This window comes from Achromobacter spanius, assembly GCF_039673305.1.
In the GTDB taxonomy this organism is placed as follows: domain Bacteria; phylum Pseudomonadota; class Gammaproteobacteria; order Burkholderiales; family Burkholderiaceae_B; genus Achromobacter; species Achromobacter spanius_F.
In genome coordinates, this window is record NZ_JBDJLJ010000006.1 from 1 (window position 1) to 55,213 (window position 55,213).

At 66.0% G+C, this 55,213-nt stretch carries 57 protein-coding genes and 1 tRNA gene; 38 read left to right on the forward strand and 20 right to left on the reverse strand.

What is annotated here, in order from left to right; genetic code table 11:
* Positions 1-87: 87 nt before the first annotated feature.
* Positions 88-741: a tRNA pseudouridine(55) synthase TruB gene (gene truB / locus ABE485_RS07825; protein ID WP_430795404.1), complete on the forward strand. Its 654-nt coding sequence runs from the start codon at positions 88-90 to the stop codon at positions 739-741.
* On the forward strand, positions 738-2,561 hold the full coding sequence (gene typA, locus ABE485_RS07830; RefSeq protein ID WP_346514736.1) for a translational GTPase TypA: 1,824 nt from the start codon (positions 738-740) through the stop codon (positions 2,559-2,561). The genes truB and typA overlap by 4 nt, the downstream gene beginning before the upstream one ends.
* Positions 2,562-2,652: 91 nt before the next feature.
* Here the strand turns inward: typA and ABE485_RS07835 are convergent, their stop codons facing one another.
* Entirely contained in the window at positions 2,653-3,051 is a 399-nt protein-coding gene (locus ABE485_RS07835; protein ID WP_346514737.1) for a tautomerase family protein, read from the reverse strand.
* A 109-nt stretch (positions 3,052-3,160) separates the two neighbouring features.
* Between ABE485_RS07835 and ABE485_RS07840 the strand changes: the two genes are divergently transcribed.
* Positions 3,161-4,024, forward strand: coding sequence for a LysR family transcriptional regulator (locus tag ABE485_RS07840; protein ID WP_346514738.1), 864 nt, complete (start codon positions 3,161-3,163; stop codon positions 4,022-4,024).
* A gap of 51 nt (positions 4,025-4,075) precedes the next feature.
* Here the strand turns inward: ABE485_RS07840 and ABE485_RS07845 are convergent, their stop codons facing one another.
* A complete protein-coding gene (locus ABE485_RS07845; RefSeq protein ID WP_346514903.1) occupies positions 4,076-4,702 on the reverse strand; it encodes a TIGR00730 family Rossman fold protein in 627 nt (208 codons plus the stop codon).
* A gap of 52 nt (positions 4,703-4,754) precedes the next feature.
* Between ABE485_RS07845 and polA the strand changes: the two genes are divergently transcribed.
* The 3 genes from polA (at position 4,755) to ABE485_RS07860 (ending at position 9,287) form a co-directional block, all read left to right on the forward strand.
* Entirely contained in the window at positions 4,755-7,472 is a 2,718-nt protein-coding gene (polA, locus tag ABE485_RS07850; protein ID WP_346514739.1) for a DNA polymerase I, read from the forward strand.
* A 134-nt stretch (positions 7,473-7,606) separates the two neighbouring features.
* Positions 7,607-8,446: a ZIP family metal transporter gene (locus ABE485_RS07855; RefSeq protein WP_346514740.1), complete on the forward strand. Its 840-nt coding sequence runs from the start codon at positions 7,607-7,609 to the stop codon at positions 8,444-8,446.
* Between the two features lie 52 nt (positions 8,447-8,498).
* Positions 8,499-9,287 carry a dienelactone hydrolase family protein gene (locus tag ABE485_RS07860; RefSeq protein WP_346514741.1) on the forward strand — a complete coding sequence of 263 codons (789 nt, stop codon included), beginning with the start codon at positions 8,499-8,501 and terminating at the stop codon, positions 9,285-9,287.
* A gap of 179 nt (positions 9,288-9,466) precedes the next feature.
* On the opposite strand, the gene ABE485_RS07865 is transcribed toward ABE485_RS07860, so the two are convergent.
* Positions 9,467-11,128 carry a Na/Pi cotransporter family protein gene (locus tag ABE485_RS07865; protein WP_346514742.1) on the reverse strand — a complete coding sequence of 554 codons (1,662 nt, stop codon included), beginning with the start codon at positions 11,126-11,128 and terminating at the stop codon, positions 9,467-9,469.
* A gap of 174 nt (positions 11,129-11,302) precedes the next feature.
* Between ABE485_RS07865 and ABE485_RS07870 the strand changes: the two genes are divergently transcribed.
* Complete coding sequence (locus ABE485_RS07870; protein WP_346514743.1) at positions 11,303-12,694, forward strand: L-serine ammonia-lyase; 1,392 nt, start codon at positions 11,303-11,305, stop codon at positions 12,692-12,694.
* A gap of 64 nt (positions 12,695-12,758) precedes the next feature.
* On the opposite strand, the gene htpX is transcribed toward ABE485_RS07870, so the two are convergent.
* Positions 12,759-13,640 (reverse strand): protease HtpX, encoded by an 882-nt coding sequence (htpX, locus tag ABE485_RS07875; protein WP_346514744.1) that lies wholly within the window; start codon positions 13,638-13,640, stop codon positions 12,759-12,761.
* Between the two features lie 154 nt (positions 13,641-13,794).
* Between htpX and ABE485_RS07880 the strand changes: the two genes are divergently transcribed.
* Both ABE485_RS07880 and ABE485_RS07885 read left to right on the forward strand, forming a co-directional pair.
* Positions 13,795-14,649, forward strand: a complete 855-nt coding sequence (locus tag ABE485_RS07880) for a DMT family transporter (RefSeq protein ID WP_346514745.1) — start codon at positions 13,795-13,797, stop codon at positions 14,647-14,649.
* A gap of 37 nt (positions 14,650-14,686) precedes the next feature.
* On the forward strand, positions 14,687-15,538 hold the full coding sequence (locus tag ABE485_RS07885; RefSeq protein WP_346514746.1) for a sulfurtransferase: 852 nt from the start codon (positions 14,687-14,689) through the stop codon (positions 15,536-15,538).
* A gap of 53 nt (positions 15,539-15,591) precedes the next feature.
* On the opposite strand, the gene ABE485_RS07890 is transcribed toward ABE485_RS07885, so the two are convergent.
* Both ABE485_RS07890 and ABE485_RS07895 read right to left on the reverse strand, forming a co-directional pair.
* Positions 15,592-16,161 carry a phosphonate degradation HD-domain oxygenase gene (locus tag ABE485_RS07890; protein ID WP_346514747.1) on the reverse strand — a complete coding sequence of 190 codons (570 nt, stop codon included), beginning with the start codon at positions 16,159-16,161 and terminating at the stop codon, positions 15,592-15,594.
* 52 nt (positions 16,162-16,213) lie between these two features.
* Entirely contained in the window at positions 16,214-17,077 is an 864-nt protein-coding gene (locus ABE485_RS07895) for a LysR family transcriptional regulator (RefSeq protein ID WP_346514904.1), read from the reverse strand.
* Between the two features lie 147 nt (positions 17,078-17,224).
* Between ABE485_RS07895 and ABE485_RS07900 the strand changes: the two genes are divergently transcribed.
* The 5 genes from ABE485_RS07900 to ABE485_RS07920 all read left to right on the forward strand — a co-directional run bounded on the left by ABE485_RS07900 (position 17,225) and on the right by ABE485_RS07920 (position 23,271).
* Positions 17,225-18,298: a putative 2-aminoethylphosphonate ABC transporter ATP-binding protein gene (locus ABE485_RS07900; protein WP_346514748.1), complete on the forward strand. Its 1,074-nt coding sequence runs from the start codon at positions 17,225-17,227 to the stop codon at positions 18,296-18,298.
* Between the two features lie 25 nt (positions 18,299-18,323).
* Complete coding sequence (locus tag ABE485_RS07905; RefSeq protein ID WP_346514905.1) at positions 18,324-20,060, forward strand: putative 2-aminoethylphosphonate ABC transporter permease subunit; 1,737 nt, start codon at positions 18,324-18,326, stop codon at positions 20,058-20,060.
* 17 nt (positions 20,061-20,077) lie between these two features.
* On the forward strand, positions 20,078-20,908 hold the full coding sequence (phnX, locus tag ABE485_RS07910; protein ID WP_346514906.1) for a phosphonoacetaldehyde hydrolase: 831 nt from the start codon (positions 20,078-20,080) through the stop codon (positions 20,906-20,908).
* Positions 20,909-21,024: 116 nt separating this feature from the next.
* On the forward strand, positions 21,025-22,047 hold the full coding sequence (locus ABE485_RS07915) for a putative 2-aminoethylphosphonate ABC transporter substrate-binding protein (RefSeq protein ID WP_346514749.1): 1,023 nt from the start codon (positions 21,025-21,027) through the stop codon (positions 22,045-22,047).
* 93 nt (positions 22,048-22,140) lie between these two features.
* Positions 22,141-23,271 (forward strand): TIGR03364 family FAD-dependent oxidoreductase, encoded by a 1,131-nt coding sequence (locus tag ABE485_RS07920; protein ID WP_346514750.1) that lies wholly within the window; start codon positions 22,141-22,143, stop codon positions 23,269-23,271.
* Positions 23,272-23,344: 73 nt separating this feature from the next.
* On the opposite strand, the gene ABE485_RS07925 is transcribed toward ABE485_RS07920, so the two are convergent.
* The 3 genes from ABE485_RS07925 to ABE485_RS07935 all read right to left on the reverse strand — a co-directional run bounded on the left by ABE485_RS07925 (position 23,345) and on the right by ABE485_RS07935 (position 26,998).
* Positions 23,345-24,490 (reverse strand): aromatic ring-hydroxylating oxygenase subunit alpha, encoded by a 1,146-nt coding sequence (locus tag ABE485_RS07925; RefSeq protein ID WP_346514751.1) that lies wholly within the window; start codon positions 24,488-24,490, stop codon positions 23,345-23,347.
* Positions 24,491-24,779: 289 nt separating this feature from the next.
* Entirely contained in the window at positions 24,780-25,790 is a 1,011-nt protein-coding gene (locus ABE485_RS07930) for an acyltransferase (protein WP_346514752.1), read from the reverse strand.
* Positions 25,791-26,029: 239 nt separating this feature from the next.
* A complete protein-coding gene (locus ABE485_RS07935) occupies positions 26,030-26,998 on the reverse strand; it encodes a Bug family tripartite tricarboxylate transporter substrate binding protein (protein WP_346514753.1) in 969 nt (322 codons plus the stop codon).
* 171 nt (positions 26,999-27,169) lie between these two features.
* On the opposite strand from ABE485_RS07935, the gene ABE485_RS07940 reads away from it, so the two are divergent.
* The 12 genes from ABE485_RS07940 (at position 27,170) to ABE485_RS07995 (ending at position 37,249) form a co-directional block, all read left to right on the forward strand.
* A complete protein-coding gene (locus tag ABE485_RS07940; protein WP_346514754.1) occupies positions 27,170-28,024 on the forward strand; it encodes an IclR family transcriptional regulator in 855 nt (284 codons plus the stop codon).
* 83 nt (positions 28,025-28,107) lie between these two features.
* The gene (locus tag ABE485_RS07945) at positions 28,108-28,374 is read left to right on the forward strand and encodes an exodeoxyribonuclease VII small subunit (RefSeq protein WP_183016194.1); all 267 of its coding nucleotides are present in this window, start codon (positions 28,108-28,110) and stop codon (positions 28,372-28,374) included.
* Between the two features lie 7 nt (positions 28,375-28,381).
* On the forward strand, positions 28,382-29,293 hold the full coding sequence (locus ABE485_RS07950) for a polyprenyl synthetase family protein (RefSeq protein ID WP_346514755.1): 912 nt from the start codon (positions 28,382-28,384) through the stop codon (positions 29,291-29,293).
* 52 nt (positions 29,294-29,345) lie between these two features.
* Positions 29,346-31,208 carry a 1-deoxy-D-xylulose-5-phosphate synthase gene (dxs, locus tag ABE485_RS07955; RefSeq protein ID WP_346514756.1) on the forward strand — a complete coding sequence of 621 codons (1,863 nt, stop codon included), beginning with the start codon at positions 29,346-29,348 and terminating at the stop codon, positions 31,206-31,208.
* A 186-nt stretch (positions 31,209-31,394) separates the two neighbouring features.
* Complete coding sequence (folE2, locus tag ABE485_RS07960; RefSeq protein WP_346514757.1) at positions 31,395-32,192, forward strand: GTP cyclohydrolase FolE2; 798 nt, start codon at positions 31,395-31,397, stop codon at positions 32,190-32,192.
* Between the two features lie 7 nt (positions 32,193-32,199).
* Positions 32,200-33,123 (forward strand): DUF817 domain-containing protein, encoded by a 924-nt coding sequence (locus ABE485_RS07965; RefSeq protein ID WP_346514758.1) that lies wholly within the window; start codon positions 32,200-32,202, stop codon positions 33,121-33,123.
* Between the two features lie 184 nt (positions 33,124-33,307).
* Positions 33,308-33,682, forward strand: a complete 375-nt coding sequence (gene rpsF, locus ABE485_RS07970) for a 30S ribosomal protein S6 (protein ID WP_008164226.1) — start codon at positions 33,308-33,310, stop codon at positions 33,680-33,682.
* Positions 33,683-33,733: 51 nt separating this feature from the next.
* A complete protein-coding gene (priB, locus tag ABE485_RS07975) occupies positions 33,734-34,057 on the forward strand; it encodes a primosomal replication protein N (protein WP_346514759.1) in 324 nt (107 codons plus the stop codon).
* A gap of 120 nt (positions 34,058-34,177) precedes the next feature.
* Positions 34,178-34,450: a 30S ribosomal protein S18 gene (rpsR, locus tag ABE485_RS07980; protein WP_006218308.1), complete on the forward strand. Its 273-nt coding sequence runs from the start codon at positions 34,178-34,180 to the stop codon at positions 34,448-34,450.
* Between the two features lie 14 nt (positions 34,451-34,464).
* Entirely contained in the window at positions 34,465-34,920 is a 456-nt protein-coding gene (gene rplI / locus ABE485_RS07985; RefSeq protein WP_346514760.1) for a 50S ribosomal protein L9, read from the forward strand.
* 110 nt (positions 34,921-35,030) lie between these two features.
* Positions 35,031-35,870: a hypothetical protein gene (locus ABE485_RS07990; protein ID WP_346514761.1), complete on the forward strand. Its 840-nt coding sequence runs from the start codon at positions 35,031-35,033 to the stop codon at positions 35,868-35,870.
* A complete protein-coding gene (locus tag ABE485_RS07995; protein ID WP_346514762.1) occupies positions 35,867-37,249 on the forward strand; it encodes a replicative DNA helicase in 1,383 nt (460 codons plus the stop codon). The genes ABE485_RS07990 and ABE485_RS07995 overlap by 4 nt, the downstream gene beginning before the upstream one ends.
* 62 nt (positions 37,250-37,311) lie before the next feature.
* Here the strand turns inward: ABE485_RS07995 and ABE485_RS08000 are convergent, their stop codons facing one another.
* From ABE485_RS08000 to ABE485_RS08020, 5 genes are all read right to left on the reverse strand, one after another.
* Entirely contained in the window at positions 37,312-38,289 is a 978-nt protein-coding gene (locus ABE485_RS08000) for a bile acid:sodium symporter family protein (RefSeq protein ID WP_346514763.1), read from the reverse strand.
* A gap of 142 nt (positions 38,290-38,431) precedes the next feature.
* On the reverse strand, positions 38,432-39,412 hold the full coding sequence (pdxA, locus tag ABE485_RS08005; protein WP_346514764.1) for a 4-hydroxythreonine-4-phosphate dehydrogenase PdxA: 981 nt from the start codon (positions 39,410-39,412) through the stop codon (positions 38,432-38,434).
* A 67-nt stretch (positions 39,413-39,479) separates the two neighbouring features.
* Positions 39,480-39,788, reverse strand: a complete 309-nt coding sequence (locus ABE485_RS08010; RefSeq protein WP_346514765.1) for a hypothetical protein — start codon at positions 39,786-39,788, stop codon at positions 39,480-39,482.
* Between the two features lie 71 nt (positions 39,789-39,859).
* Entirely contained in the window at positions 39,860-40,318 is a 459-nt protein-coding gene (locus ABE485_RS08015; protein WP_346514766.1) for an Lrp/AsnC family transcriptional regulator, read from the reverse strand.
* Between the two features lie 79 nt (positions 40,319-40,397).
* Positions 40,398-41,003, reverse strand: coding sequence for a hypothetical protein (locus ABE485_RS08020; protein ID WP_346514767.1), 606 nt, complete (start codon positions 41,001-41,003; stop codon positions 40,398-40,400).
* A 246-nt stretch (positions 41,004-41,249) separates the two neighbouring features.
* Between ABE485_RS08020 and ABE485_RS08025 the strand changes: the two genes are divergently transcribed.
* Together ABE485_RS08025 and ABE485_RS08030 are read left to right on the forward strand one after the other, a co-directional pair.
* Positions 41,250-41,495, forward strand: a complete 246-nt coding sequence (locus tag ABE485_RS08025) for a hypothetical protein (protein WP_008164250.1) — start codon at positions 41,250-41,252, stop codon at positions 41,493-41,495.
* Between the two features lie 223 nt (positions 41,496-41,718).
* Positions 41,719-41,952: a hypothetical protein gene (locus ABE485_RS08030; protein ID WP_346514768.1), complete on the forward strand. Its 234-nt coding sequence runs from the start codon at positions 41,719-41,721 to the stop codon at positions 41,950-41,952.
* Positions 41,953-41,964: 12 nt separating this feature from the next.
* Here the strand turns inward: ABE485_RS08030 and ABE485_RS08035 are convergent, their stop codons facing one another.
* Both ABE485_RS08035 and ABE485_RS08040 read right to left on the reverse strand, forming a co-directional pair.
* On the reverse strand, positions 41,965-42,528 hold the full coding sequence (locus ABE485_RS08035) for a DedA family protein (protein WP_346514769.1): 564 nt from the start codon (positions 42,526-42,528) through the stop codon (positions 41,965-41,967).
* On the reverse strand, positions 42,525-43,964 hold the full coding sequence (locus ABE485_RS08040) for a PLP-dependent aminotransferase family protein (protein ID WP_346514770.1): 1,440 nt from the start codon (positions 43,962-43,964) through the stop codon (positions 42,525-42,527). The genes ABE485_RS08035 and ABE485_RS08040 overlap by 4 nt, the downstream gene beginning before the upstream one ends.
* A 169-nt stretch (positions 43,965-44,133) precedes the next feature.
* Here ABE485_RS08040 and ABE485_RS08045 point away from each other — a divergent pair, with 169 nt between their 5' ends.
* From ABE485_RS08045 to ABE485_RS08060, 4 genes are all read left to right on the forward strand, one after another.
* On the forward strand, positions 44,134-44,514 hold the full coding sequence (locus ABE485_RS08045) for a hypothetical protein (RefSeq protein WP_346514771.1): 381 nt from the start codon (positions 44,134-44,136) through the stop codon (positions 44,512-44,514).
* Positions 44,515-44,534: 20 nt separating this feature from the next.
* Positions 44,535-44,611: transfer RNA gene (locus ABE485_RS08050), tRNA-Met, on the forward strand.
* Positions 44,612-44,836: 225 nt separating this feature from the next.
* Positions 44,837-45,181: a hypothetical protein gene (locus ABE485_RS08055; RefSeq protein ID WP_346514772.1), complete on the forward strand. Its 345-nt coding sequence runs from the start codon at positions 44,837-44,839 to the stop codon at positions 45,179-45,181.
* A gap of 276 nt (positions 45,182-45,457) precedes the next feature.
* The gene (locus tag ABE485_RS08060; protein WP_346514773.1) at positions 45,458-46,696 is read left to right on the forward strand and encodes a TIGR03862 family flavoprotein; all 1,239 of its coding nucleotides are present in this window, start codon (positions 45,458-45,460) and stop codon (positions 46,694-46,696) included.
* Positions 46,697-46,703: 7 nt separating this feature from the next.
* Here the strand turns inward: ABE485_RS08060 and ABE485_RS08065 are convergent, their stop codons facing one another.
* Positions 46,704-47,108: a hypothetical protein gene (locus tag ABE485_RS08065; protein ID WP_346514774.1), complete on the reverse strand. Its 405-nt coding sequence runs from the start codon at positions 47,106-47,108 to the stop codon at positions 46,704-46,706.
* A 67-nt stretch (positions 47,109-47,175) separates the two neighbouring features.
* A complete protein-coding gene (locus ABE485_RS08070; protein ID WP_346514775.1) occupies positions 47,176-47,535 on the reverse strand; it encodes a hypothetical protein in 360 nt (119 codons plus the stop codon).
* 260 nt (positions 47,536-47,795) lie between these two features.
* Here ABE485_RS08070 and ABE485_RS08075 point away from each other — a divergent pair, with 260 nt between their 5' ends.
* The 5 genes from ABE485_RS08075 to ABE485_RS08095 all read left to right on the forward strand — a co-directional run bounded on the left by ABE485_RS08075 (position 47,796) and on the right by ABE485_RS08095 (position 51,847).
* Positions 47,796-47,930, forward strand: coding sequence for an entericidin A/B family lipoprotein (locus ABE485_RS08075; RefSeq protein WP_171663296.1), 135 nt, complete (start codon positions 47,796-47,798; stop codon positions 47,928-47,930).
* 128 nt (positions 47,931-48,058) lie between these two features.
* Positions 48,059-48,487 (forward strand): BPTD_2524 family lipoprotein, encoded by a 429-nt coding sequence (locus tag ABE485_RS08080; protein WP_346514776.1) that lies wholly within the window; start codon positions 48,059-48,061, stop codon positions 48,485-48,487.
* A gap of 3 nt (positions 48,488-48,490) precedes the next feature.
* On the forward strand, positions 48,491-48,904 hold the full coding sequence (locus ABE485_RS08085) for a hypothetical protein (protein WP_346514777.1): 414 nt from the start codon (positions 48,491-48,493) through the stop codon (positions 48,902-48,904).
* Between the two features lie 94 nt (positions 48,905-48,998).
* Entirely contained in the window at positions 48,999-50,291 is a 1,293-nt protein-coding gene (locus ABE485_RS08090; protein WP_346514778.1) for an aspartate carbamoyltransferase, read from the forward strand.
* Positions 50,292-50,416: 125 nt separating this feature from the next.
* Entirely contained in the window at positions 50,417-51,847 is a 1,431-nt protein-coding gene (locus tag ABE485_RS08095) for a diguanylate cyclase (RefSeq protein WP_346514779.1), read from the forward strand.
* Positions 51,848-51,913: 66 nt separating this feature from the next.
* On the opposite strand, the gene ABE485_RS08100 is transcribed toward ABE485_RS08095, so the two are convergent.
* Positions 51,914-52,813, reverse strand: coding sequence for a recombination-associated protein RdgC (locus ABE485_RS08100; RefSeq protein WP_346514780.1), 900 nt, complete (start codon positions 52,811-52,813; stop codon positions 51,914-51,916).
* 150 nt (positions 52,814-52,963) lie between these two features.
* Here ABE485_RS08100 and ABE485_RS08105 point away from each other — a divergent pair, with 150 nt between their 5' ends.
* Entirely contained in the window at positions 52,964-53,173 is a 210-nt protein-coding gene (locus ABE485_RS08105) for a hypothetical protein (RefSeq protein WP_008164281.1), read from the forward strand.
* A 370-nt stretch (positions 53,174-53,543) separates the two neighbouring features.
* Here the strand turns inward: ABE485_RS08105 and ABE485_RS08110 are convergent, their stop codons facing one another.
* Positions 53,544-55,205, reverse strand: coding sequence for an MFS transporter (locus tag ABE485_RS08110; protein WP_430795405.1), 1,662 nt, complete (start codon positions 55,203-55,205; stop codon positions 53,544-53,546).
* Positions 55,206-55,213: the final 8 nt, after the last annotated feature.

The following is a 55,213-nucleotide window of genomic DNA, read 5'->3' on the forward strand; positions in this document are numbered from 1 at the left end:
GGGGGTGGGGTTTTTGTGTGTGTTTTGGGCCACAACACTGTTGGGTTTTGTACCGGAAACCACGCCTTGCAGCGCGCCAAACGCGCCATGGACGCGGCGAAAGCCGGCCATACCGGCACACTGGATCCCTTTGCCACCGGCTTGCTGGTGTGCTGTATGGGACGCGCGACCAAAATTTCCAGCGCGATGCTTGACGCCGACAAGGCATATCGCGCTACGCTGCAATTTGGATCGGAAACCGATTCCGGCGACCTGACGGGCAACGTCACGGCGACCGCCGAACCGGGTTTCGCCGTGGAGGAGCAGGCATTGCGCGATGCGCTGTCACGTTTCTCCGGCACCATCGAGCAGATTCCGCCGATGTATTCCGCGCTCAAGCGCGACGGCAAACCCCTGTACGAATACGCGCGCGCCGGCATCGAGCTGGAACGTCCGCCGCGCCAGATCACGATACACCGCATCGAGCTGTTGTCCCTGAACGGGACGCAGGCAGAGATCGATGTGGCTTGCAGTAAAGGCACATACATCCGAACACTGGCCCAGGACATCGGGCGCGTGCTGGGCTGTTACGCCCACCTGACGGCGCTGCGGCGCACGCACGTCGGGCCTTTTTCTCTGGAACGCGCCGTTGAACTGGAAGCCTTGCAGGCCATGCCAGACCCGAAGCAGGCATTGCTTGCATTGAACGAATTGCCGGAGGGCTTGCTGCCCTCCAACCTGACCTTAAAGGACTCGCTATGACTCGCGCCTTGCGCAACGTCGCCATCATCGCCCACGTGGACCACGGTAAAACCACCCTGGTCGACCAGCTGCTGCGCCAATCCGGCACCTTCCGCGAAAACCAGGCGCTGACCGAACGGGTCATGGACTCGAACGACCTGGAAAAGGAACGCGGCATCACCATTCTGGCCAAGAACTGCGCCGTCGAATACGAAGGCACGCACATCAACATCGTCGACACCCCGGGGCACGCGGACTTCGGCGGTGAAGTCGAACGCGTGCTGTCCATGGTCGACGGCGTGCTGCTGCTGGTGGACGCCGTTGAAGGCCCCATGCCGCAGACCATCTTCGTGACCCGCAAGGCGCTGGCCCTGGGCCTGAAGCCGATCGTCGTGGTCAACAAGGTTGACCGTCCGGGCGCCCGTCCCGACTTCGTCATCAACGCCACGTTCGACCTGTTCGACAAGCTGGGCGCCACCGACGAGCAGCTGGACTTCCCGGTGGTGTACGCCTCGGGCCTGTCGGGCTACGCCGGCCTGACCCCGGACGTGCGCGAAGGCGACATGCGTCCGCTGTTCGAAGCCATCCTGCAGCACGTGCCGCAGCGCGACGACGATCCCAACGGTCCGCTGCAAATGCAGATCATCTCGCTGGACTACAACAGCTACGTCGGCAAGATCGGCGTGGGCCGCATCAACCGTGGCCGCATGCGTCCCGGCATGGAAGTGGCCTACAAGTTCGGTCCCGACGGCCAGGGCGGCCGCGGCCGTATCAACCAGGTCCTGAAGTTCCACGGCCTGGAGCGCATCGTCGTGGACGAGGCCGAAGCCGGCGACATCGTGCTGATCAACGGCATCGAAGACCTGGGCATCGGCTGCACCGTGACCGACACGGTCACCCAGGAAGCCCTGCCGATGCTGCGCATCGACGAGCCGACGCTGACCATGAACTTCATGGTGAACACGTCGCCGCTGGCCGGCCGCGAAGGCAAGTTCGTGACCAGCCGCCAGGTGCGCGACCGCCTGGACCGCGAGCTGAAGTCCAACGTGGCCCTGCGCGTGCGCGACACGGGCGACGACACGGTCTTCGAAGTGTCGGGCCGTGGTGAACTGCACCTGACCATCCTGCTGGAAACGATGCGCCGCGAAGGCTACGAGCTGGCCGTGTCGCGTCCGCGCGTGGTGTTCAAGGAAATCGACGGCGTGAAGTGCGAGCCGTTCGAATCGCTGACCGTCGACGTGGAAGACGCGCACCAGGGCGGCGTCATGGAAGAACTGGGCCGCCGCAAGGGCGACCTGCAGGACATGCAGCCGGACGGCCGTGGCCGTACCCGCCTGGAATACCTGATCCCGGCCCGCGGCCTGATCGGTTTCCAGAACGAATTCCTGACGCTGACGCGCGGCACGGGCCTGATGAGCCACATCTTCCACGAGTACGCGCCCATCAAGGAAGGCTCCATCGGCGAGCGCCGCAATGGCGTGCTGATCAGCCAGGACAACGGCGACGCCGTGGCCTACGCGCTCTGGAAGCTGCAGGATCGCGGCCGCATGTTCGTCAACCCGGGCGATGCGCTGTACGAAGGCATGATCATCGGTATCCACAGCCGCGATAACGACCTGGTCGTGAACCCCATCAAGGGCAAGCAGCTGACCAACGTGCGCGCCTCCGGCACCGACGAAGCCGTGCGCCTGGTTCCGCCGATCCAGATGTCGCTGGAATACGCCGTGGAATTCATCGACGACGACGAACTGGTGGAAATCACCCCGAAGTCGATCCGTCTGCGCAAGCGTTTCCTGCTGGAAAACGAGCGCAAGCGCGCCGCGCGCGAATCCGCAGTCTGAGCCTGATTGCGGGCGGCCACGGCCCCCGCGCTCTGGTTTCAAAAAAAGCCGCGCACTGTGAAGTGCGCGGCTTTTTGTTTTCCTGCGGAAACTACACGCCGGCCTTCTGGTGCCGGTATTCCTGGGTTTCTCCGCCATAGCCGTAGGCGGCCGCGCGGGCGTCGATCACGTGCACGTACGAGCATTCGTGCAGCTCGCCAAGGATGTCCCGGAATGCCCCGTAGATCTCCTTGATGTAGCGCGCCTTCTCGCCCTTGGTATTGGTTTCGTCGGTGACGCTGATGTCCAGGTGGAAGGCGTTCTTGCCGAGTTCGGACAAGGGACGCCCGCCGATGAACCACTGGTCATGGGGAATATGCTGCAGCGTGATCGCGATGACGGGCAGCTTCTTGCCCAGCACGGACTGGGTCAGCCCGGCCACCGATTCGACGATGCGGCGATTGATGGCGGGATCGGACGGGCCGGAGAGGTGGACGACGATGTGAGGCATGGCGGGAGCTCCTGTTGTGAATGGCACAGTTGCAGTGTAGGAAGCGCATTGACATCGGAAAAGCGGGAATTTACGATTTCATCTATCGATAAATCCGTTGGATGGAAACATGTCTGGCTTCGATCTGGACCAGCTGCGCACCCTGGTCGCCGTGCTGGATGCGGGCAGCCTGACTGCGGCCGCGCCCCGGGTGTTTTTGTCGCAATCGTCGGTCAGCGAGCAGATGCGCAAGCTGGAAGAACGGGCCGGCCAGCCGCTGCTGGTGCGGGGCAAATCGGGCGTCGCCGCCACGCCGGCGGGCGAGCGCCTGCTGGCTCATGCCCGCGCCATCCTGGCGCTCAGCGACGAGGCCTACCGCGATCTGCGCGGGGTCGCGCTGCAAGGCGAGTTGCGGCTGTGCATCACCGACTACTTCCGGCCCGGGGACGTGGCGCGCATGCTGCGGCGCCTGAACGAGCAGTATCCGCAGGTGCGGCTGCACGTCACCATCATGAAGAGCGGGGCGATCGAAGCCGCTTATGAGCGGGGCGAGATCGACGTGGGCATATCGATGGTCATCCAGGAGCGGGGCGCCGGGCGCGGCCGCGCCCAGGGCGCGCTGCTGCGCCGCGAACCCCTGGTGTGGATGGCGGCGGAAGGTGCGTCCGCGCCAACGGGCGGGCCCTTGCCGCTGCTGGTGCTGCCCGAGACCTGCGCCTTGCGCCAGTACGTGGAACGGCTGCTGTCGCGCCGCAGCTTGCCGTATTCCGTTGCGCATGTGGCGTCAGGCGTGGCGGGCTTGCAGCTGGCCGTGGCGGCAGGGCTGGGTGTGGCCTGCCTGAACGAGTCCGCGCTGGGCGCAGGCATGGCCAGGCTTCACGCGCCGGGCATGCCGACGCTGCCGGACGTGGAGTTTCGGCTGCTCGCCGCCCGCCCCGGCGAAAGCGAATTCGTGGGGCTGGCGCGCGAAGCCATCGTCAAGGCGATGTCTTGAACGGCCGAAGCGCTGCGGGCGGCGGATTTCTTGCGCCGCGCCGCCTGTCGGTCAGGCCGGAAGGGAAGGGGCGTACTGCTCGCCCGAGTTGACCTGTTCGTGGAATTCCACGACCTTGCGCACCACCTTGACCGGATCGTCCTCGATGATGAAAAGATCCAGGTCGTGCGCGCCGATCATGCCGTTTCCAAGCACCTGGTCGCCCAGCCATTCGGCCAGGCCAGACCAGTATTCGCTGCCCACCAGCACGATCGGGGCCGGCGGAACCTTGCCCGTCTGGATGAGGGTCAACGCTTCGAAGAGCTCGTCCAGGGTGCCAAACCCGCCCGGCATCGCCACGTAAGCGAAGCTGTGCATGAAGAACGCCGCCTTGCGAGGAAAGAAGTACTCGAATGACAGGCTGATGGTTTGGTATTCGTTGTTGTGCGCTTCGTGGGGCAGGCTGATGTTCAAGCCGACGCTTGTGCCACCTGCTTCGAATGCGCCCTTGTTGGCGGCCTCCATGATGCCGGGGCCGCCGCCTGCGATTACGGCGAAACCTGCCTCGGCCAACGCGGCCGAAATGGCGATGGTGGTTTCATAGTGGGGAGAATTGCGGCTGACTCGTGCGCTGCCGAAAACGCTGACCGCGGGCCCGATGTTTGCGAGCTTGTCTGCCGCCGTCCGTATCTCTGACATAATCAGCGGAATTTGTTTGCCGGCGGGTGTATCCATATCTGCCTTTGTAACCATGAAAAAAACCTTATTACTGGTCGACGGTTCAAGTTACTTGTACCGCGCTTTCCACGCTATGCCTGATTTGCGCAACGCGCAAGGCGAACCCACGGGTGCGCTTTACGGCGTGGTGAATATGCTGCGCAAGCTTGTATCTGACCATAAGGCAGAGTATGCCGCATGTATTTTCGATGCTCGCGGCAAGACGTTCCGGGACGACCTGTATCCGGAGTACAAGTCGCACCGGCCTCCCATGCCGGAGGACCTGGCTGCCCAGATCGAGCCCATCCACCGGGCGGTGCGCGCCCTGGGCTGGCCGGTGCTGGCGATAGAAGGCGTCGAAGCGGATGACGTGATCGGCACGCTGGCGCAGCGCGCGGCCCAGCATGACGTCCACACCATCGTCTCCACGGGCGACAAGGATCTGGCGCAACTGGTGAACAGCCACGTCACCCTGGTCAACACCATGAGCGGCGAGGTGCTGGACGAACCCGGCGTCGTCAATAAATTCGGCGTGCCGCCGGACCGCATCGTGGATTACCTGATGCTGGTGGGCGACACCGTGGACAACGTGCCCGGCGTGACCAAGGTGGGGCCCAAGACGGCCGCCAAATGGATTACGGAATTCGGCTCCATCGACAAGCTGATCGAAGGCGCCGACGGCATCAAGGGCGTGGCCGGCAACAACCTGCGCGAAGCCATCCCCAACTTCCCCTTGACCCGTCAGCTGCTGACCGTGAAGTGCGATTGCGACCTGACCGGCCATGTGGACGGCGTGGAAGACCTGACGCCGCGTCCCCGCGACGACGCCACGCTGACCGAGCTATACGAACGCTACGGTTTCCGCACGTGGCTGCGCGACCTGACCGGCGACGCCGAGCGCGTGCCCACGGGCGATGCCCGCATCGCGCCGGTCGTGCCCGAGGTCCCGGCCGACATCGATTACCGCATCATTGCCGACTGGGCCGCTTTCGACGCCTGGATGGAAATGGTCCAGGGCGCTTCCCTGGTGGCGCTGGACACCGAGACCACGTCGCTGGACGAGATGCAGGCGCGGCTGGTCGGTCTGTCGATGTCGGTGATGCCCGGCGTGGCCTGCTACATCCCGGTTGCGCATCGCGGGCCGGACGGCGCAACCCAGTTGCCCAAGGACGAAGTGCTGGCCCGGCTGAAGCCCTGGCTGGAAGACGCGTCGCGCGCCAAGCTGCTGCACCACGCCAAGTACGATACGCACGTCTTCGCCAACGAAGGCATCCGGCTGGCCGGCGTGGCGGAAGACACCATGCTGCAGGCTTATGTGCTGGAGTCGCACCGCGGCGTGGGCTTGAATGACCTGGCGCAGCGTTACCTGGGCCGCAGCGGCGTGTCCTACGAGGACCTCTGCGGCAAGGGCGCCAAGCAGATCGGCTTTGATGAAGTGGCGGTCGACAAGGCCGGGCACTACGCCGCCGAGGATGCCGATTTCACGCTGCAGCTGCACCAGGTGCTGCGTCCCATGGTTGCCGCGGACGCGGGGCTGGAGCGCATCTACCGCCTGGAGCTGCAGGTGTCGGCCGTGCTGACCACCATCGAGCGCAATGGCGTGAAGGTGGACGCCGCCGAACTGGGCCGCCAGAGCAACCAGCTGGGCCAGGAAATGCTGCAGCTCGAGCAAAAGGCCTACGAGCTGGCGGGGCAGCCGTTCAACCTGAATTCCCCCAAGCAGCTGGGCGAGATCCTGTTCGGGCGCATGCAGTTGCCGGTGGTGCGCAAGACCGCCAGCGGCGCCCCGTCCACCGATGAAGAGGTGCTCAGCAAGCTGGCGCAGGACTACCCGCTGCCGCAGGTGCTGCTGGAATACCGCGGCCTGTCCAAGCTGAAGTCGACCTACACGGACAAGCTGCCGCGCATGATCAATCCGGCCACGGGGCGCGTGCATACCCATTATTCCCAGGCCGCGGTGATCACCGGGCGCCTGGCGTCGTCGGATCCCAACCTGCAGAACATCCCGGTGCGCACGGAAGCCGGCCGGCGCGTGCGCGAGGCGTTCATCGCCGAGCAGGGCCTGTTGCTGTCGGCGGACTACTCGCAGATCGAACTGCGCATCATGGCGCACGTGTCGGACGACGCCAACCTGCAGCGCGCCTTCGCGGCGGGCGAGGACATCCACCGCGCCACGGCGTCGGAAGTGTTCGGCGTGCCGCTGGACGGCGTGACCACCGAGCAGCGGCGTGCCGCCAAGGCCATCAACTTCGGCCTGATCTACGGCATGGGCGTATTCGGCCTGGCATCGAACCTTGGCATCACGCGCGATGCCGCGCAGGCCTACATCGACCGCTACTTCGCCCGCTATCCCGGCGTGGCGATGTACATGGACAACACGCGTCGCCTGGCCCGCGAGCAGGGCTACGTTGAAACCGTCTTCGGACGCCGCCTGCAACTGCCGGAGATCCGCGGCGCATCCGGTCCGCGCCGGCAGGGCGCCGAGCGGGCAGCCATCAATGCGCCCATGCAGGGTACGGCGGCCGACTTGATCAAAATGGCCATGGTGGCCGTGCAGGACTGGCTCGACGCCGAAAACCTGCAGACGCGCATGATCATGCAGGTGCACGACGAACTGGTGCTGGAAGCCCCGGACGCCGAGCTGGATCTGGTCAAGGAGGCGCTCCCGCGCCTGATGTGCAACGTGGCGACGCTGCGGGTCCCGCTGGTGGCCGAGGTGGGAGTGGGCAAGAATTGGGAGCAGGCCCACTGACGTCGGTCCCCCCCGCGGCAGGGCAAGGACCCGGCCGCGGAATCCCGTGGGCCGCCATGGGGCGGCCCATTTCCGCTTTTGGGTTTGCAACAATATAATGTTGCGCTTTCACGCCTAACTCCTGTCCCTTCCTCATGTTGCTGCTCTGGGTCCTGCTTGCCACCGTTACGGGTGGACTGATCGCCGTCCTTGTCGCCAGCTGGCTCGCGTACAAGGTCTTCGCCCAATACCTGCATCACATGGTGAGCCTGTCCGTGGGCGTGCTGCTGTCGGTGGCGCTGTTGCACCTGCTGCCCGAGGCCTTCGAGACCGGCGTGGGGAATGCCCATGTGCTCTTTGGCCTGATGCTCGCGTCGTTGATCGGGTTCTTCGTGCTGGAGAAGATCGCGCTGCTACGCCATAGCCATCATCACGAAGGCGATGGCCACCACCATCACAAGGGCCACGACCGCCATGAGGCGGGACGCGGCGGAATGCTGATCCTGATCGGCAGCTCGCTGCACAACCTGTGCGACGGCGTGCTGGTGGCCGCGGCGTTCCTGACGGATCCGCTGCTGGGCGTCCTGACGGCCGCATCGATCATCGTCCACGAAGTGCCGCACAAGCTGGGCGATTTCGTCGTGCTGCTCAATGCGGGGCTGCGGCGCCGGCGCGCGTTCGCGCTGATTCTTTTCACCAGCTTGTGTTCAGCGGTGGGCGGCATAATAGGGTACTTCGTGCTGCAGCAGGCGCAGGAATGGGTGCCGTACGTGCTGGTGGTCGCCGCCAGCAGTTTCCTGTACATCTCGGTGGCCGACCTGATGCCGCAAATGCACGAACGGGTATCCCTTTCCGACGCCATCCCGCAGCTGCTGCTGGTCGGCGTGGGCGTGGCGCTGATCTACGGCGTCACGACCGCGATGCATCACGGACACGACCACGGCGCCGATGCGGCCCATGGCGCGCCGCATGCGGAGCACGGCCACCAGCACTAGCGTTGGGGGCGGGGGATGGCCGGCTTTGTCGATCCCAACACAGGAGTTCTCCATGAGTTTTTCCGCCGCCGCCGGCAACGTTGCTCCCACCGTCATTCACACCGACACGCAGGGACTGGTCCACGGGGATTTCCAGCTGCCCGTGGCAGACGGCCCCATTGACGCCTATTACGCCGCGCCGCAAGGCCAGAGCGACCTGCCCATCGTGCTGGTCGTCCAGGAAATCTTCGGCGTGCACGAGCACATCAAGGACCTCTGCCGCCGGATCGCCAAGGCCGGCTATCTGGCGGTCGCGGCCAATCTCTACCAGCGCCAGGGCGACGCATCGGTCTACACCGACATTCCGAAGCTCATCTCTGAACTGGTCAGCAAGGTGCCCGACGAACAGGTCTTCGCGGACCTGGACGCCAGCGTTGCGTGGGCAGCCGCCAACGGCGGCGACGCGCGCCGCGTGGCGGTGACGGGGTTCTGCTGGGGCGGGCGCCTGACCTGGATGTACGCGGCGCACAACCCCGACGTCAAGGCCGGCGTGGCCTGGTACGGCAAGCTCAGCGTGGGCCACGGCCCGTTGATCAAGCGCGTGGCCTTCGACGTGACCAATGAGCTGCACGGCCCTGTCCTGGGCCTGTACGGCGGACGCGATGCCAGCATCCCCCTAGCGGACGTCGAAACCATGAAGACGAAACTGGCCGCCGGCAACGCCGCCGCCAAGCAGTCGGAATTCGTGGTGTACCCCGAAGCCGACCATGCCTTCCTGGCCGACTACCGCGCCAGCTACAACGTCGAGGCCGCCAAGGATGGCTGGCGCCGGATGCTGGAGTGGTTCAAGCGGTATTTGTGAGCATGATGAAAAACCGACCTTGGGGTCGGTTTTTTTTGCCCGTGGCCAGCCCCCTCGGGGGGCAGCAAGCACGCATAGCGTGCGCAGCGTGGGGGCCCGCCCCGCCGCCCGGCCGCCCGAAGGCGGGGCAGCCCCCTCGGGGGGCAGCAAGCACGCATAGCGTGCGCAGCGTGGGGGCCCTAATTCCCCGCTTCGCGCAGCCGGCTGGGAAGGAGTTCGCCGTGGCGGGCGAGCAGGGGGTAGGCCGCGGCGCCGACCAGGTGGGAGTTGATGCCCTTCATGTCCCGCAGGATGTCAAGATACAGGGCGCCGACCTCGGCGGCATCGACTTCGCCGGCCTTGATCTTCTGCAGATGAGTGTCGGCCGCCTGCGTCTCAATGGTGCGAAAGCGCGCCTTTTCGCCGGCCAGCGCCCGTGCCTGGCGCAGGTCGTCATTGACGAAAAGCGCCGCGGCCGTGCGCTGGTTGGCGATGAGTTGGCCCAGGGTGTCGTCGAGGCTGGCGCGTTGCTCGGGCGAGAGCGTCCAGCCCTGCTTGCGCAGCCGGGCGACGTGGCTGAGCAGGCCGTGATGGGCGATGTCGCCTGCGTGGCCAATGTTGCTGATGAACGCCAGGATGTCGTCCAGCCGCTGGATGTCTTCACGCGTCATGTTTTCCTGGTCCAGCGTGGCCAGGTAGGTGGTGATGGCGTTTTCCAGCTTGTCCAGCGCCGCATCGAGCTGGCGCGCCTGTACCATGCGGTGGCGGTTGTCGCGCTTGAAGCCGGCGCGCGCATAGAGCAGCAGCGTCTGCAGCATGTCGGCCATGCGCAGGCCTTCGCGGGCGGCATTTCCCAGCGCAACGGCCGGCACGTCGTGCGCCCATTCATCCAGGTATTGGGGGCGGGACGGGTCGTTGGGATCGGCGCGCTTGGGCAGCCAGCGGGTGAGCAGGGCTGCGTATGGCGTCAGGATTGGCAGGAAGACCAGGGCAATGACGGCATTGAAAAGTGTGTGGAAGTTGGCCACCGCGCGCGCGGAATCGCTGGCCAGGCTGCTCATCCACGGCTGCAGGAAGGGCAGCAGTATCAGGCCGGCCAGCACTCCCAGCACGCGCGTCAGCAGGTTGCCCAGCGGCAGGCGGCGGGCGGCGGGGTCGTCGCCGGTCACGCCTTCGATCATCGGATTGATGGCGGTGCCCAGGTTGGCCCCCAGCACCAGCGCGAAGGCCACGTGCGGCGCCACCATGTTGTGGCTTGCCAGGGACATCACCAGCACCACCACGGCCACGCTTGAGTGGGCCGCCCAGGTGAAGGCGGCGGACAGCAGCACCGCCGCCACGGGCTGGGTGGCCAGGGCGTCCAGGATCATGCCCAGCATCGGGGCGGTCTGGAAGGGCGCGAAGAGTTCGACGAGCTGGTGCAGGGACAGCAGCAGCAGGCCCAGGCCGATGAAGACCCGGCCCAGGTCGCGCGTGCGTCCCGGCGGATAGCGCCGGAACATCCAGACGCCCGCCAGGATCAGGATGGGGGCCAGTTCGGTCAGGTCGAACGACAGCAGCTGGACGATCAGCGTGGTGCCGACGTTGGCGCCCAGCATGGCCGCCAGCGCCGGAACCAGGCCGACGACGCCCCCGGCCGCAAAGCCGGTGATCATCAATCCGGTGGCGGTGCTGCTCTGCAGCGCGGCGGTGATGCCCAGGCCCGCCACGAAGGCTCGCAGCCGGGTGCCCAGCGCCCGTCCCAGCGCCGCGCCCAGGGCGGCGCCGAAGGCGCGCTGCACTCCGGTCTGGACCATATGCACGCCCCAGAGGAGCAGCGCAACGTAGCCGGCGAAGTCAAGCAGGGTAATGAGTCCAGACATCCAGGCGTGTTTCCGTTCTTTTTATGACAAGTAATAATTCTGTAATGATCGCATGCCGTGGCGGGCGGGGGAACCCGCCCGCCAATACAGGATACGCCCGGCGGGGCTTTGCTGCGTGCGCCCTGGGCTGCGCGTATCATTGCCTCATCATTTGTGGATGTACTGGAGTTTGGCGTGGCCGTTTCCGTTTTCGATCTGTTCAAGGTAGGCATAGGCCCGTCGAGCTCCCATACGGTGGGCCCGATGCGGGCGGCGCTGCTGTTCGCGCAGGGCCTGGAGCGCGACGGTCTTGTCCCGCAAGTCGCCAGCGTCCGCGCCGAACTCTACGGATCGCTGGGCGCAACCGGCAAGGGGCACGGCACCGACAAGGGCGTGCTGCTCGGCCTGATGGGCGAAGCCCCGGACACCGTGGATCCGGCCGCCATCGCCGGCATGATCGCCTCGGTGCGCGCAAGCCGGCAATTGCCGCTGCTGGGCAAGTATCCGCTGCCGTTCGTGGAAAAGGAACACATGATGTTCTACCGCCGCGAAGCCATGGCCGAACACCCCAACGGCATGAAATTCCACGCCTTCGACGCCAACGGCGAACCGCTGCGCGAATCGCGCTACCTGTCGGTGGGGGGCGGATTCGTGGTGACGGCCGGCGCGTCGAACAGCCAGGTCATCGCGGCGCACGATCAACTGCCGTATCCGTTCCGCATGGGGCGCGAACTGCTGGCCATGTGCCGCGACAGCGGCCTGACCGTGGCGCAGCTCATGATGAAAAACGAGCTGACCTGGCGCGACGCCTCGGAAGTGAACGGGGGCCTGGACCGCATCTGGCAGGTCATGCAGGACTGCGTCGCGCGCGGCTGCGGCATCAATTATCCGGAAGCGGATGGCGAACTGCCCGGTCCGCTGCGCGTGCGCCGCCGCGCGCCCGAACTCTACCGTCACCTGACGCAGCGCGCCGAACGCACGCTGTCCGACCCGCTGTCGGTCATGGACTGGGTGAACCTCTACGCCATGGCGGTCAACGAAGAGAACGCCGCCGGCGGCCGCGTGGTCACGGCGCCCACCAACGGCGCGGCGGGCATCATTCCGGCGGTCCTGCACTACTACGACCGTTTCGTGCCCGGCGCCAACCGCGAGGGCGTGCGCGACTTCCTGCTGACCGCCGCGGCCGTGGGCCTGCTGTACAAGTACAACGCGTCGCTGTCCGGCGCCGAGGTCGGCTGCCAGGGAGAGGTCGGCGTGGCCTGTTCCATGGCGGCCGGCGGCCTGGCCGCCGCGCTGGGCGGCACGGTCGAACAGGTCGAGAACGCCGCCGAAATCGGCATGGAGCACAATCTTGGCCTGACCTGCGATCCCGTCGGCGGGCTGGTGCAGATTCCCTGTATCGAGCGCAACGCCATGGCGTCCGTCAAGGCGGTGAACGCCGCCCGCATGGCGCTGCGCGGCGACGGCCAGCATTATGTGTCGCTGGATTCCGTCATCAAGACGATGCGCGAAACCGGCGCCGACATGAAGACCAAGTACAAAGAAACGGCGCGCGGCGGCCTGGCGGTGAACATCGTCGAGTGCTGACCGGCCCGGACAGCGGCCGATAAAAAAGCCCCTCTTGCGAGGGGCTTTTTGCTGCCGGGGCCGTTCAGGCCACGCGGGCGTTCTGCAGCGCGGCGATGCGGGCCGGGATGGGCGGATGCGAGGCGAACATGGCTGCCAGGCCGCCCTTGCCGGTGATGCCGGACGCTTCGAAGGACTTGGGCAGTTCGCCCGGTTCCAGGCCGCCCAGGCGAGCCAGGGCGCGGATCATGGGTTCGCGGGCGCCCATCAGGTGGGCCGAGCCGGCGTCGGCGCGGTATTCGCGCTGGCGCGAGAACCAGGCCACGATGATCGAGGCCAGGACGCCGAAGATGATTTCACAGACCAGCACCGTGATGAAGTAGCCCGGGCCGATGCCGCGTTCGTTCTTGAACACGACGCGGTCGATGAAGTAGCCGACCACGCGCGCCAGGAACACGACGAAGGTGTTCACCACGCCCTGGATCAGGGTCAGGGTGACCATGTCGCCGTTGGCGATGTGCGCGACTTCGTGGGCCAGCACGGCGGCGACTTCTTCTTCGGTCATGCTTTCCAGCAGGCCGGTGGACACGGCGACCAGCGAGTCGTTCTTGAAGGCGCCGGTGGCGAATGCGTTGGGGGCGCCTTCGTAGATGGCGACTTCCGGACGGCCGATGCCGGCACGGTCGGCCAGTTGATGGACCGTATCCACCAGCCAGGCCTCGCGCTGGTTGCGGGGCGAGTTCGGATCCAGCACCTGCGCGCCGGTGCTCCATTTGGCCATCGGCTTGCTCATGAGCAGCGAGATGATGGCGCCGGTAAAGCCCACGACGACCGAGAAGATCAGCAGCGCGTTGAAGTTCAGGCCGTTGGCCGTGATGATGCGGTCTACGCCCAGGATGCGCAGCGTGGCCGACAGCACGAGCATGACGGCCAGGTTGGTGATGACGAACAGGACGATGCGTTTCATGTTTTTTTGTTCCTCTGCGAGCGGGAAATACCCGGGTTTCGACATGGCGGCGGCCCGCCAGTTCCCCGACTCGCCGGCACCGCTCCCGGTGACCGAGAGTATAGTATCGCTTTCCCTTATTCCTCCCCCCACTTTTCCCTTAGCGTAGACCCGCATGCAGGCTCTTTGGATGTTGCTGGCGTCCGCCATGTTCGCCATCATGGGGTCGTTCGTGAAGCTCGGCACCGAGCACGGCGCTTCGCTGCCGCAGATCGTGCTCTTTCGCGGCCTGCCTTCGGTAGTGCTGTTGCTGATCTGGGCCCGCGCGGGCCGCCAGTCCATCATCCCGACCAGCTGGAAGCTGCACGTGTGGCGCAACTTGTCCGGCGTCACGTCGATGTGGCTGGGCTTTTTCGCCATCGCCCACCTTCCCCTGGCCACCGCCACCAGCCTGAACTACACGGCGCCGCTGTTCATCGCGTGCTGGATGCTGGGGTGGGGCGGGGCGCAGCGCGACCCGGTGCGCATCCTGGCGGTTGCGCTGGGGTTCCTGGGCGTGATCGCGGTGCTGCGGCCCAGCATCAACGAAGACCAGTGGCTGGCCGCCTTGCTCGGCATGGGCGCCGGCGCCATGTCGGCGATCGCCATGATGCAGATCCGCCAGCTTGGCCGCATCGGCGAACCCGAATGGCGCACAGTCCTATTTTTCTCGGTCGCCGTGTGCGCGTCCAGCGGCGCCGGCCTGGCGTTCGAGGGCTGGGGCCACGCCGACTGGACGGGCTACCTGTCCCTGCTGGGCGTGGGCGTGGCCGGACTGTTCGGCCAGTTGGCCATGACGCGCGCATTCGGCATGGGGTCGGCGCTGCTGACCGCGGCCCTGCAGTACAGCACCATCATTTTCGCGGCCTTGCTGGGCATGGGCGTTTGGGGCGACCATCTGGACGCCCTGGCCTGGGCCGGCATGGGCCTGATCATTTCCGCGGGCCTGCTGTCGGTGTGGCGCACCATGCGCGACCCCAAGGCGGCCTGAGTCCCGCGGCCGCCGCCACCCCGCAGGAGCCCATCGAATGACGACGACACTGATTTCCGCCGCCGACCTGGCCGCGCGCCTTGATACGCCCGACGTGCGGGTGTTCGACGTGCGCCACGACCTGACCAACCACGCGGCGGGACGCCAGGCCTACGACGCGGGCCATATCCCGGGCGCGCGCTACCTGGACCACGAAACCGAGCTGGCCGCGGCCCGCACGGGCAAGAACGGAAGGCACCCGCTGCCGGCGCGGGCCGATTTCGGCGCGCTGATGGCTGCCCATGGCGTGACACCCGGCACCCTCGTGGTGGCCTACGACGCCAGCGGCGGCATGTATGCGGCGCACCTCTGGTGGATGCTGCGCTGGCTGGGCCATGAACAGGTCGCCGTGCTGGACGGGGGCTGGCAGGCCTGGACGGCCGCCGGCCTGCCGGTGTCCCTGGAAGCCGCTGCGGCGGTGCAGCCGGGCAAGCCGGTGGAACCTGGCGCGCCGCTGGCCGGTTCGGTGGACGCCCAGGCCGTGCTGGACAACATCGCCCGGCCGTCCTTCACCGTCATTGACGCCCGCGCCGCCAATCGCTATCGCGGCGAAACCGAACCCATGGATCCCGTGGCCGGCCATATCCCGGGCGCCCTGAACCGCCCCAATGGCGAAAACCTCCAGCCGGACGGCCGCTTCAAGACGGCCGACCAATTGCGCGCGGAATTCGCCGGCCTGCTGGCGGGCCGAGACCCCGCTTCCATCGTCCACCAGTGCGGCTCGGGCATCACCGCCTGCCATAACCTGCTGTCCATGGAAATCGCCGGCTTGTCGGGTTCGCGCCTGTATCCGGGTTCCTGGAGCGAATGGTGCAGCGATCCGTCCCGCCCCGTGGCCAAGGGCGCCTGAAACAACAAAGCCAGGGACGACGCCCTGGCTTTTTTCATGCAGGCAGGCGCCCGCTACCAGACGGCGGCCAGCTTGACGCGTCCGGAGACGCTTTCGGCGATCTCCAGGAAGTGATCCAGGGACGGAGTGGCCAGCCCCGGCACCTTGGCCATGTCGTCCCAGCGCCGCAGGCGTATCGCATCCGGCGCGCCCGGCATGCTCGCGAAATCGACCGCCTGGCTCGCGTCGAAGCTGCCGCCCTGCAGGGCCAGGCTGCGGCGGGAGTCTTCCGACAGCGACGCCTCGTACTGCGGTTCCACATAGCAGAGATAACGCTTGGCTTCCACGTGCAGCCGGATCGGGTCCAGCACGGCGGCGCTGAACAGTCCGCGCAGGAAGGGCAGGACAAAATACTGGTGCTTGTCGTCGATGCCCCGCAGCGTGGGCGTGCCGGGCCGGTCGGCGATCAGGTGGCCCAGGTCGTGCAGCAGGCACGCCGTGATGAGGTGCGCGTTGGCGCCGTGGCGCTCGGCCAGCGCCGCCGTCTGTAGCGCGTGCCGCAGGTGGCTGACGGACTCGCCGTGGTAGGAACGGTGTCCGCGTTCCAGGAAAAGCTGTTCGATATCCTGCAAGGTCAAGGCCATGGTTGTCTCCTGGGTGGCCGCAAGGGGAAGAGGCGGGCAGTGGCCGGTAAAATCAGCCGGCTGCCGGCGCCATCTCCAGAAAGCGCGCGATCAGTTGCACCGGTTGGCGCTCGCGCAGGCAGTACAGGTATTCATTCATCACGATGCCGGCGTCCTGGATGTCCAGCGCCGCCAGATCGGGGTGCGACGGGATTTCGCGCGACGGGATCAGGCTGATGCCCAGTTCGCACAGGATGGCCTGCCGGATCGACTCGCGGCTGCCGATCTCCAGCGTGCGGCGCACGGCCACGCCCGCCGCCTGCAAGGCATCCTCGGTCAGCTGGCGCGTCATCGAGCCGGGCTCGCGCAACAGCAGCGCGTGCTGGGCCAGGTCGGCCAGGCGCACCTGGCCCAGCCGGGCGAGCGGATGGTTGCGATGGGCCACGACGCGGATCGGGTCCGCGGCAATCTTGCGGCGGTACAGGTGCTTGTCATCCATCAGAAATGACGAGGTGGCAATCTCGATCCGGTAATCGTGCAGCGCCTGCAGCATGGTCTGCGAATTGCCGATCGTGACGGTCAGGTCGATGCCGGGGTAGCGCTGGTTGTAGCGGCGTACCGTGTCCATGATGTAGTAGGGGCCCGTGGCGCCGATGCGCAGGTTGCCCTCGCGCAGGTCGCTGGCGTCGCGCAGCCGGAAGTCGATTTCGGTTTCCTGCTGCACCAGCTTTTCGACCATGGGCATCAGGCTCTGGCCGGCGTCCGACAGCCGCATTCCGCGTCCCTGGCGGTGGAACAGTTCGATGCCGTAGCGCGATTCCAGCTGGCGCAGTTGCCCCGTCACGGTGGGCTGGCTGACGCCCAGCTGGGCCGCGGCCTTGGTGACGGTGCCGCAGCGGGCCACGGCGTAGAAGGATTTGAGTTCGGCGACGAGCACGATGGTGGGGTCGTAAGGTGGACGCAATGCGCAAGACCGCCAGTACACCAAAATAATTTGATGTTTTTATTACTGCATTTGCGCGAAGTGTCATAAACGCTCAATACGCCGCTTCCATACTGCCTTCGTTCCCAGACCGGAGGCCCCATGCCCCAACGCGATACCGCCTTTCTATCAGTGCAAAATCTTGTGAAGCGATTCGGCAGCCACACGGCGCTGGCCGACGTTTCGCTGGATATCCGCGCCGGAGAGCTGGTTTGCCTGCTGGGTCCTTCGGGTTGCGGCAAGACGACCCTGCTGCGCGCCATCGCGGGTCTGGAACAGCAGGACAGCGGGACGATCGTGCTGTCGGGGCGGGATATCTCGCGCGCCGAGCCGCAAGAGCGCGACTACGGCATCCTGTTCCAGTCGTATGCGTTGTTTCCCAACCTGACCGTGGCCCAGAACGTGGCCTACGGCCTGAGCGGCAAGCGCGCCCACCGCAGCCACGTCGCCAGCCGTGTCGAGGAAATGCTGACCCTGGTCGGCCTGGCCGGCGCGGCGCAGAAATATCCGGGACAGATTTCGGGCGGCCAGCAGCAGCGCGTGGCCCTGGCGCGCGCGCTGGCGCCGTCGCCCTCCCTGCTGCTGCTCGACGAGCCCATGTCGGCGCTCGACGCCCGGGTGCGCGAACACCTGCGGATCGAGCTGCGCGCCCTGCAGAAGCGGCTGTCCATCACCACGCTGATGGTGACGCATGACCAGGAAGAGGCCATGGTGATGGCCGACCGCATCGCCGTCATGAACGGCGGCGTCATTGAACAATACGGCACGCCGCGCGAGCTCTACCGCCAACCCGGCTCCGCCTTCATCGCGGACTTCGTGGGCGAGGCCAACTGGCTGCCGTTCGAGCGCATCGACGCGCACCGCGCCCGCGTCGGCCGCCAGGAACTGGCGGTGGACGCCGCCCTGGAGTCGGGCGCGGGCAAGCTGTTTGTGCGGCCCGAGGCCGTGCGGGTCAGCATCGCCAAGCCGCAGGAGTCCAATGTCATGCTGGCCGACGTGCTGGACGGCGTGTTCCTGGGCCGCGGCTATCGCCTGGCCTTGCGGCTGGAAGGCGTGCCCGGCGCCACGGTGCATTCCATCGTATCCCCTGAAACCGGAGACGCCCTGCTGGGCCCTCACGCCGCCAGCCGCTGGTGGGTGGAGCTGCCGCGCCATGCGATTCGCGCCTACGCTTGATCCGGTCGTGACAACGCCGCGCGCCATGGCCGAATCGGCCCCGATCCCCGCAGCGTCGCCCGCGCTGGGTCGCCGCCCTTTGCCGGGCTGGATCGGCTCGCTGGGCCTGACCGCGGGGCAGGGGGCGCTCGCGCTGGTGCTGCTCGTGTTCCTGGCGCTGCCGCTGGCGGCGATCCTGGTCAAGTCCGTGACCGACAGCGACGGCGGCTGGGCGGGCCTGTCGGTCCTGACCGGCATCATCGGCGCCGACGGCTTTCTGGGCATGGTCGGACGCAGCCTGGCCGTGGGCGTCGTGACGACCCTGCTGGTCATGCCTTGCGCCTACGGCTTTGCCTACGGGCTGACCCGCACGCGCCTGCCCGGCAAGAGCCTGCTGCGCACGATCGCCTTGTTGCCCCTGCTGGCGCCGTCGCTGCTGCCCGGCATCGCGCTGGTGTACCTGCTGGGCAACCAGGGCCTGCTCAAGGGCCTGACTGGCGGCGCCACCATCTATGGATTCTGGGGCATCGTCTTGGGCGAGGCGTTCTACACGTTTCCGCATGCGCTCATGATTCTCCTGACCGGCCTGACGCTGGCGGACGGCCGCCTCTACGACGCCGCCCGGGCCATGGGCGCGGGACCGCTGCGCACCTTTCTGACGGTGACGCTGCCCGGCACCCGCTATGCGGTGTTCTCGGCCTGCTGCGTCGTGTTCACGCTGACGGTCACGGATTTCGGCGTGCCCAAGGTGGTGGGCGGCGACTATAACGTGCTGGCCATGGAGGCCTACAAGGCGGTGGTCGGCCAGCTGAACTTCCCCAAGGGGGCGGCGATCGGCATCCTGCTGCTGCTGCCCGCGCTCCTGACCTTCGTGCTCGACCGCCACCTGCGCGCCCGCCAGGGCGCCCAGATGAGCGGCCGCGCTCAGCCCTACGCGGCGGGCATCAACGGTCGGCGCGACGCGGCCTTCCTGGCGCTGGCCGGCGTGCTGGCGGCCTTCCTGCTGCTGATCATCGGCGTGGCGGTCTGGGCGTCGTTCGTGAAGATGTGGCCCTACAACCTGTCGATGTCGCTGCGCTCGTACGACTTCGACAACATGGACGGCGGCGGCTGGCTGGCGTGGCGCAACAGCCTGCAGCTGGCGTTCTGCACGGCCCTGGTGGGCACGGTGGTGGTCTTCGCCGGCGCCTGGATGATGGAGAAGGTGCCGGCCCGCGGCGCGACGGCGCGCGGCTTGCGCGGCATGGTGGGCATGCTGGCGCTGATGCCCATGGCCGTTCCCGGACTGGTGCTGGGCCTGGGCTACATCTTCTTCTTCAACAGCCCCATGAACCCGCTCAACGTGCTGTACGGCACGATGCCGCTGCTGGTCCTGTGCACGGTCGTCCATTTCTACACCAGCGCCCACCTCACGGCGTCCACCGCGCTCAATGCGCTGGATCCCGAATTCGAGGCGGCTTCCGCGTCGCTGAAGGTGCCGCGCCTGACGACCTTCCTGCGCGTCACGCTGCCGATGTGCCTGCCCGCGGCGCTGGACGTGGCCCGCTACCTGTTTGTTTCGGCCATGACGACGGTGTCGGCCGTGGTGTTCCTCTACAGCCCGTCCACGGTGCTGGCCGCGGTCGCCGTGCTTAACATGGACGACGCCGGCTTCATCGGACCGGCTGCCGCCATGTGCACCGTGATCATGGCCAGTTCCGCCGTCGCAGCGCTGGCGCTGCACCTGGCCAGCCGCGCCCTGGTGGCGCGCTCCCAGGCCTGGCGCCGCCCGGCGGCCCGTTGACCGACCCTTTTTCCAGGATGATCCCCATGACAGTTCAACCTCTGCCCGTCCGCCTTGAAGCGGTGATATTCGACTGGGCCGGCACGCTGGTCGACTTCGGCTCGTTTGCGCCCACCAAAGTGTTCGTCGATGCGTTCTCGCAGTTCGGCATGGACGTGTCCCTGAAGGAGGCCCGCGGCCCCATGGGCATGGGCAAGTGGGACCATATCCGCGCCCTGTGCGACCAGCCCGCCATCGCCAGCCAGTACCAGGCGAGGTTCGGACGCCTGCCGGGCGACGACGACGTGACCGCCATCTATGAACGCTTCCTGCCGATGCAGCTGGAAAAGGTCGCGCAGTATTCCGCGGCCATCCCCGGCGCCGCGGAGCTGCTGCGCGCGCTTCGCCAGCGCGGCCTGAAGATCGGTTCGTGCTCGGGCTATCCCGGCAGCGTCATGCGCCGCGTCGTCGAGCGCGCCGCCGCCGAAGGCCTGGAGCCCGACTGCATCGTCGCGAGCGACGACGTGCCGCGCGCGCGTCCGGCGCCGGCCATGGCGTTGAAGAACGTGGTGGAGCTGGGCCTGTCCGACGTGGCCGGCTGCATCAAGGTCGACGACACCGCGCCCGGCATCGAGGAAGGGCGCCGCGCAGGCATGTGGACGGTCGGGCTGCTGCTGTCGGGCAACGCCGCCGGCCTGACGCTGGACCAATATCTGAGCCTGGACGAGTCCGGCCGCGACGAAGCGCGCGCCGCCGCCAGCAAGGAGCTGGCGTCCGTTTCGCCACACTACCTGATCGACACGGTGGCCGACCTGCCGGCCGTGGTCGCCGATATCGAGGCCCGCCTGGCGCGAGGCGAACGCCCCTGACCTAGACACCGCCGCCCGGCGCGCCGGGCACTCCCCCTATCCCCGCGATCCGCGGCCGGCACGCCGGCCGTGGGGACCTGCTTCACCCTTTTGTCCGCTTACCCACGGAGTTCTTCATGAATCGCTACAAGCTGCTTGCACTGGCCGCCGCCCTGACGGGCGCGATGGGCGCCGCCTCGGCCGAGACCACCCTGACCGTCTACACCGCCCTGGAAGCCGACCAGATCAAGGCCTACCAGGCCGCGTTCGAGAAGGCCAATCCCGATATCAAGATCCAGTGGGTGCGCGACTCCACCGGCATCATCGCCGCCAAGCTGCTGGCCGAAAAGAGCAACCCGAAGGCGGACGTGGTCTGGGGCCTGGCCGGCACGGCGCTGGGCCTGATGGACAAGGAAGGCATGCTGCAGCCTTACGCCCCCAAGGGCCTGGACCAGATCGCCGCCAACATGCGCGACGCCAAGGCCGAGCCGACCTGGGTCGGCATGGACGGCTACGCCGCCGCCATCTGCTTTAACACCATCGAAGCCGAAAAGCAGAAGCTGCCCAAGCCCACGTCGTGGCAGGACCTGACCAAGCCCGTCTACGCCGGCAAGATCGTGATGCCGAATCCGGCGTCGTCGGGCACGGGCTTCCTGGACGTGAGCGCCTGGCTCCAGATCTTCGGTGAAGAGAAGGGCTGGGCCTACATGGACGCGCTGCACAAGAACATCGGTTCGTACACGCACTCGGGCTCCAAGCCGTGCAACATGGCCGCCGCCGGCGAGTTCCCCATCGGCGTGTCGTTCGACTACCGCGCCGCCAAGCTCAAGGCCGACGGCGCGCCGGTCGAAGCCGTGTTCCCGTCGGAAGGCCTGGGCTGGGAAGTCGAGGCCACCGCCATCATGAAGGGCACGAAGAATCTGGAGGCTGCCCGCAAGCTGGCCGACTTCTCGGCCAGCCGCGAAGCCAACGAACTGTACAAGGCCAACTTCGCGGTGCTCGCGATCCCGTCGATCGCCACGGTCAATCCGAACCTGCCGGCCGACCTGACCTCGCGCATGATCAAGAACGACTTCGTGTGGGCCGCCACGAACCGCGAGCGCATCATCGCCGAATGGACCAAGCGCTACGACGGCAAGTCCGAACCCAAGAAGAAGTAAGCCTTTGCCCATGCGGCGGCGCGGGGCGCCGCCGCGCATCGGGAAGCTGTTCCGCGGACGCTTCCCGGCCATCCCTCTTGCAGTTTTCCGAAGATGAAAAATTTCGACGTAATCGTGGTGGGCGCGGGCATGCTTGGCATCGCGCACGCGTGGGCGGCCGCCAAGCGCGGCCTGTCCGTGGCCGTGATCGAGCGCAGCCGCCAGGCGCACGGCGCCACGGTCCGCAACTTCGGCCAGGTCATCGTGACCGGCCAGGCGCCCGGCGTGATGCTGTCGCACGCCCAGCAGTCCCGCGAACTGTGGCTGGACCTGGCGGACAAGGCCGGCTTCCATGTGCGCGCCAACGGCGCGCTGGTGCTGGCGCGCAATGCCGACGAAGCCGACGTGCTGCGGGAATTCGCGGACATCCGCATGCGGCAGGAAGGGTACCGCGCCGAACTGCTGTCCGGCCGTGAGGTCGCAAGCCTGTATGGCGGCCAGCTTGCCCATCATTGCGTGGCATTGCGGGGCCAGGACGATCTGCAGATCTACTCGCGCGAGGCGCTGCCCGCCATCACCCATTACTTGCAAGCGTCGCTGGGCGTCTCCTTCATCACGGGCACGCTTGCGCGCGCCGTGGAAAACGGCGAAGTCGCCACCACGGCGGGCGATTTCAAGGCGTCGCATGTATTCGTCTGCCCCGGCCACGACTACCTGACGTTGCTGCCCGAGCGCTTCGCGCCGCTGAACCTGGAGGTGACGCGCCTGCAGATGCTGCGCGCGGCCTTCGAGACCCATCCCATCGCGCTGGACCGTCCGCTGCTGACGGGCCTGTCCTGCGTGCACTACGGCGCCTTCTCGGACCTGCCTTCGGCGCGGGCGCTGCGCGATGTGATCCAGGCGCGTACGCCCATGCTGCTGGAAAACGGCATCCATCTGCTGATCAGCCCCACGCCCTATGGCGAACTGATCATCGGCGACTCGCACCGCTACGGCCAGGATGCGCCGCCGTTCAACGACGAAGCCGTCGACAACGCCATGCTGGACCTGGCGTCCCAGGCGCTGGGCGCAAGGCTGCGGGTGCTGGAGCGCTGGCAGGGCGTGTATGGCGCGCACGGGCCGGCGCCGTTCTCGGTGATGCCGGTGGACGCGGCGACCACGGTGGCGGTCATGCACTCCGGCGTCGGCATGACGGTGGGGCTGGCGATCGGCGAACGGACTGTCGCCGGCGTGGCCGGCCGCTGAATCGCCCCGCGCCCCGACGAAAAAAGGGCCTCGCGATCGCGAGGCCCTTCGTCATTCATGCGGGGCAGGGCGCCTACACCTCTTGCATGATGCGGCGGTACCACTCGTGGAAGTGCTGCATGCCGTCTTCCATCGGCGACTGGTACGGGCCGGTCTCGTTCACGCCGCGCAGCATCAGGGCCTTGCGGCCCGCATCCATGCGTTCGGCGATCTCATCGTCTTCGATGGCCGTTTCCATGTAGGCCGCGCGCTGCGCCTCGACGAACTCGCGCTCGAAGGCGGCGATTTCCTCGGGGTAGTAGAACTCGACGACGTTCACCGTTTCCTGAGGACCCTTCGGATACAGCGTGGACAGGACGAGCACGTGCGGATAGAGCTCGATCATGTGGGTTGGGAAGTACGTGACCCAGACCGCGCCGAAATCCGGCGCGTCGCCGTCGCGGAACGACAGCAGGCGATCGTGCCATTGCTTGTACACGTCCGAACCGGGCTGCGCCAGCGCATTGTGGACGCCGACCTTCTGCAGGCTGTACCAGTCGTTGAACTCCCAGGTCAGGTCGTCGCAGGTGACGAAACGCCCCAGTCCGGGATGGAACGGGCCGACGTGGTAGTCCTCGAGGTAGACCTCGATGAAGGTCTTCCAGTTGTAGTTGCATTGATGCACTTCGACGTGGTCCAGCACGTAGTCGCCGAAGTTGAATTCCGGGCGCGAAAACAGCGGCGCCATGTCGGCGGCCGGGTCGCGCGGGCCTTCGAACAGCAGGCCGTGGCAATCGCGCAGGCGGAACTTCTGCAGGTTCATGCAGGGCGTGGTCTCGAACTGCGGCGCGCCCAACAACTCGCCTTGGTTGTTGTACGTCCAGCGGTGCAGCGGGCAGACGATGTTGCCGCCCGTGGCCTTCAGGTTGCCGTGCGTATTGCAGTTGCCGCCCACGTTGCCGGCTTCGCCGCCAAGCATCAGTGCCTGCCGGTGGCGGCAGACATTTGAGATGAGTTCGACGCCTTGCTGGTTGCGAACCAGCGAGCGCCCTCCGTTTTCCTGGACCAACGTACGCCAATCCCCGATTTCGGGCACCAATTTCTGGTGGCCGACGTAAAGCGAGGATTGCTTGAAAATGAGTTCTTGCTCGCGGGCAAAGAGGGCTTCGTCAAAGTATGCGCTGACGGGTAGCTGGGTGCGAGCTGGCACGACATGTGCCATCCGACCGATGTCGGTCATGATTCCCTCCGCTCGGATAAAAAAGCCAGGACGGTTTGAGCTTTGCCAAGCGTTTTTGTTCAAGCCCAGGTTCCCCGGATTCTGTTCGGGGGGCCTGTTCATGAAATCGAGCCTGGCTAAATCCGTTCTGGCGCGAAGAAAAATCGGTGTCTGGCCGATCAAATAAGCCGTGAATTGTACCCCAAGGGCTTGCGCGACGCCCGCATGCATCCGATGGGTGTCCACAACTTATCCCGGGGTGGGTTTGACGGCGCGCAAGCGCCGATTAACCCTTTGCGGCGTAGGTCTTTCAGACGAGCCTGCGCGTGGCCGGATGGCGCCTGAGCAGCCAGCTGCTGGCGGCCGACAGGACGAATACCGCGGCGGTCAGCAGCGGCACCGCCCAGGCGTCGCGCTGCCCGCCGGACAACGCGCCGGCACGGCGCGCCACGTCCAGGAACACGGGATGGATGAGATAGACGCCAAAGGTCAGCGGCGCCAGCGAGGCCAGCCGGGGCAGGCGGGGCGAAGCAACGATCCACTGGAACGCGGCCAGCGACATGAACGGCACCGTCAGGCTGAAGTAATCGTAGAAGTAGGTGTCGAGCGCGTGCCCGTTGGACATCACGCTGACGCCCAGCGCGGTGAAGCCCACGCTGGCCGCCAGGACCAGCCCGGGGCGCGGAATGCGCATCTCCCCGTCAAAGATCAGGCGGCCCGCGACGAAGTAGCCCAGATAGGGGAGGAACCAGGTCAGGAAGAAGCCGTGGGGCGCGCCGAGCGCGCGGCGGTACAGCGCGTCCAGGATCGCCACGCCAAGGATGCCGACCACCCACAGCGAACGTGCCCGGGGTGTGCTGCGCGCATACAGCAGGCGGACCAGGGGGGCGAACAGGTACAGGCCCACGATCATGTACAGGTACCACAGGTGGTAGTAGGGCTCGCCCTGCGCGACCTTGCGAGGCCAGAAGGAAAAGTCGATGCGGCCGTCATCCCACCAGTCCAGGCCGGTGCGCCAGGCCAGGTAAAAGAGGGTCCAGAACAGCAGCGGCGCGCAGATCCTGGCCATGCGCCGGCTGTAGAAGCGCTGGGCGTCCTGCGGTTTGTCGGGGTCCAGCAGCAGTGCGCCGCTGACCATGACGAAGACGGGTACGCACCAGCGGGCCGCGGAGTCATACAGGTTGGCGGCGAGCCAGGCGCCGCCGCCATAGGCGGCCGGATCGCTGACGATGAGCGCGGCGCTGTGCAGCAGCACCACGGCCACCGCGGCCAGCCAGCGGGCTGAATCCAGGCTGGCGTATCGGTCTTCGGTGTAGGTCATCGGGCTCCCGCTGGGTGGTTACTTTTTCACCTTAGCAGCGGGGAGGTCCCGATTTCTGTATCCAGGGGTTAGGCCGAAAGTAAAAAACCGACAGGGCCCGTCAGGCGCTGTCGGTGGAAAAGGCCGGGTCCCGCCAGGCCGGGCCGCAATAGGATTGCGACCCGGCGGATCGTGGCCCAGCCGATCGCGGGCCGGCAGTCCGCGAACGATTTGTCACGAAACCGCAGGGCGCGGGCCGCTTACTGCAGGACGATGTTGGCCTGCTTGATGAGCTGCGACACGATCGGCTGCTCGGTCTTGATCTGCTTGTCCAGTTCGGCCGCCGTGCCCGAACGCGGATCGATGCCCATGTCCAGCATGCGCTTTTTCACGGCTTCGTCCTGCAGGGTTTCGGTCAGCGCCGCCTGCAGCCGCTCCAGCACGGGAGCCGGCGTGCCCTTGGGCGCCACGAAGCTGAACCAGGCGGTCATGTCGAAGGCGGGATAGCCCTGTTCGGCCAACGTGCCCAGCTTGGGCTGCGTCGCCAGGCGCGTCGGGCTGGTGATGGCGAACACCTTGACCTTGCCGGCGTCGGCCTGCGGCATGCCGGTGGCGACCATGTCGAAGAACAGGTCCACGTCGCCGCTGATCAGGGCGGGCAGGGCCTGCGTGGCGCCCTTGAAGGGCACGTGCAGGATGTCGATGCCCGCGCGTTCCTTGAACAGTTCGCCGGCCAGGTGCGACGAGGTGCCGGGGCCGAACGTGGCGAAGGTCAGCTTGCCCGGATTCTGCTTGGCATACGCCACGACGTCCTGGGTGCTGTTGAACGGCCGCTTGGGGCTGGACAGCAGGACCAGCGGGCCCACGCCCACCATGCCGATGCGCGCGAAACCGTCCGGATCGTAAGGCAGTTCCTTATACAGGTAGCGGTTGGTGACCAGCGTCGAGTTCGTGGCCATCAGGATCGTGTAGCCATCCGGCGCTTCGCGCGACACGAACGCGGCGCCGATGGACGTGCCCGCGCCGGCCTTGTTCTCGACGATCATGGGCTGGCCCAGGTTCTTGGCCATGCGCTCGGCCAGGACGCGCGTCAGCACGTCCGTGGCGCCGCCCGCCGGGAAGGGCGAGATCACCTTGATGGGCCGGGCCGGAAAAGTGTCCGCCTGGGCGCTCAGCGCGGCGGCGCTGAGCATCATGGTGGCGAGCAGTTTGAAGCTGGTGCGAATCATGTTTTCCCCTTGAAATCGCATGGTCGAGAGTGGATCGCCGGGCCTGGCTTGGCAGGGTCGCGGAGGGTATCGCCGCGGCGTCTTGCCAGGTCTCCTTGGATGATATAAATTCCGTTATATGGAATTTAGTTTTGTCATTCGAAATAAACTATAAAAACGAAGCGTATAGAAATGCAATCTTTTTCTGACGCCAGGCGCATGGCGCACGCCCCCTCCAAGCCCGACGAAAAGCTCGAACTGAGCCTGCCCGCGCGCCGCAAGCGGGCCGCGGGCGCGGGCGAAGGCGCCAATTCGCCGGACTTCATCACGGCGCTGGCGCGCGGCCTGGACGTGCTGCGGTGTTTCCGGCATGGCGTCGCGGCGCTGGGCAACCTGGACCTCGCGCGCCTGACCGGCCTGCCCAAGCCCACCATCAGCCGGATCACCTACACGCTGACCGAACTGGGCTACCTGCGCTATCACCCGGACACCGGCAAGTACTCGCCCGGCTATGGCGTCCTGGCGCTGGGCTTCGGCCTGCTGGCCGGGCTCGAGGTGCGCGAACTGGCCAAGGCCTCGATGACCGACCTGGCGCGCGATACGGGGGGCGCGGTCGCGCTGGGCGCCTTCGACGGCGACGCCATGACCTACGTCGAAGCCATTCATGGCTCCTCCGCCCTGTATTTGCGATTGCCCGTGGGCTACCGCGCCAGCCTGGACAGCGCCATGGGCCGGGCCTACCTGGCCAGCCTGCCCGAGCCGGGGTGCGACGGCATCCTGGCGCGACTGGGCCAGGCGGCCCCGGCGGCGGCCGCTATCGCGCGCGCCCGCGCGGAACTGGCGACAGCGGGATGCTGCTTCGCGATCGGCGAATGGCAGTCGGGCATCAATGCCGTGGCCGTGCCGTTCACGTCCATCACGGGCGAAGGCGTTTTCGTCATGAGCTGCGGCGGTCCCGCCAGCCTGCTGGAAGAGCCGCACCTGCGCGCCCGCGTGGCCCCGGCGCTGCTGGCGGCCGTCGCGGGCCTGGCCGGCACGGCCGCCTGACGCGCGTGACGCGTCCGGGGCGGGCCTGGCTATCTCGTACAATTCACGGATTGATCCACCCCTAGCGCCCCCCGGAGGCCCGTTTGGCCAAACCCACACAAGCTGATCCGCAGAACGACGATCGTCCCTTGCCCCAGGATTTCGAGACGGCCCTGGCCGAACTGGAATCGCTGGTTGCGGCCATGGAAGACGGTTCGCTGCCGCTCGAGCAGTCGCTGGCCGCCTACCGGCGCGGCGTGGCGCTCACGCGGGTCTGCCAGGACCGCCTGGCGCAGGCCGAACAGCAGGTCAAGGTCCTGGAGGGCGACCTGCTGCGGCCGCTGGACCCCGCGGCGCTGGATGACGAATAAGAATCCGATGAAGCAAATTCAACTCGCTTTTCCCGAGTGGCTGCAGGGCCGTGCGCGACACATCGAAGACGTGCTCGATGACCTGCTTCCGCCGGCGGACGCGCTGCCCACCCGTTTGCACGAAGCCATGCGGTACGCCGTGCTTGGCGGCGGCAAGCGCGTACGCGCGGCCCTGGTCTATGCCGCGGGGCAGGCCTGCCCCGTCAGCGGCAGCGTGCTGGCCATCGAGGCCTCCCTCGACCGTGCCGCCGCCGCCGTCGAGCTGATCCACGCCTATTCGCTCATCCATGACGATCTGCCCTGCATGGATGACGACACGCTGCGTCGCGGCCGTCCCACCACGCATGTCCAGTTCGACGAAGCCACCGCCATGCTGGCCGGCGATGCGCTGCAGCCCCTGGCGTTCGAATTGCTGGCCTCCATGCCGATCGCTCCCGCGCTGATCGTCCAGGCCACCCAGTCGCTGGCGCGCGCCGCCGGCAGCCAGGGCATGGCGGGCGGACAGGCCATCGATCTGTTCAGCGTCGGCCGGTCGCTCTCGCGCGACGAACTGCAGATGATGCACGGCATGAAAACGGGCGCCATGCTGGCGTGCAGCGTGGCGTTGGGCGGCATTGTCGCGGGCGCCAGCTCGGCATCGCGCCAGGCGCTGGATGCCTATGCGCAGGCCATGGGGCTGGCTTTCCAGGTCGTCGACGACATCCTCGACGTCACCGCCGATACCGCCAGCCTGGGCAAGACGCCGGGCAAGGACGCCGCCGAGAACAAGCCCACGTACGTATCTCTGCTGGGGCTTTCGGACGCCCGGGCCTTTGCCGCCGAATTGCGCGAAGCCGCCCTGGACGCCCTGGCGCCGCTGGGCGATGCGGGGGCGCGCCTTGCCCAACTGGCCGACTTCATCGTTCTTCGAGACCGCTGATCCGAGACAAGCCTGGCCACACACGGGCCGGGCCAACGAACCACATAAAAGCATGACGACAGATTTACTGGACCGCATTCAATCGCCGGCAGACCTCAAGCGCCTGGATCGTCGCGAACTGAAAAAGCTTGCCGACGAACTGCGCGGCTTCGTTCTGGAGTCCGTCTCCAAGACGGGCGGACACCTGTCGTCCAACCTGGGCACCGTCGAGCTCACGCTGGCGCTGCACCAGGTGTTCGACACGCCCCATGACCGCATCGTCTGGGATGTCGGCCACCAGTCCTATCCGCACAAGATCCTGACGGGCCGCCGCGCCGGCATGGCCAAGCTGCGCCAGCAGGGCGGAATTTCGGGCTTTCCCAAGCGCAGCGAATCCGAGTACGACGCATTCGGCACGGCGCATTCGTCCACGTCGATCTCGGCGGCGCTGGGCATGGCGGTGGCCTCGCGCAACGCCGGCGTGCAGCGCCAGCACATCGCCGTGATCGGCGACGGCGCCATGTCCGCCGGGATGGCTTTCGAGGCCATGAACAATGCGGGCGTCACGCCCAACATCAACCTGCTGGTGATCCTGAACGACAACGACATGTCGATCTCGCCGCCGGTCGGAGCCCTGAACCGCTACCTGGCCCGCCTGATGTCGGGGCGCTTCTACGCCGCGGCCAAGAACGTGGGCCGCGCGGTGCTGCAGCACGTGCCGCCGGTGCTCGAACTGGCGCGCCGCTTCGAAGAGCACGCCAAGGGCATGGTCACGCCGGCCACCCTGTTCGAGGAGTTCGGCTTCAATTACGTCGGCCCCATCGACGGCCACGACCTCGACGCGCTGGTTCCCACGCTGCAGAACCTGAAGGCCCTGGAAGGCCTGCAGTTCCTGCATGTGGTCACGCGCAAGGGCCAGGGCTACAAGCTGGCCGAGGCCGATCCGGTGCTGTACCACGGTCCGGGCAAGTTCGACCCCGCCGTCGGCATCCAGCAGTCCAAGGCGCCGGGCAAGCGCACGTTCACGCAGGTGTTCGGCAAATGGCTGTGCGACACGGCGCAGCAGGACAAGCGCCTGGTCGCCGTCACGCCCGCCATGCGCGAGGGCAGCGGGCTGGTGGAATTCGAACAGCGCTTTCCGCAGCGCTACTTCGATGTGGGCATCGCCGAGCAGCACGCCGTCACGTTTGCCGCCGGCGTGGCTTGCGAGGGCCAGAAGCCGGTCGTCGCCATCTATTCCACGTTCATGCAGCGCGGCTACGATCAGTTCATCCATGACGTCGCCCTGCAGAACCTGGACGTCACGTTCGCGCTGGACCGCGCCGGCATCGTCGGCGCGGATGGCGCCACGCATGCGGGCAACTATGACATCGCTTTCCTGCGCTGCGTGCCGAACATGGTGGTCGCCACCCCGTCCGACGAAAACGAAACGCGCCTGCTGCTGTCGACCTGTTATCAGTATCCGGGCCCCGCGTCGGTGCGCTATCCCCGCGGCGCGGGCTGCGGCGCGCCGGAGTCCGATGGCCTCGAGGTCGCGGAACTGGGCAAGGGCGTAATCCGCCGCGAAGGCAAGAAGATCGCCATCCTGGGTTTCGGCACGCTGGTGCAGGCCGCGCTGGCCGCCGCCGGGAAGCTGGATGCCACCGTTGCGGACATGCGCTTCGTCAAGCCGATCGACCGGGCGCTGATCCTGGACCTGGCAAGCCGGCACGACGCGCTCGTCACGCTGGAAGACGCCTGCATCATGGGCGGCGCGGGCAGCGCGGTGCTGGAAGCGCTGAGCGCGGCCGGCGTGCAGATTCCCGTGCTGCAGCTGGGCCTGCCGGACGAATTCATCGACCACGGCGAGCAATCGGCCCTGCTGGCGGGCCTGGGCCTGGATGCCGCCGGCATCGAGCAATCCATCCGCGCCCGCTACGCCAGCCTGCTGGACTGAACCCGGCATGTGGACGAAGGCGAATGGCTTTCGTCCACAGGGATGAAACACACTGTTCCACCCCTGCCGACGTACGATTCGAAGGGGTTTCCCTGGCGATCGCCGGCGTATGCGCGATAATGGCCCCCTCTCAAGATTACTAGGCCCGCGCTTTTCGCGATCGACCGCCTAGACAGGTAAGCCGACATGAATTCTCCGATCGACCCCGCCATCGTGATGCCCGACGTCCAGAGTTCGACGGACACGCGGCACATCCCGATCCAGCGCGTCGGCATCCGTGGCGTGCGCCACCCGATGCTGATCGAAAGCGGCGACGGCTCGCCCCAAGGCACCGTGGCCAACTGGACGCTGACCGTCGCCCTGCCGCCCGAGGAAAAGGGCACCCACATGTCCCGCTTCGTGGCCCTGCTGGAAAAGTACCGCAGCACGCCCATGACGCCGGCGCTGTTCCGTGCCATGGCGGCCGACATGCTGCCCTTGCTGCACGCCGAACGCGGCGATATCACCGCGGTGTTCCCGTACTTCATCAACAAGTCCGCCCCGATCTCCGGTGTGCAAAGCCTGCTGGACTACGAAGTCCAATGGATCGCCCGCGCCCAGGCCGACAGCGTCGAATTCGAACTGGTCGTGCAGGTGCCCGTCACCAGCCTGTGCCCGTGTTCCAAGGCCATTTCCGAGTACGGCGCGCATAACCAGCGTTCGCATGTCACGGTTTCGGCCATCCTCAGCGACGACATCGGCATGGACGGCGTCATCCGCCTCATCGAAGAAGAGGGCTCCTGCGAGCTGTGGGGCCTGCTCAAGCGTCCCGACGAGAAGTACGTCACCGAGCGCGCCTACGACAACCCCAAGTTCGTCGAGGACCTGGTGCGCGACGTGGCGGCCCGCCTGAATGCGCACCCCGGCATCGCGCGTTACCGCGTGGAAGCCGAGAACTTCGAATCCATCCATAACCACTCGGCCTACGCCGTCGTGGAAGGCTGAGCCTTTCGTGCGCCACCCGGCGGCCAGCGACTGGCCGCTCATCGCGCGGTTGCAAGATTGGGAATCGCAGCTGGCCGGCAACCTGGCCGGCCGCGGCCGTCTTGGCGTCGCGCTGTACGAATTCTTCCGTTTCGGGGTGAAGCAGGCCTGGGCCTGCCTTTTCGGCGGCCTGATGTGCGCGCTCCTGCTGGGCACGCATTGGTGGTATCCCAAGGACGCCACGCTGGCGCGCTATGACTTCCTGACGCTGGCTGCCCTGGGCATCCAGGCTGCGCTGCTCGCGTTGCGCATGGAAACCTGGAGCGAGGCCCGGGTGATCCTGATGTTCCATGTGGTGGGCACCTGCATGGAAATCTTCAAGACCGCCGCCGGCTCGTGGATCTATCCCGAGGCCAGCGTGTTGCGGATCGGCGGGGTGCCCTTGTTCACCGGCTTCATGTACGCGGCGGTCGGCAGCTACCTGGCCCGGGTCTGGCGTCTGTTCGATTTCCGTTTCCGCTCCCATCCGCCGCTGGCCGCGACGGCGGCCCTGTCCGTGCTGATCTACGTGAACTTCTTCGCGCACCATTTCGTGATGGATTTCCGGTGGGTTCTGTTTGCGCTCACGGGCGTGCTGTTCGCACGCACGTGGGTGTATTTCCGCATCTGGCGGGATTACCGCCGCATGCCGCTGCTGCTGGGTTTCGTGCTGGTGGCGCTGTTCATCTGGCTTGCCGAGAACATCGGCACCTTCGCCAACGCCTGGCGCTATCCGAACCAGGCGCAGGTCTGGCAACTCGTGTCCCTTGCCAAGCTCGGATCCTGGTTCCTCCTCATGATCATCAGCTACGTGATGGTCAGCGCCGTCAGCCGCCCTCGGCCCATCGAGGCGTCGGATCTGCACGCAGGGGACGGCCACAGGCCGCTCAGCAACGCGTCCCTTATTTCTTGATAACGCGCGGCTTGCGTGAGACTGCCCAATCGGCGATAATCGAGGGCTTTCTTGCTCGACCGCCCATGGTTTTTGGGTAGCGGGCTGCCCCTTGCGGCGATCGTCGAAGTTGTCATACCACCCATGATGGAAAGCGCGGGTGCAAGACGGTCGGCCAGCAAGACATCCTCAAGGAGTTTTACCCATGCGTCACTACGAAGTAGTGTTTATCGTTCACCCCGACCAAAGCGAGCAAGTGCCCGCCATGGTCGAGCGTTACCAAGCGCTGGTCACGGGCCAAGGCGGCTCGATCCATCGCCTGGAAGACTGGGGCCGCCGTCAACTGGCCTACCCGATCCAGAAGCTCGTCAAGGCTCACTACGTCTGCCTGAACATCGAGTGCGGCCAAGCCACGCTGGATGAACTGGAACACTCGTTCCGCTACAACGACGCCGTCCTGCGCCACCTGGTCATCAAGACCAAGAAGGCCCAGACCACTCCCTCGATCATGATGAAGTCGGTCGAGCGCGAAGAAGCCCGCAAGGCTTCGGCGGAAGCTGTCGCGGCTCAGCCCGAGTAAGACGGGCTCACGCAGAGCTCATCCCATGAAGTCCCATCGGTGCCTGGCAGGATGAACAAGCTGGAACTCAGCGCCCGCGTTCTCGAATGCGAGCCTTTGCGCCACACTCCCGCCGGATTGCCAGCCCTGGAAATGGTGCTGGCGCACGAATCGGAAGTCATCGAAGCCGGCCACCCGCGCCGCGTCGAACTGACAATCGCCGCCGTGGCACTGGGAGATCTGGCGTTGCTGTTGAGAAACACCGCGTTAGGGTCCGAATTGCTGGTGCAGGGGTTTCTGGCTCCCGCCCGCAAGGACTCGGTGAAGATCAAGCTGCATCTGCAGCAGGCACGCAAGATCGGCGGAAGCGCTGGAAGCGATCCGCAGGTGGCTTGAAGGGAATGAGTCCATAGGTGCGAGAGCGCCTTCTGAATACGGATAGGTTATGGGGAGTTGGACCCGGTTTTTGAAAAACCCCGGGTAGGACCAGCCCCCTCAAACATAGAGGCACATATCATGGCTTTCTTCGGAAAACGCAAAGAAAAACGCAAATTCACGCAGCAGAACCCGCTCTTCAAGCGTCGCAAGTTCTGCCGCTTCACCGCAGCCGGCGTCGAAGAGATCGACTACAAGGATCTGGACACCCTGCGCGACTTCGTGCAAGAAAACGGCAAGATCATCCCGGCTCGCCTGACCGGCACCAAGGCAATCTACCAGCGCCAGCTGGACACCGCCATCAAGCGCGCGCGCTTCCTGGCCCTGTTGCCTTACACCGATAACCACAACTAATCCGGGGCACTGAAATGCAAGTTATTCTGCTCGAAAAAGTCGTCAACCTGGGCAACCTGGGTGAAGTCGTTCGCGTGCGTGATGGCTACGCCCGCAACTTCCTGATTCCCCAGAAGAAGGCCCGTCGCGCTACCGACGCCGCCCTGAAGGAATTCGAAGCCCGCCGCGCCGAACTGGAAAAGGTCCAGGCCGAGAAGCTGGCCGCTGCCCAAGCCCTGGGCGATCGCATGAACGGCTTCCAGCTGAAGATCAGCCAGAAGGCTGGCATCGACGGCCGCCTGTTCGGTTCGGTCACCAACGCCGACATCGCCGAAGGTCTGAAGAAGGCTTCCTTCGAAGCCGTCGAAAAGGCCCAGGTGCGTCTGCCCAACGGCCAACTGAAGGCCGTCGGTGAATACCCGGTCCAGGTCGCCCTGCACGCTGACGTCGTGGTCGACATCACGGTCCTGGTCGAAGGCGAACTGTCCTAATCCGGCACTCGCGGTAAAAAGAAGCCGGCCCGCGCGCCGGCTTTTTTTCTTTGCGCCCGCGTCCATCGTCGCGGCAGCCCAAGCTCCCTGTTGTCAATCCCGAGGACCCCTTGACTCATCCGCCTGTCCACCACAACGCGCCGCCGGGCCTGCGAGCCTGGCTCGACAGCGTGGATGCCGCACGCGAGCCTTCAGTGCGGGATGTGACGATAGACGGCGTGCGCTGCATCATCAAGCGGCGCAAGCCTGGCATCTTGCGGGGCGTGAGCTATGTGCTGCGCTACGTGCGCGCCCTGTTCCTCGGCGTGGGATGCAAGGTTTTCCTGGGCGAGTTTCCGCGGCCGGGCGTGCTTCTACGAAACGGACTGGCGCACGAAGGGCAGCGCTTGACGCAACTGCTGCGGGCCGGCTGCAGGGTGCCCGAGGTATGGTGGCAGGAGCAGGGATTGCTCGTGCTGGAATATGTCGGCGACGACCTGGCCGATCTCATTCGCAACGAAGACTCCACGTCGCGCCTGTGGCTGACGCGCGCGGCGGCGGCGGATCTGGCGGCCTTCCATGGCCGGGGCATGTGGCATGGCGGTGCGCAGATCCGCAATCTGACGCTGCAGGACGGCGAGATCTGGCGGATCGATTTCGAAGAGAACATCGGCGCGACGCTCTCCAGGCCGCTTGCCCAGGCCTACGATCTGTTCCAGATGCTTGCCTCGCTGGTGTCGTTACGTAAATTGGACGACGTCGATGCCCGGACGCTGGGTAAACTGGCCCTCGAGGTCTACCTCGAGAAAAACCCCGACCCCCAGGTGAAAGCGCGCCTGACGCGCCTGGGGCGTGTGCTCAGCGCCATTGCCACGCCCCTGCGCCCCATCCTGAGCCGTTTTCCCTCGCGCGATGTCCAGGGATTCTGCCGCGTCGCGGATATCCTGCAGCCGTTACTATTGAAGTCATGAATACACCTGCCGATTCCCAGCTCGAATACCTGCGCGTTCCCCCCCATTCCATCGAGGCGGAGCAGTCGGTTCTGGGCGGCCTGCTGCTGGACAATACCGCGTGGGACCGCATCGCGGACGTGCTGCTGGAAGAAGATTTCTATCGGCACGACCACCGCTTGATCTGGCACCACATTGCGCGCCTGATCGGGCTTGCGCGTCCGGCCGACGTCATCACCGTCCACGAGTCGCTCGTCAGCGCCGGCAAGGCAGAGGACTCCGGCGGACTGGCCTATCTGAACGCGCTGGCGCACAACACGCCGTCGGCGGCCAACATCCGGCGCTATGGCGAGATCGTGCGCGAGCGCGCCATGCTGCGCAAGCTGGTGTCCATTGCCGACGAAATCTCCTCGGCGGCCATGAACCCGCAGGGCAAGGAGGCCCGCCAACTGCTGGACGAGGCCGAATCCAAGGTGTTCAAGATCGCTCAGGAAGGGGCGCGCGGCGCCGCGGGCTTCCAGGAGATCCAGCCGCTCTTGACCCAGGTGGTCGAACGCATCGACGAGCTGTACCACCGCGAAAGCACGTCCGACGTGACCGGGGTGCCCACGGGCTTCACCGACCTCGACAAGATGACGTCCGGCATGCAGGGCGGCGACCTGATCATCGTGGCTGGCCGTCCGTCCATGGGCAAGACCTCGTTCTCCATGAACATCGGCGAACACGTGGCCATCGAAGAAGGGCTGCCGGTGGCGGTGTTCTCCATGGAAATGGGCGCGGTGCAGCTGGCGATGCGTATGCTGGGTTCGGTCGGCCTGCTGGACCAGCACCGCATGCGGACCGGCAAGCTCATCGCCGAAGATTGGCCCCGCGTGACCCACGCGGTCCAGCTGATGCAGGACGCCCAGGTCTACATCGACGAATCGCCCGCGCTCAGCCCGATGGAAGTGCGGGCCCGAGCGCGCCGCCTGGCGCGCCAGTGCGGCCAGCTGGGCCTGATCATCATCGACTACCTGCAGCTCATGTCGGGCAATGGCACCGGCGAAAACCGCGCTACCGAAGTGTCGGAAATCAGCCGCTCGCTCAAGGGCCTGGCCAAGGAGCTGAACTGCCCCCTGATCGCGTTGTCGCAGCTGAACCGGAGCCTGGAGCAGCGGCCCAACAAGCGTCCCGTGATGAGCGACCTGCGCGAATCGGGTGCTATCGAACAGGACGCCGACGTGATCCTGTTCATTTATCGCGACGAGGTCTACAACCCCGATTCGCCGGACAAGGGCACGGCCGAAATCATCATCGGCAAGCAGCGTAACGGCCCGATCGGAACCGTGCGCCTGACCTTCCAGGGGTCCAGCACGCGCTTCCTGAACTTCTCGGGCGCGCAGCCGCGGGACATGTACTGATCACGCTTGTACGAAAAAAAAACCGCGCTTCACACGAGCGCGGTTTTTTTTGCCCAAGCGCGTCAGTGCGCCGTTTCGGGCCGCTTGCCGTAGCGCGCGGCAAGGACGCCGCAGACCATCAGCTGGATCTGGTGGAACAGCATCAGCGGCAGCACCACGGCCCCCACGGCGTGGCCGGCGAACAGCACCTGGGCCATCGGAATGCCGCTGGCCAGGCTCTTCTTCGAGCCGCAGAAGAGCAGGGTGATGCGGTCTTCGATATTGAAGCCGAACACCCTGCCGGCCAGCGCCGACAGGCCGAGCGCCAGCGCCAGGATCACCGCGCAGCAGACCACCAGGCCGACCAGCGCGGGAATCGGGGTGCTGCTCCACAGGCCTTCATTGATGGCTTCCGAGAACGCGGTGTAGACCACCAGCAGGATCGATCCCTGGTCGACGAACTTCAGCATGGCCTTGCGCTTGTGCACCCAGGCGCCGATCCAGCGGCGGGCGAACTGGCCCAGCACGAAGGGCAGGAGCAGCTGCAGCATGATCTTGCCGACGGCGTCGAACGAGATCGGCGCGCTGCCGGCATTGGCCACGACGGTGCCGACCAGCAGCGGCGTCAGGAAAATGCCGAGCAGGCTGGACGCGGACGCGCTGCATACGGCCGCGGGGACGTTGCCGCGCGCCATGGACGTGAAGGCGATGGCCGACTGCACCGTGGCCGGCAGGCAGCACAGGAACAGGATGCCCAGGTAGAGCTCGGGCGTGACCAGGGGCTCCAGCACGGGCTTGAGCGCCAAGCCCAGCAGCGGGAACATCAGGAACGTGGCGGAGAAGATCGTCAGGTGCAGCTTCCAGTGCGTCAGGCCGGCGATGATGGCCTCGCGGGACAGGCGCGCCCCATGCAGGAAAAACAGCAGGCCGACGGCGATGTTGGTGATCCAGCCGAATACGACGACGCCTTGCCCATGCGCGGGCAGGATGCTGGCGATGATGACGGTGCAGATCAGATAAAGGGTGAAGCGGTCTGGCAGGAGGCGGACAAGGCGGGACATGAGGGCAGGAAGGGAAGACAGAAAGCGGCGGCGCGGCGTGCGCGCCGGAAACGGGGCGTATTGTAGACCTGGGGGCGCGGCGGCCGGCCGCCGGCAGGCGCCAGTGTCCGCGCGCTGAGGCGGTCGGACGGCCTTTGCGGGGTCAGGGCGTCATCGCCAGCGCCAGATCGAAGGCCGCCACCAGCGATGCGTGGTCGGCCAGGCCCTTGCCGGCGATGTCGAACGCGGTGCCGTGGTCGACGCTGGTGCGCACGAAAGGCAGGCCCACGGTGACGTTGACGCCATGATCCAGGCCCAGGTACTTCACGGGAATCAGGCCCTGGTCGTGGTATTGGGCCACAACGATGTCGAATTCCCCGCGCCGCGCCCGCATGAAGACCGTGTCGCCGGGCCACGGGCCGCTGGCGTCGATGCCTTCGGCGCGCGCGGTGGCGATGGCGGGTTCGATGATGTCGATGTCTTCGCGGCCGAACTTGCCGCCTTCGCCCGCATGCGGGTTCAGTCCGGCGACGGCGACGCGCGGGCGCGCGATGCCCATCTGGCGGCAGGCGCGATCCGCCAGCCGCATGGCGGCCAGTTCGGACTCGGGGGTAATGCGGGCGATGACGTCCGCCAGCGCCACGTGGATGGTCACGAGCAGCACGCGCAGCTCGTCGTTGGCCAGCATCATCGCAAAGTCCTGCGTGCCGGACCGTTCGGCCAGGATTTCGGTGTGGCCCGGAAAATCGATCCCGGCCTCATGCATGGACTTCTTGTTCAGCGGGGCCGTGACGATGGCGCGGATGCGGCCGGCCAGCGCATCGTCGATCGCGGCGCAGACGTAGTCGTAGGCGCCGCGGCCCGCCAGGGCGCTGACCTGCCCCAGGGGCAGGGCGTCCGGCAGGGCGGGGCTGCAGGCGATGACATCGATCCGGCCCGGACCTGGGCGGGCCTGGCCGATGTGCCCGATCTCGCCGATTTCCAGGCGGGCGCCCAGCTGCGCGGCAGCGCGGCGCAGCGCGCCCGCGTCGCCGTACACCACACAGGGCGCATTCAAGCCTTGCGCGTAAGCCTTGACGACGATCTCGGGGCCGATGCCGGCGGCATCGCCCATGGTGATACCCACGGGCAGAGTAGTGTTCACGATGCGTGCAATGGGGAGGGGATGCGGACAATGCTACACCCGATCCCGGGCGCAGCCTGCGCCGGCCTTACTTGGCCGTGTTCTTGGGCGGCTCGACGACGCCGCATTCAAAGGTGACCGTGGCGCGCTTGGATCCCAGCCCCGTCGCATGGTTGGACGTGATCTTGGGCTTTTGCAGTTTGCGGCCGATGGACTGGCAGTACTGATCGGCGCGCTGCAGGGCCTGATTCTTGATTTCGACCCAGCTCAGGAGCTGCGTGCCGGAACTGTAGGTGACCGTGTAGGTGTCCTTGTCGACGGACGTGACTTCGCTCATGCTGGAACACGCGGTCAGCAGGGTGAGCAAGGCGGCGGCGGGGGCAAGGCGTGCAAGCATGAAAAGTCCAGGATGGGCGACAGGCCCCATTACACCATCTTGTCGCGCAAGCGGGAAAGGCGGGGCTGCGTTCAAGGGGCGCCCACGGCGCTACGGCGATCCACCTTGCGGCTGAGCACGATGGACGTCTGCGTCTGCTTGACGCCGTCGATCAGGCCGATGCGGTCCAGCAGCTCGTCGAGCTGTTCATGGGTCTCGCAGCGCAGGAAGATCAGGTAGTCATAGGGGCCGCTGACCGACGACACTTCCTCGACCTCGGGCATCTTTTCCAGCTCGCGAATGACCGCCGCTGGCGTCTTGGGCAGCACGCTGATGAAGCAGTATGCGCGCACCGCCGCCTCTTCCAGCAAGCGTCCCAGGCGCACCCCGTAGCCGGCCACGATGTTCTCGCGCTCGAGCCGCGCGATGCGGGCCACCACCGTGGTGCGAGCCAATCCGAGCTTGCGGGCGAGGATCGCCGCGGGTTCGCGCGCATTGGCCTGCAGCAGGCTGAGCAGTTGCCGGTCGATGGCGTCGAGTCGTTCGTTCATGCGGTGGGCGATGGCGTTGGGCCGGAAGGCGAAGTGCCGACGGTACAGGGGCCGGCCTAACGGCGTCAATGCGCGGCCGCTAGCCGTCGGATTCAGGCGGAATGCCGCCGTGATAGATGCGTCCGTCGAACTCGAAGCGCGTGATGGTTTTGTGGGCGGCATCGAAGATGCGGTCGCGGCTGGCATCGTCCAGGCCGTCATGGTCCGCGAAGCTGAAACGGCACAGGTCGATGTCGCTGTCGTAGAACGCGCTGTGCACGAAGCGGCTGACGTCGGCCTCGTGGGCGAAATGCGCGAATTCGCGCAGTTGTTCCATTTCATGGAAAGAACCGTTGCGGCTGACCAGCAGCATGCCGAACTTGCGCTCTTCGTCGGCCATCGGTTCCGGCGGCATTGGCGCGCCGGCGGCCTGGGGATCCTTGCAGTCGAAGCGCGCGCCGACTTCGTGCATGGCCGCCAGCACGCGTTGCCATTCCTGCTCATCCAGCGTCAGGCGGGCCATCATGTAGAACAGCCGTTGCCGGCCCAGCGAGCGCGGCTCGGGGCCGCCCACATAGCTGGACCACGGCGTCGCCGCATCCAGTCCCGCAAGCTCGGCCATTTTCGCGTCGCTGTATCCCAGCCTGTCCTGCAGCCGTTGCATGGACTGGGCGTCCGGGGGGGCATAGTTCTGGATCGTTTTCATGAACGCGCTCCGGTTGCGCCGCCAGCCCGAAGCGGATGCCGGCGGCGTGCGCCGCGGTGCCCTTGCGGCTACGCTTCATGCTAGCGCGGCCCTTGGCGCTTGCCTAGCGGACGTCCCGCGCCGGAGATGGCCCGCCCCGGGATGGCCCGCCCCGGGATGGCCCGCCCCGGGATGGCCCGCCCCGGGATGGCCCATCCCGGCCATGCTAGGATTTGCGCCGAATTTCATCGCCAGGAGGCAACCATCATGGATACCCAGGAACAAATCGCCGTCATCGTGCATACCATTTCGCATCAGGGCGGCCGTATCGACGCGCTCAATTCCACGCTGGTGTCGATGCTGCACCTGGTAAAGGGTTCGCCCGGCCTGCGCGAAGCCATCGAGGCCCAGCTGGAGCAGAACTATTCCAGCCTGCTGGCCCGCTCCGAGAATCCGCAATACGTGGCTGGCTTCGAAAGCGTGCGCGACATGATCGTGGCCGCCTTGAAGTGACCTGCGGGGCCGGAGTTACCCACAACTTCTGTGGACAAGCCTTGGGATAGTGCGGGCATAGATGCGTAAATGCCTTTAATTACAACGGCTTGCCGGCAGCGATCAAAGGCGGCTCCCTGAGCGTGGGCGCGTGTGGGTTTCCCGGGCCGGCACATGGCGGTCAAGCCGGGTAATATGCGGCCCCATGCGGAATCAGTATTCATTGGAATGCCGGAGCGGAGCAATGACGGCTCGAGTTTCGGAAGCGGCAAAGCTGGCGGCCTTCGACCCCGGCAAACTCTCCCCCGAGGCGCGGGAGAGCTGGGAGCGCATGGGGCATGGCTTCAAGGCCTGGCACGATTTCGACCAGCGGCACCCGATCCTGCGCCGCCTCGCGCGGCTGCCGATCATCGGAAGCCTGTACCGTAACGCGCGGCGCCGCCACGTGCTGCGCGCCAGCGGCAAGCTGGTGTTCTGAGCGGGGGCCGGGCTATCCGCGGCGGCGCACGCTCAGCCGATAGGCCAGCCAGATGAGCACGCCCAGGGCTGCCGCCACCGCCAGTTTGGTCTCGACCCCGTGCAGGCGTCCAAGCAGGGCTTCGATCGTGTGCCCGAAGATATAGCCCAGCAGGCTGAAGCAGGCCGCCCAGATTGCCGCGGCAATGGCGTTCAGCGCCAGGAACCGCAGCGGGGACACCCGCGACACGCCCAACGCAACCGGCCCGACCGTGCGCAAGCCATACAGGAACCGCAAGGCCAGGATGAAGCCGTTCGGATAGCGGTCAATGGCGGCCAGGGCCCTGTCGAACGCGGGCTTCTCGCGAATGCGCCGCACGTACCGGTGGTCGCGGTAGCGGCGGCCCAGATAGAACAGCAACTGGTCGGCCAGGAACGATCCGGCGAATGCGCACAGCATGACGTACGGCAGGTGAAACAGCCCCTGGTGCGCCAGGAAGCCGGCAAAGACCACCACGCTTTCGCCTTCAAGGAATGTTCCGCCCAGCACGGCCCATAACCCGTAATCGGCGATGAACTGATGCAGTTCCGGATTCATCCTGTCCTTTCATCCACGATGCGGGCCAGGGTCAGCAGGGCGCGCGAGATGTCGGGGGAGATTCGTTGTCCGCAGCTGATGCGCAGGAAGTGGTTGTAGCGGGCGCCATTCGAGAACATGGCGCCGGGCGCGACCCGTATTCCCTGCCGCAGCGCGGCTTCGAAAACGTCCGTGCCCGAGACCTCCTGCGGCATTTCCACCCACAGCAGCATCCCGCCTTGCGGCACGCTCAGGCGCGTGCCTCGCGGAAAGTGTGCGGCGATGGCTTCGGCCGTCAGGTCGCGCTGCCGTTTCAATTCCCGGCGCAGCCGCGACAGGTGCCGGTCGTAGGCGCGCGCTCCCATGAACTCGGCCACGGCGATCTGGGCCAGCGGTTCGTTTGGGCGGCTCTGCGCGAACTTCAGCATGGCGATGCGCGCCTTCCAGCGGCCGCCCAGCAGCCACCCCAGCCGCATGCCCGGCGCCAGCGTCTTGTGCATCGACGAGCAATAGATCACGTTGCCGGTCGCGTCCCAGGATTTGGCGGCGGCCAGTGGCGTATCGTCGTCGGTCAGGGCGCCATAGGTGTCGTCTTCGATCAGCGGCACCTGCTGGCGCTCGCACAGGGCCACGAGCCGCGCCTTGTCCGTGTCCGGCATCACGCATCCCAGGGGGTTCTGGAAATTGGGCACGACGACCACCGCGCGGATGTTGCCGTGTGTCTGGAAGGCCAGGTCCAGCGCCTCGATCGACAGGCCATGCTGCGGGCTGGTGGGGATTTCCAGCGCGCGCATGCCCAGGCTTTCCAGGATCTGCAGCAGGCCGAAATAGGCGGGCGACTCCACGGCGATGGTGTCGCCCGGCCGCGCGACGGCGCGCAACGCCAGGTTCAAGGCCTCGATGCAGCCATGCGTGACGATGACGTCGTCGGGTGTGGCGTTGATGCCGTTGGCCAGCGCCCGCCGCGCCAGCACGGTGCGCAGGTCCGGGTGCCCTTGCGGCGGCACCGGGCTGACCAGCAACTCGGGCGATTGCCGCAGGGCGCGCGTCATGGCCTGCTTGAGCTCTTCCATGGGATAGGCTTGCGGCACGGCCGCCGCCAGCGCGAAGTTGGCGCTGACCGGATGGGCTTCGCACTTTGCGATGAAGTCCGACACGCGGTCATGGATGCCCACGTACTGGGCCGTGCCCAGGGTCTGGCGGATATCGGGCTCGCTGACGGGCGGAATGCTGTTGCGCCGGGGTTTCAGGACAAAATAGCCGGAGCGCGGCCGGGCTTCGATCAGGCCATCGTCTTCCAGCTGGCGGCAGGCTTGCAGCGCGGTCGACAGGCTGACGTGATGGGTGCGCACCAGCGTGCGCACGGATGGCATGCGCTGGGCGGGCGCAAGCACCCCGGTCTGGATGGCGCGCCGGTAGTGGTTGGCCAGGCGTAGGTACAGCGGCTGAGGGTCCATGCGCCGATCTTGCTCCCCGGGGTTGGTGTAAGGGTAGGCACAGATTCACGCAAAGTACACCATAACAGCGCTGAAATCGAGCCTCTGCATCGGTACAGAAAGGCAATTTGTGTGGCTGTTGCGCAGAGCAGGGCGCGCGTAGCCTGTCGTTGTCCCACAGGAGATGACCATGCCCCCCCGACTCGCCCCCGACCCTTCCCGATCCCGCGTGCAGCTTGCTGCTGGTTCCAGCCGGTTATTCGCCTTGCGCGCGGGCGCCGCCGTCGTCTGCACCGAGGGCAGCGTGCGCATCGAGGAGTCCGCCAATGGCTGGGAAGCCGCAGGCGGACTGCATCGCGTGGTTTCAGTCAGGGTCAATGCCGGCGAGGTCCATGGCCTGGCTTACGGAGGCGCCGTTCGCGTGACGGCGCTTGGCGCCGCCCAGGTGATATGCCTGGATCCGGAGGGGTGGGCGCGCCCGGCGATGTGCCGCGCAGCAGCTTTTTTTCAAAGAATTTTCCCGAAAAGCAGAAACAATTCCCTCGGTGCGCTGCACAAGATTTCAAAATGATGTATGATTCACACATCAGACGCGGGGTGGAGCAGTCTGGCAGCTCGTCGGGCTCATAACCCGAAGGTCGTAGGTTCAAATCCTGCCCCCGCAACCAGTTTCAAGCAGTCCAGGATCCGCCGTCGGCGCGTTTAAATCGCCTTCCGCAGGGTCCCGTCCAAGAAAGCCGCGATCATGTCGCGGCTTTTTTTCGTCCTGCCGTTGCGCTCGGTCATGGCATCGCTCTTGTCCGGAGTTTCCCGGGTGTCCTCGTCCGCACAGGGCCGCAGCCCTGCGCTACCATGGCTCACGCGCGCTAGGTTGCCGCACACGAGGAGGGTCCATGGGAACAGCAAAGTACGATCATCCGGGCTATGTTGCCGACACGGGGGCTGAGGGCAAGTACCACGTGGGCATCTGGTGCCCCCATGGTTATCCTGCCCACATCCACATCGGCCGTCCGGCCGAACGCGGCGACCCCCAGGCGTTGCTGCGCCTTCGGATACCGGACGGCGTGTTCCAGTCCCTGCCTGACGATCCCGAAACCCTGTGCCGCCGTGCCCTGGGTCAGGCGCTGGGCGCCGGATTGCTGCGTTCGGTCTCGGTCGACGGTGAATTCCAGGAGCTGCGCTTCGAACTCGATGCGGAGCCGTGGTCGGGGCCGATGCAGGCGGCCGGTAACGCCTGAGCCCCGCTCGCGCAGAGTTACCCACAAGGATTGTGGACAAGCCTTGGGATAGCTGCTGCGTATTTGGGATTTTTGTAGCAAGAACAAGGGCTTGGCGCCTGCGGTCAACAATTGGCCGACGCCGGCCCTTTTTTTGTCGCCGCCGCCTGCCGTCGGGCCGGCGTGAGACAATCTCCCCGCCCTGGCACGCTGCCGTTTGTCCCTTCTTCCAGACCCTCTTTTCCGAATGCTCCCTGTCTTGTCCATCCTCCGTCCCGCCATGAAGGCGGTGGCGCCATGAGCCTGACCGCCCGACGCGTCGCTGTCATCGGAGGCGGGCCCGCCGGCCTGATGGCGGCGGAGGGGCTCAGCGCCAGGGGGCTGCAGGTAGACGTGTATGACGCCATGCCTTCGGTCGGCCGGAAATTCCTGATGGCGGGGCGGGGTGGTCTGAACCTGACGCACAGCGAGCCTGCGGCCCCCTTTCTGGCCCGGTACGGCGCGCGCTCCTCGCAGGTGGCGCCGTGGCTTGGGACGCTGGATGCGGCGGGCCTGCGGGCCTGGGCCGACGGTCTGGGCATCCCGACATTCGTGGGGTCGTCGGGCCGCGTGTTTCCCCAGGAAATGAAGGCTGCTCCGCTGCTGCGGGCGTGGCTGGCCAGATTGCGAGCCAGTGGGGTGCGCTTTCACATGCGCCACCGCTGGCTGGGCTGGCCCGAGGGCACGCAGCCATGCGCGGATGTGCTGCGCTTCGACACGCTGGATGGCGTGCTGACCCACGCGGCAGATGCTGTCGTGCTGGCGCTGGGAGGCGGTAGCTGGGCCAAGCTCGGTTCGGACGGGGCGTGGGCCGCGGGGCTCCAGGCGCATGGAATTCCGGTGGCGCCGCTGCGCCCGGCCAATTGCGGTTTTGACGTTGCCTGGTCCGACCATTTCCGGGAACGCTACGCAGGCCACCCCGTCAAGTCCGTGTCCATGCATTGCGGCGGCCCGGCCCGGCAGGGCGAGTTCGTCGTCTCGGCGACCGGCATCGAAGGCAGCCTGGTGTACGCCCTGTCCGCGCCGCTGCGTGACCAGATCGAGACCCAGGGAAGCGCCGTGGCCACGCTGGATCTGGCGCCCGACTGGCCGGCGGAGAAGGTCATGGCGGCGGTCACGCATCCTCGCGGCGCGCGCTCCATGTCCAGTCACCTGCAGAGCAGGTTGGGGCTGACCGGCGTCAAGGCGGGTTTGCTGCGGGAATGCGCCACTGCCGAAGACTTCCGCGATCCGGCCCGACTGGGGTTGCGTATCAAGGCACTGCCCCTGAGGTTGGAGCGGGCGCGCCCGATCGACGAGGCGATCAGCACGGCGGGCGGGGTGTCATTCGACGCGCTTACGGCCGGGCTGATGCTGAAATCGGCGCCGGGCGTGTTCTGCGTGGGAGAAATGCTGGATTGGGAGGCGCCTACGGGCGGCTACCTGTTGACGGCCTGCATGGCCAGCGGCGCATTCTGCGCCGCCGCTGTCGAGGACTTTTTGGACGTGCAGCCCTGAGGCGGTATCAGGAGCTCGGCGGATGGGGCGCCATGCCCGCAGGGGCGCGCGGGGCAAGGTCTCCGACCACGTGACCCACGACGGGGGCGCCGCCCTCGGGTTGCGTGATGATGCCGATGACACGGGTAATGGCGCTGGCCGGGATGGCCGTGCCATGGGCGGGATCCTGCACCAGTTGCCAGATGGTGGCGTTCGCGCCACCGACGTCTGCGTCAACAAGGTCCGAGGAATCCAGGCAGTTGCGCGCGAAAAACGACCAGTCCGAGGCGGTGCAGGGCAGGCCGTGCGCGGTGGCCAGCCGGGCCAAGGCCAGGGGCGCGTCCGCCTGGCTGGCGGCGTGCTGGGCGGCCGTGCCCAGCGAAACGTCCAGCGACAGCATACGGAGAAACTCCACAACGTTGTCCGTGTTCATTTTTGGTCTCCTGTGAGGGCTGTTCTGGTCGAATCGCCGACTATGCGGCAGGCCGGTCGGCGGCTGGTCAGCGAGGCCCCTGGCCCAGCATTGATACCAGCGATTGTTTCAGGCGCGGTGAAAAAATTGGCACCGTATGCGCGACGCCGCTGCGGTCGATACCCTCTTTGAGTTGGACAGACTGTCCAAGGAAAATATCCGGCGCGGCGCCGATTTCGGTGTAGCGCGCCAGTAATTCGTCCACTTGTTCCTGCGCATCCGCGAGCGTGCTGCTTTCGGCGAGCTTGCCTGCGGCGTGGGCCTGCAAAATCCGGTGCAAATCGTCGATGAACAGCGCCAAAGCGGCCTGCCCGCGACATTGCGGCTGTTCCCAGCCCCAGCCCTGTGGGCCGGCGCCAGTCCCTTGCGATGCTTGTTTCTTCGTCATGTGCGCATCCTAATCCATTGCCGGCAAATACGCGACAGCCTCGGATGCCCCGGAAATGTCACCGGCCCGTAAGGGTGGTGACGGTTTCTCTTCCGCGTTGTTACATGTCGTCCGGTTGTCACGGCTGCCCGTGCGGGACTTCCAGGTCCAGCCACAATCCGTCCCCGCCGCGGTTTTCCATCGGCCTGGCGGACGGTGCGCAAATCATGGCCTTTGAGGTATGCTGGCTTTCGATTCCCTTGCCCAGACAGGAGATGTTTATGAAGAACAGAGTCTTTCTCGTCATGTTGCTTTCGATTGCTGCGCTGTCGGCGGGCTGCAATACCGTCGCAGGGGCTGGAAAGGACATCCAGCGTGGTGGGGAAAAGATCGAGGGTGCCGCGGAAAAGAAGTAAGGCGTCGCAACCCGCTGTCGCCATGACGGCTCAAGGCCACGCGAGAAATGTTTCGGCATTTCGGACGTGGCCTTTTTGTTGCCGCTGGCATAATCGCGGAAGTTCGAATACCAATGGCGGTAAGAAACATGCGCAAGTCAGTTTGGGTGGGTGCAACGTTGGCGGTTCTGTTGGCCGGCTGCGCGAGCACGGGTGTCTACGAGGCGGAAGGGACCAGGAAGGAGACCTTCAGCGTCGATACGAACCACCAGGCGGCCTTCCGCAGGGCCGGTGAATACGTGCGAACCTGCCATGCGCTCGTCAAGCACGCCTACGGGGTGGCCTACGCATGGCGGCACACCCTGGGCGAGAAGGGCGCTCCCGATGAAATCCAGGTCTTCAAGGTGGGCGAGCCCGCCACGGTGCTGGAGCTGATTTCCGCTGAGCCGGACGGTCCCGCCAAATCGAAGGTCACCGTGACCGTGCTGGGAGAAGGGCGCTGGGATCAGGCCGAGATCGCTGCGGCGCGCCAATCCATCCAGAGCGCCACACCCGTGTGCCGCAGCAGCGGCGGCTGACAGATGGAACCCCGCTCCCAGCAGATACGCGCGGCAGGCCTGTCGTTCTCGCTGTTTGCGGGGGCGTTCCGTTTTCTCGGGTGGCTCAATGGCGCCGCGGCGTTGATCCTGGCCGGGTTTTCTTTGGGCATCGTGGGCGGCGACATTGCCGCGCCGGATCTTCAGATTCCGCTGGCGCTGTTCCTGGCGGGGCTGCTGTCGTCATGCCTGGGATTGTTGTTTGCGTATCTTGCGCAGGTCAGCCTGTTGCGTCAGGGCTACAACGGGCATCTGACCCGCGGGCACTGGCCGGCGCAATTGCTCGCAATGATCTGCTATCTGGCGAGCGCGCTGGCCTTTTGCGCCGCGTGCTGGCTTGCGGTGGGACAGGGTACGGCTGATGTCACCCAGGCAACGGTCTACGCTCAGCGAAATTAGGGGTAAACCCCTGTGCGCAAAACTGTTGGACTTGTGTAGGTGTTGGGAATAATATGCGCACTGCGTATATAAATCCTCTCTCTTGGGGCCCGTCATGAGCATCTCCCAGCAAGCCTTCCTGCGCGACGCCATGCGCCGCCTCAATCTCACCCGCGACGTGTTTGCCACCCGCATCGGCGTGAAGCGCCGGGCGCTCGACACGTGGCTGCTGCCCGAGGGGTCGCAGGAATTCCGCGCCATGCCGGAAGTGGTGCAGCGATTTGTCACTGAAATCGTGCAGAACGGGGTGCTGCTCGAAAAGTATACGCAGAGCGTACAAGATGGCCCCTTGCGAGATCGCATCGGGGTGGAAGGCAAGCCTCAACTGCTGTCCGTGGACCAATTCACGCGGGAGTCGGTCGAAGACCTGTTCCGTGTGGCCGACATGATGCAGCCCATCGCGCGCCGCCAGAAAGTGTCGCGCGTGCTCGAAGGCGCCGTGCTGGGCAACCTGTTCTTCGAAGCCAGCACCCGCACCCGTGTCAGCTTCGGTTCGGCGTTCTGCCGGCTGGGCGGCTCGGTGTGTGACACGACCGGGTTCACGTTCTCGTCGATGGCCAAGGGCGAATCCATCTACGACACCAGCCGCGTCATGAGCGGCTATGTGGACGCGATGGTGATCCGCCATCCGGACCAGGGCTCGGTGGCGGAATTCGCGCGCGCCACCAACATTCCGGTGGTCAACGGCGGCGACGGTCCGGGCGAACACCCCAGCCAGGCCTTGCTGGACCTGTACACGATCCTGACCGAGTTCTCGCGCCTGGGCAAACTGCTGGACGGCGCGCACATCGCGATGGTCGGCGACCTGAAGTACGGCCGCACCGTGCATTCGCTCATCAAGCTGATGGCGCTGTACAAGAACGTGAAGTTCTCGCTGGTGTCGCCCAAGGGCCTGGAAATGCCGACCTACATCGTCGAGCAGGCCAGCCGCAACGGCAACATCATCGAACAGAAGTCCTCGTTGGCCGAGGGCCTGGCCGGCGCCGACGTGATCTATGCGACGCGCGTGCAGAAAGAGCGTTTCGCCAACGAAGAAAACGAAGGCTATACGCCCGACTTCCAGATCAACCGCGCCATCATCGACGCCTACTGCAGCCCCGAGACGATCGTGATGCATCCGTTGCCGCGCGACAGCCGCCCCGGCGCGAATGACCTCAGCGTGGACCTGAACCACGATCCGCGCCTGGCCATCTTCCGCCAGACGGACAACGGCATTCCCATCCGCATGGCGATCTTCGCGGTGCTGCTGGGCGTCGAAGGCTTGGTGCAGCATTCGCTGCGCGACGTGACGTGGCAGCATCCTTCGCACATCGGTCCGGACGACTCCGTCTTCCACGGCCTGGAATAAGGGCAATGTCCCCTGGCAGCGCCGCGCTCGCGGCCTTGCCAGGGAGAATTCAAGCATAATCCGCGCTGGCTTTTGCGGCGCGTGCTGCCGCCAGACACGCACGCAGATCTTGGGCGGATGATCTTATGTCTTCGAGCAGTACCGATGTTCCCCTTTCTTCGACAGGCGCCGATGCGGCCGGCGGCCAGGCGTGCTACCTGAGCGCTTCCAACGTCCAGGCCTGGGAAGCGGTCTATCAATCGGTCGACGCCTATACGCGCGGCCAGGTCGCCGCAGTGGTGGCCGACAGCGCCACCCAACTGGTGGACGCGTTCTATTCCACCTTGCTTGCCGATGCCGAGGCCGGTCCGCGGCTTTCCCACGAGATCGTCTCGACCCGCCTGCACAACGGCATGAAGCATTGGCTCAAGGGGCTGCTCTGTGTGCGCGAACAGGGCGACATCGCCGTCCTGATGGCCACGCAGAAGAAGGTGGGCGAAGTGCACGCGCGCGTCCATATCCCGATCCATCTGGTGATGGCGGGCGCCCGCATCCTGAAGAACGAAATCGCCCAGCGCCTGCGCGCGAGCGATCTCGACGGCATGGCTGCGTCCGTGGCGACGCAGTACGTCTGCAATCTGTTCGATCTGGCGATCGAACAGATGAGCCGCGCCTTCATGCGCGACATCAATCGCGGCGCCCGCAACGATGAAGCCTACCGGCTGTTCGCGCTGGGTCAGAACATTTCCACCGAGCGCGAGCGCCAGCGCGCCGCGTTGCTGGAATGGAGCCAGGCTGTGCTGATCGGGCTGCACTACCGGACGCCCGAGCAGGCCCTGCCGCGCCTGGCCGCATCCGAATTCGGCCTGTGGCTGCAGCACAAGGGCGCGGTGCTGTTCGAAAGCGCGCCCGCCTTGCGCCAGATCACCGAGGTCGTGGCGCGACTGGATGACGTGGTGCTGCCGCAGATGATGCAAGAGGCGGCGCAGGGCAATGCGATGCCGGGCCAGGTGCGCGAACTGCAGGAACTGGTGGCGCGCATCAAGCATCTGCTCAACGGCCTGTTCGACATGGTGGCCGAGATCGAAAGCGGCAGCGACCCGCTGACCAATGTGCTGAACCGGCGCTTCCTGCCGTCGGTGATCGGCCGCGAGATCTCCATTGCCCGGCGCCAGCGTTCGAGCTTTTCCGTTCTGCTGCTGGACATCGACCACTTCAAGGCCATCAACGATGCGCATGGCCACTCCGGCGGCGACCAGGTGCTGCGCCAGTTTGCCGAGGTGGTGCATCAGACGTGCCGGTCCAGCGATTTCGTGTTCCGCTATGGCGGCGAGGAATTCCTGGTGGTGCTGGTGGACACGGGGCAGGAGGCCGCTCTGGCCGCCGCCGAAAAGCTCGGCGCCGAAATCCGCCGCCATCCTTTCATGCTTGCGGAAGCGGGCTCCCTGCATGTCACGGCCAGCATCGGCGTGGCAACCTTCGACGGCCATCCCGACTACGCTTACCTGATCGACCGCGCCGACAAGGCGCTGTATCGCGCCAAGCAGGACGGCCGCGACCGCAGCGTCGCGGCATGAAAAAGGCCGCCCCGTGGGGCGGCCTTATCCTTCCCTGGCCCGTAGCGGGCGCAAGGGCCTGAGGGCTTACACCTTCTTTTCGCCGCCCAGGGCTTCGACCAGCTCGGCCATCATCTTGGCCAGTTCGCCGGTCATCAGCATCATGTCGGAGTCGAACTTTTCGTCGTCGTTCGCGGCCACGCCTTCGTTGCCTTCCTTCAGCACGTCCAGCGGCGCAACGCGCTTGACGTCAAGGCCCTCGGTCAGCACGAAGGACACGCGGTCGGCCCACGTCATGGCCAGGCGCGTGCATTGCTTGCCCGACTGGATGTGGCGGCGCACGTCGTCGGCGTCGATGGAGTGCTTCACGTAGCGGATTGCAGCGCCGCTTTCGCCGGACGAGCGCAGCTCGGTGTCCTGGTCGATGGTGAAGTTGGACGGCGCTTCGTCTTCGGCCAGCCAGCCGGTCATGGCCGAGGCGGGCGACTGGGCCACGTACAGGTTTTCCAGCGGGAACGGATCGACGCACTTGGCGAGCAGGCCAATGACTTCGTCGGCCTTGGCCGAGGCGGCCGCGTCGATGACCAGCCAGTTGTTCTTCGGGTCGATCCACACGCGCGTGTCGCGATAGACGCTGAAGGCGCGCGGCAGGAGTTCATCCGTGACGCGTTCCTTGATTTCCTTCATCTGCTTGCGGCCCGGCTTGTAGCCTTGCTGCTCTTCGATCTCCTGGGCGCGCGCCTTGGCGACCTGGTTGATCACGGTGCCGGGCAGCAGCTTTTTCTCGGCGCGCAGGCTAAGAAGGATCTGCCCGTTGACCTCGTGGGCAAGCCCGCCGTTTTCGCGCGGCGGCACCCATCCCAGGCTTTGCATTTCGAGGTTGTTGCCGGCTTGGTAGGCATGCCGCGCCAGCGTCTCTTCAAGCTGGTCGCCCGTCAGGGTCCAGGGGGAAGAAAGGCGGTAAATCTTGAGATTCTTGAACCACATGAGCGTCGGCCAAAAGGGTTGATTCTATACGACGCGGCGGCTTTGCCGAAGCGGTTCGATACGCCGGCGTGAGGCGACACGATCTGTCACTGACAGGGGGCGGGCGATCCGGTAACGTGCGGCGCACCCGTGTGGAATTGGAGAAGAAACATGAAGATCATTGGCGCCATCCTGATAGTGCTGGGCGTTGCCGCCCTGGCCTACAAGGGCTTCAGCTACAAGTCCGAAGAGACGGTCCTGCAGATCGGGTCCGTCAAGGCAACCGCGGAAACCGAGAAGTCGGTCCCGATTCCCACGTGGGCCGGCATCGCCGCGATCGTGGCGGGCGTGGTGGCGATCGGCGTGGGCATGCGTCGTTGATCGCGGCCGGCCCGCAAGGCCGGCGGCGCGTGTTGATGGCGGCCGCATTGCGGCCGCCATTCGTTTGTCGGGCCGCAAAAAAAAGCGGCCCGGCTCAGTGAAGAGTCGGGCCGGTACGGGAGCACGCAATACCGCGTCATAAAAGGCTCGCGGGGAACGCGGTATTGGTGTCAGAACAGCAGCCCTGCAATCGTCTGACAGGGGGATCAATCGTCAGCCGATCTGGCGCAAGGCCGTAATCTGAGCGCTCAGTCTAATGGCGCGGGTCTGACATGGTCCTGAAAATGCGCGGGACGAAAAAAAAAGCTCCAAGAGGAGCTTTTGAAAGGCCGGGCAGGCGCAGCAGTCCCGCCCGGCGGGGGATGGTCTATCAGGCGTTGATGTCGTTGTCCTTGGATTCGCGCACGAAGAGCGTGCCGATGACCAGGGTCATGACCGCGATGATGATCGGGTACCACAGGCCGTCGTAGATGTTGCCGGTGGCCGCCACCACCGCGAACGCGACGGGAGGCAGGAAGCCGCCGAACCAGCCGTTGCCGATGTGGTACGGCAGGCTCATCGACGTGTAGCGGATGCGCGTCGGGAACATTTCCACCAGCATTGCGGCGATCGGGCCGTAGACCATGGTCACGTAGAGGACCAGGATGGTCAGCAGGACCACGACCATGACAGTGTTGGTCTGGGCCGGGTCAGCCTTGGCGGGATAGCCGTGGCTGCGGATGGCGGCGGTCAGCGACTTGTCGAGCTCGGCTGCCTTGACCTTGAAGTCAGCCGGCGCCATGCCCTTGCCGTCGAAGGACGCGAACTCGTCGTTGCCGATCTTGACGCGGGCGACCGAACCCGCCGGAGCGGCTTCGTTCCGGTAGTTCACCGAGTTGCGGGCCATGAACGACTTGACCACGTCGCAAGAGCTGGTGAACGAAGCCGTACCCACCGGGTTGAACTGGAACGAGCAGGTGCTCGGGTCCGCGATCACCGTGACCGGGGCGGTGGCTTGCGCCTTTTCCAGCGCCGGGTTGGCGAAGTGCGTCAGTCCCTGGAAGATCGGGAAGTAGGTCGCGGCAGCGATCAGGCAGCCCGCCATGATGATGGGCTTGCGGCCGATCTTGTCGGACAGCGCGCCGAAGATCACGAAGAAGGGCGTACCGAGCAAAAGCGCGATGGCGATCAGGATGTTCGCGGTGTTGGCGTCGACCTTCAGCGTCTGCGTCAGGAAGAACAGGGCATAGAACTGGCCCGTGTACCAGACGACGGCCTGGCCGGCGGTCAGGCCCAGCAGCGCCAGCAAAACGACTTTCAGGTTCTTCCATTGGCCGAACGATTCAGCGATCGGCGCCTTGGAACCCTTGCCTTCTTCCTTCATGCGCTTGAAGGTGGGGGACTCGTTCAGTTGCAGCCGGATCCACACCGAGATGCCCAGCAGCACCACCGAGATCAGGAACGGAATGCGCCAGCCCCAGGCCTTGAAGTCGTCTTCGCCCATGAACGTGCGGATGCCCAGGATGACCAGCAGCGACAGGAACAGGCCCAGGGTCGCGGTGGTTTGAATCCAGGACGTGTAGAAGCCGCGGCGTCCGTGCGGAGCGTGTTCGGCGACGTAGGTCGCCGCGCCGCCGTATTCGCCGCCCAGCGCCAGGCCTTGCAGCAGGCGCAGGATGATCAGGATGGCGGGAGCGGCCAGGCCGATGCTGGCGTAGCTGGGCAGGATGCCGACGAGGAACGTGGACAGGCCCATGATCACGATCGTGACCAGGAAGGTGTACTTGCGTCCGACCAGGTCGCCCAGGCGGCCGAACACCAGCGCGCCGAACGGCCGCACGGCAAAACCCGCCGCGAAGGCCAGCAGCGCGAAGATGAAGCCCGCGGTGGGGTTCACGCCGGAGAAGAAGTGTTGGGCGATGATGGCTGCGAGCGAGCCATACAGATAGAAGTCATACCACTCGAAAACGGTTCCCAGCGAAGACGCGAAGATGACCTTGCGCTCCTCCTTGGTCATCGGGCGCGGTTCCGCGGATGGACCGCGGCCTGCCATGGTAGTTG

Coding starts and splice junctions, on each gene's coding strand:
- truB (WP_430795404.1), top strand. CDS start 88: ATGGACGCGGCGAAAGCCGGCCATACCGGCACACTGGATCCCTTTGCC.
- typA (WP_346514736.1), top strand. CDS start 738: ATGACTCGCGCCTTGCGCAACGTCGCCATCATCGCCCACGTGGACCAC.
- ABE485_RS07835 (WP_346514737.1), bottom strand. CDS start 3,051: ATGCCTCACATCGTCGTCCACCTCTCCGGCCCGTCCGATCCCGCCATC.
- ABE485_RS07840 (WP_346514738.1), top strand. CDS start 3,161: ATGTCTGGCTTCGATCTGGACCAGCTGCGCACCCTGGTCGCCGTGCTG.
- ABE485_RS07845 (WP_346514903.1), bottom strand. CDS start 4,702: ATGTCAGAGATACGGACGGCGGCAGACAAGCTCGCAAACATCGGGCCC.
- polA (WP_346514739.1), top strand. CDS start 4,755: ATGAAAAAAACCTTATTACTGGTCGACGGTTCAAGTTACTTGTACCGC.
- ABE485_RS07855 (WP_346514740.1), top strand. CDS start 7,607: ATGTTGCTGCTCTGGGTCCTGCTTGCCACCGTTACGGGTGGACTGATC.
- ABE485_RS07860 (WP_346514741.1), top strand. CDS start 8,499: ATGAGTTTTTCCGCCGCCGCCGGCAACGTTGCTCCCACCGTCATTCAC.
- ABE485_RS07865 (WP_346514742.1), bottom strand. CDS start 11,128: ATGTCTGGACTCATTACCCTGCTTGACTTCGCCGGCTACGTTGCGCTG.
- htpX (WP_346514744.1), bottom strand. CDS start 13,640: ATGAAACGCATCGTCCTGTTCGTCATCACCAACCTGGCCGTCATGCTC.
- ABE485_RS07880 (WP_346514745.1), top strand. CDS start 13,795: ATGCAGGCTCTTTGGATGTTGCTGGCGTCCGCCATGTTCGCCATCATG.
- ABE485_RS07885 (WP_346514746.1), top strand. CDS start 14,687: ATGACGACGACACTGATTTCCGCCGCCGACCTGGCCGCGCGCCTTGAT.
- ABE485_RS07890 (WP_346514747.1), bottom strand. CDS start 16,161: ATGGCCTTGACCTTGCAGGATATCGAACAGCTTTTCCTGGAACGCGGA.
- ABE485_RS07900 (WP_346514748.1), top strand. CDS start 17,225: ATGCCCCAACGCGATACCGCCTTTCTATCAGTGCAAAATCTTGTGAAG.
- ABE485_RS07905 (WP_346514905.1), top strand. CDS start 18,324: ATGGCCGAATCGGCCCCGATCCCCGCAGCGTCGCCCGCGCTGGGTCGC.
- phnX (WP_346514906.1), top strand. CDS start 20,078: ATGATCCCCATGACAGTTCAACCTCTGCCCGTCCGCCTTGAAGCGGTG.
- ABE485_RS07915 (WP_346514749.1), top strand. CDS start 21,025: ATGAATCGCTACAAGCTGCTTGCACTGGCCGCCGCCCTGACGGGCGCG.
- ABE485_RS07920 (WP_346514750.1), top strand. CDS start 22,141: ATGAAAAATTTCGACGTAATCGTGGTGGGCGCGGGCATGCTTGGCATC.
- ABE485_RS07925 (WP_346514751.1), bottom strand. CDS start 24,490: ATGACCGACATCGGTCGGATGGCACATGTCGTGCCAGCTCGCACCCAG.
- ABE485_RS07930 (WP_346514752.1), bottom strand. CDS start 25,790: ATGACCTACACCGAAGACCGATACGCCAGCCTGGATTCAGCCCGCTGG.
- ABE485_RS07935 (WP_346514753.1), bottom strand. CDS start 26,998: ATGATTCGCACCAGCTTCAAACTGCTCGCCACCATGATGCTCAGCGCC.
- ABE485_RS07940 (WP_346514754.1), top strand. CDS start 27,170: ATGCAATCTTTTTCTGACGCCAGGCGCATGGCGCACGCCCCCTCCAAG.
- ABE485_RS07950 (WP_346514755.1), top strand. CDS start 28,382: ATGAAGCAAATTCAACTCGCTTTTCCCGAGTGGCTGCAGGGCCGTGCG.
- dxs (WP_346514756.1), top strand. CDS start 29,346: ATGACGACAGATTTACTGGACCGCATTCAATCGCCGGCAGACCTCAAG.
- folE2 (WP_346514757.1), top strand. CDS start 31,395: ATGAATTCTCCGATCGACCCCGCCATCGTGATGCCCGACGTCCAGAGT.
- rpsF (WP_008164226.1), top strand. CDS start 33,308: ATGCGTCACTACGAAGTAGTGTTTATCGTTCACCCCGACCAAAGCGAG.
- priB (WP_346514759.1), top strand. CDS start 33,734: ATGAACAAGCTGGAACTCAGCGCCCGCGTTCTCGAATGCGAGCCTTTG.
- rpsR (WP_006218308.1), top strand. CDS start 34,178: ATGGCTTTCTTCGGAAAACGCAAAGAAAAACGCAAATTCACGCAGCAG.
- rplI (WP_346514760.1), top strand. CDS start 34,465: ATGCAAGTTATTCTGCTCGAAAAAGTCGTCAACCTGGGCAACCTGGGT.
- ABE485_RS07995 (WP_346514762.1), top strand. CDS start 35,867: ATGAATACACCTGCCGATTCCCAGCTCGAATACCTGCGCGTTCCCCCC.
- ABE485_RS08000 (WP_346514763.1), bottom strand. CDS start 38,289: ATGTCCCGCCTTGTCCGCCTCCTGCCAGACCGCTTCACCCTTTATCTG.
- ABE485_RS08010 (WP_346514765.1), bottom strand. CDS start 39,788: ATGCTTGCACGCCTTGCCCCCGCCGCCGCCTTGCTCACCCTGCTGACC.
- ABE485_RS08015 (WP_346514766.1), bottom strand. CDS start 40,318: ATGAACGAACGACTCGACGCCATCGACCGGCAACTGCTCAGCCTGCTG.
- ABE485_RS08020 (WP_346514767.1), bottom strand. CDS start 41,003: ATGAAAACGATCCAGAACTATGCCCCCCCGGACGCCCAGTCCATGCAA.
- ABE485_RS08025 (WP_008164250.1), top strand. CDS start 41,250: ATGGATACCCAGGAACAAATCGCCGTCATCGTGCATACCATTTCGCAT.
- ABE485_RS08030 (WP_346514768.1), top strand. CDS start 41,719: ATGACGGCTCGAGTTTCGGAAGCGGCAAAGCTGGCGGCCTTCGACCCC.
- ABE485_RS08035 (WP_346514769.1), bottom strand. CDS start 42,528: ATGAATCCGGAACTGCATCAGTTCATCGCCGATTACGGGTTATGGGCC.
- ABE485_RS08040 (WP_346514770.1), bottom strand. CDS start 43,964: ATGGACCCTCAGCCGCTGTACCTACGCCTGGCCAACCACTACCGGCGC.
- ABE485_RS08045 (WP_346514771.1), top strand. CDS start 44,134: ATGCCCCCCCGACTCGCCCCCGACCCTTCCCGATCCCGCGTGCAGCTT.
- ABE485_RS08055 (WP_346514772.1), top strand. CDS start 44,837: ATGGGAACAGCAAAGTACGATCATCCGGGCTATGTTGCCGACACGGGG.
- ABE485_RS08060 (WP_346514773.1), top strand. CDS start 45,458: ATGAGCCTGACCGCCCGACGCGTCGCTGTCATCGGAGGCGGGCCCGCC.
- ABE485_RS08065 (WP_346514774.1), bottom strand. CDS start 47,108: ATGAACACGGACAACGTTGTGGAGTTTCTCCGTATGCTGTCGCTGGAC.
- ABE485_RS08070 (WP_346514775.1), bottom strand. CDS start 47,535: ATGACGAAGAAACAAGCATCGCAAGGGACTGGCGCCGGCCCACAGGGC.
- ABE485_RS08075 (WP_171663296.1), top strand. CDS start 47,796: ATGAAGAACAGAGTCTTTCTCGTCATGTTGCTTTCGATTGCTGCGCTG.
- ABE485_RS08080 (WP_346514776.1), top strand. CDS start 48,059: ATGCGCAAGTCAGTTTGGGTGGGTGCAACGTTGGCGGTTCTGTTGGCC.
- ABE485_RS08085 (WP_346514777.1), top strand. CDS start 48,491: ATGGAACCCCGCTCCCAGCAGATACGCGCGGCAGGCCTGTCGTTCTCG.
- ABE485_RS08090 (WP_346514778.1), top strand. CDS start 48,999: ATGAGCATCTCCCAGCAAGCCTTCCTGCGCGACGCCATGCGCCGCCTC.
- ABE485_RS08095 (WP_346514779.1), top strand. CDS start 50,417: ATGTCTTCGAGCAGTACCGATGTTCCCCTTTCTTCGACAGGCGCCGAT.
- ABE485_RS08100 (WP_346514780.1), bottom strand. CDS start 52,813: ATGTGGTTCAAGAATCTCAAGATTTACCGCCTTTCTTCCCCCTGGACC.
- ABE485_RS08105 (WP_008164281.1), top strand. CDS start 52,964: ATGAAGATCATTGGCGCCATCCTGATAGTGCTGGGCGTTGCCGCCCTG.
- ABE485_RS08110 (WP_430795405.1), bottom strand. CDS start 55,205: ATGGCAGGCCGCGGTCCATCCGCGGAACCGCGCCCGATGACCAAGGAG.